At 72.0% G+C, this 56463-nt stretch carries 53 protein-coding genes and 1 pseudogene (1 of these 54 cut by a window edge); 44 read left to right on the top strand and 10 right to left on the bottom strand.

The genetic code is table 11. The features are described from left to right. Positions 1–158 precede the first annotated feature (158 nt). From J8N05_RS07555 to kynU, 10 genes are all read left to right on the top strand, one after another. Positions 159–677 (top strand): DUF2617 family protein, encoded by a 519-nt coding sequence (locus J8N05_RS07555; protein WP_210881676.1) that lies wholly within the window; start codon positions 159–161, stop codon positions 675–677. A 202-nt stretch (positions 678–879) separates the two neighbouring features. After that, entirely contained in the window at positions 880–2493 is a 1614-nt protein-coding gene (locus J8N05_RS07560; protein ID WP_210881677.1) for a polyamine aminopropyltransferase, read from the top strand. An 89-nt stretch (positions 2494–2582) separates the two neighbouring features. After that, entirely contained in the window at positions 2583–3386 is an 804-nt protein-coding gene (locus tag J8N05_RS07565) for an SRPBCC domain-containing protein (RefSeq protein ID WP_210881678.1), read from the top strand. Between the two features lie 470 nt (positions 3387–3856). Continuing rightward, complete coding sequence (locus J8N05_RS07570; RefSeq protein ID WP_210881679.1) at positions 3857–4660, top strand: aldose epimerase family protein; 804 nt, start codon at positions 3857–3859, stop codon at positions 4658–4660. A 10-nt stretch (positions 4661–4670) separates the two neighbouring features. Continuing rightward, positions 4671–5222 (top strand): orotate phosphoribosyltransferase, encoded by a 552-nt coding sequence (pyrE, locus tag J8N05_RS07575; protein ID WP_210881680.1) that lies wholly within the window; start codon positions 4671–4673, stop codon positions 5220–5222. Between the two features lie 166 nt (positions 5223–5388). Next, positions 5389–6411 carry a class II fructose-bisphosphate aldolase gene (gene fbaA / locus J8N05_RS07580; protein ID WP_210881681.1) on the top strand — a complete coding sequence of 341 codons (1023 nt, stop codon included), beginning with the start codon at positions 5389–5391 and terminating at the stop codon, positions 6409–6411. Positions 6412–6601: 190 nt separating this feature from the next. Next, the gene (locus tag J8N05_RS07585) at positions 6602–8059 is read left to right on the top strand and encodes an MFS transporter (RefSeq protein ID WP_247706683.1); all 1458 of its coding nucleotides are present in this window, start codon (positions 6602–6604) and stop codon (positions 8057–8059) included. Positions 8060–8403: 344 nt separating this feature from the next. Beyond that, complete coding sequence (locus J8N05_RS07590) at positions 8404–8817, top strand: DUF3151 domain-containing protein (RefSeq protein WP_210881683.1); 414 nt, start codon at positions 8404–8406, stop codon at positions 8815–8817. Between the two features lie 166 nt (positions 8818–8983). After that, the gene (locus J8N05_RS07595; RefSeq protein ID WP_210881684.1) at positions 8984–9832 is read left to right on the top strand and encodes a tryptophan 2,3-dioxygenase family protein; all 849 of its coding nucleotides are present in this window, start codon (positions 8984–8986) and stop codon (positions 9830–9832) included. Beyond that, positions 9825–11084 (top strand): kynureninase, encoded by a 1260-nt coding sequence (gene kynU / locus J8N05_RS07600; RefSeq protein WP_210881685.1) that lies wholly within the window; start codon positions 9825–9827, stop codon positions 11082–11084. The genes J8N05_RS07595 and kynU overlap by 8 nt, the downstream gene beginning before the upstream one ends. 170 nt (positions 11085–11254) lie before the next feature. Here kynU and J8N05_RS07605 read toward each other — a convergent pair whose 3' ends face one another. Continuing rightward, positions 11255–11656, bottom strand: a complete 402-nt coding sequence (locus tag J8N05_RS07605; protein ID WP_247706186.1) for a MerR family transcriptional regulator — start codon at positions 11654–11656, stop codon at positions 11255–11257. A 176-nt stretch (positions 11657–11832) separates the two neighbouring features. Between J8N05_RS07605 and J8N05_RS07610 the strand changes: the two genes are divergently transcribed. Then, positions 11833–12198, top strand: a complete 366-nt coding sequence (locus J8N05_RS07610) for a putative quinol monooxygenase (RefSeq protein ID WP_210881686.1) — start codon at positions 11833–11835, stop codon at positions 12196–12198. A gap of 148 nt (positions 12199–12346) precedes the next feature. Here the strand turns inward: J8N05_RS07610 and J8N05_RS07615 are convergent, their stop codons facing one another. Continuing rightward, on the bottom strand, positions 12347–12985 hold the full coding sequence (locus J8N05_RS07615) for a TetR/AcrR family transcriptional regulator (protein WP_210881687.1): 639 nt from the start codon (positions 12983–12985) through the stop codon (positions 12347–12349). 328 nt (positions 12986–13313) lie between these two features. Between J8N05_RS07615 and J8N05_RS07620 the strand changes: the two genes are divergently transcribed. The 8 genes from J8N05_RS07620 to J8N05_RS07655 all read left to right on the top strand — a co-directional run bounded on the left by J8N05_RS07620 (position 13314) and on the right by J8N05_RS07655 (position 22952). Then, positions 13314–14180: an alpha/beta hydrolase gene (locus J8N05_RS07620; RefSeq protein ID WP_210881688.1), complete on the top strand. Its 867-nt coding sequence runs from the start codon at positions 13314–13316 to the stop codon at positions 14178–14180. Between the two features lie 653 nt (positions 14181–14833). Beyond that, the gene (locus J8N05_RS07625) at positions 14834–15850 is read left to right on the top strand and encodes an alpha/beta hydrolase (RefSeq protein WP_210881689.1); all 1017 of its coding nucleotides are present in this window, start codon (positions 14834–14836) and stop codon (positions 15848–15850) included. After that, positions 15843–17033, top strand: a complete 1191-nt coding sequence (locus J8N05_RS07630) for an acyltransferase family protein (protein ID WP_210881690.1) — start codon at positions 15843–15845, stop codon at positions 17031–17033. The genes J8N05_RS07625 and J8N05_RS07630 overlap by 8 nt, the downstream gene beginning before the upstream one ends. Before the next feature lie 232 nt (positions 17034–17265). After that, entirely contained in the window at positions 17266–18669 is a 1404-nt protein-coding gene (locus tag J8N05_RS07635) for a histidine kinase (protein WP_407699964.1), read from the top strand. Then, on the top strand, positions 18666–19340 hold the full coding sequence (locus J8N05_RS07640; protein ID WP_210881691.1) for a response regulator: 675 nt from the start codon (positions 18666–18668) through the stop codon (positions 19338–19340). Before J8N05_RS07635 ends, J8N05_RS07640 begins: the two co-directional genes overlap by 4 nt. 94 nt (positions 19341–19434) lie before the next feature. After that, complete coding sequence (locus J8N05_RS07645; protein WP_210881692.1) at positions 19435–20781, top strand: sensor histidine kinase; 1347 nt, start codon at positions 19435–19437, stop codon at positions 20779–20781. Next, complete coding sequence (locus J8N05_RS07650; protein ID WP_210881693.1) at positions 20778–21443, top strand: response regulator; 666 nt, start codon at positions 20778–20780, stop codon at positions 21441–21443. Before J8N05_RS07645 ends, J8N05_RS07650 begins: the two co-directional genes overlap by 4 nt. Positions 21444–21731: 288 nt before the next feature. Beyond that, on the top strand, positions 21732–22952 hold the full coding sequence (locus J8N05_RS07655) for a cytochrome P450 (RefSeq protein ID WP_210881694.1): 1221 nt from the start codon (positions 21732–21734) through the stop codon (positions 22950–22952). Positions 22953–23035: 83 nt separating this feature from the next. On the opposite strand, the gene J8N05_RS07660 is transcribed toward J8N05_RS07655, so the two are convergent. Further along, complete coding sequence (locus J8N05_RS07660; RefSeq protein WP_210881695.1) at positions 23036–24658, bottom strand: ABC transporter permease; 1623 nt, start codon at positions 24656–24658, stop codon at positions 23036–23038. Beyond that, positions 24655–25581 carry an ABC transporter ATP-binding protein gene (locus J8N05_RS07665; RefSeq protein ID WP_210881696.1) on the bottom strand — a complete coding sequence of 309 codons (927 nt, stop codon included), beginning with the start codon at positions 25579–25581 and terminating at the stop codon, positions 24655–24657. The genes J8N05_RS07660 and J8N05_RS07665 overlap by 4 nt, the downstream gene beginning before the upstream one ends. A 119-nt stretch (positions 25582–25700) precedes the next feature. Between J8N05_RS07665 and J8N05_RS07670 the strand changes: the two genes are divergently transcribed. Further along, a complete protein-coding gene (locus J8N05_RS07670) occupies positions 25701–26195 on the top strand; it encodes a GbsR/MarR family transcriptional regulator (RefSeq protein WP_210881697.1) in 495 nt (164 codons plus the stop codon). A gap of 212 nt (positions 26196–26407) precedes the next feature. On the opposite strand, the gene J8N05_RS07675 is transcribed toward J8N05_RS07670, so the two are convergent. After that, positions 26408–27265, bottom strand: coding sequence for a diacylglycerol kinase family protein (locus tag J8N05_RS07675; RefSeq protein WP_210881698.1), 858 nt, complete (start codon positions 27263–27265; stop codon positions 26408–26410). Positions 27266–27455: 190 nt separating this feature from the next. Between J8N05_RS07675 and J8N05_RS07680 the strand changes: the two genes are divergently transcribed. After that, on the top strand, positions 27456–28742 hold the full coding sequence (locus J8N05_RS07680; protein ID WP_210881699.1) for an adenylosuccinate synthase: 1287 nt from the start codon (positions 27456–27458) through the stop codon (positions 28740–28742). 180 nt (positions 28743–28922) lie between these two features. Here the strand turns inward: J8N05_RS07680 and J8N05_RS07685 are convergent, their stop codons facing one another. Next, positions 28923–29444, bottom strand: coding sequence for a MarR family winged helix-turn-helix transcriptional regulator (locus J8N05_RS07685; protein ID WP_210881700.1), 522 nt, complete (start codon positions 29442–29444; stop codon positions 28923–28925). 340 nt (positions 29445–29784) lie between these two features. Between J8N05_RS07685 and ribB the strand changes: the two genes are divergently transcribed. From ribB to J8N05_RS07740, 11 genes are all read left to right on the top strand, one after another. After that, complete coding sequence (gene ribB, locus J8N05_RS07690; protein ID WP_210881701.1) at positions 29785–30456, top strand: 3,4-dihydroxy-2-butanone-4-phosphate synthase; 672 nt, start codon at positions 29785–29787, stop codon at positions 30454–30456. Beyond that, positions 30453–31721 (top strand): 1-acyl-sn-glycerol-3-phosphate acyltransferase, encoded by a 1269-nt coding sequence (locus J8N05_RS07695; protein ID WP_210881702.1) that lies wholly within the window; start codon positions 30453–30455, stop codon positions 31719–31721. Before ribB ends, J8N05_RS07695 begins: the two co-directional genes overlap by 4 nt. 8 nt (positions 31722–31729) lie before the next feature. After that, on the top strand, positions 31730–32452 hold the full coding sequence (locus tag J8N05_RS07700; protein ID WP_210881703.1) for a hypothetical protein: 723 nt from the start codon (positions 31730–31732) through the stop codon (positions 32450–32452). Further along, a complete protein-coding gene (locus J8N05_RS07705; RefSeq protein ID WP_210881704.1) occupies positions 32449–33213 on the top strand; it encodes an SDR family NAD(P)-dependent oxidoreductase in 765 nt (254 codons plus the stop codon). Before J8N05_RS07700 ends, J8N05_RS07705 begins: the two co-directional genes overlap by 4 nt. Further along, positions 33213–33677 carry an SRPBCC family protein gene (locus tag J8N05_RS07710; protein ID WP_210881705.1) on the top strand — a complete coding sequence of 155 codons (465 nt, stop codon included), beginning with the start codon at positions 33213–33215 and terminating at the stop codon, positions 33675–33677. Before J8N05_RS07705 ends, J8N05_RS07710 begins: the two co-directional genes overlap by 1 nt. 1 nt (position 33678) lies before the next feature. After that, on the top strand, positions 33679–33852 hold the full coding sequence (locus J8N05_RS07715; protein ID WP_210881706.1) for a hypothetical protein: 174 nt from the start codon (positions 33679–33681) through the stop codon (positions 33850–33852). A 178-nt stretch (positions 33853–34030) separates the two neighbouring features. Continuing rightward, a complete protein-coding gene (locus J8N05_RS07720; protein ID WP_247706187.1) occupies positions 34031–35041 on the top strand; it encodes a beta-ketoacyl-ACP synthase III in 1011 nt (336 codons plus the stop codon). 99 nt (positions 35042–35140) lie between these two features. Continuing rightward, positions 35141–35305 carry a hypothetical protein gene (locus J8N05_RS07725; RefSeq protein ID WP_210881707.1) on the top strand — a complete coding sequence of 55 codons (165 nt, stop codon included), beginning with the start codon at positions 35141–35143 and terminating at the stop codon, positions 35303–35305. A gap of 754 nt (positions 35306–36059) precedes the next feature. Continuing rightward, positions 36060–36833, top strand: a complete 774-nt coding sequence (locus J8N05_RS07730; protein WP_210881708.1) for a hypothetical protein — start codon at positions 36060–36062, stop codon at positions 36831–36833. Positions 36834–37658: 825 nt separating this feature from the next. Beyond that, positions 37659–40019 carry an MMPL family transporter gene (locus J8N05_RS07735; protein WP_210881709.1) on the top strand — a complete coding sequence of 787 codons (2361 nt, stop codon included), beginning with the start codon at positions 37659–37661 and terminating at the stop codon, positions 40017–40019. A gap of 152 nt (positions 40020–40171) precedes the next feature. Beyond that, positions 40172–40675 (top strand): DUF6197 family protein, encoded by a 504-nt coding sequence (locus J8N05_RS07740; protein ID WP_210881710.1) that lies wholly within the window; start codon positions 40172–40174, stop codon positions 40673–40675. Between the two features lie 39 nt (positions 40676–40714). Here the strand turns inward: J8N05_RS07740 and J8N05_RS07745 are convergent, their stop codons facing one another. From J8N05_RS07745 to J8N05_RS07755, 3 genes are all read right to left on the bottom strand, one after another. Next, positions 40715–41365, bottom strand: a complete 651-nt coding sequence (locus J8N05_RS07745; protein WP_210881711.1) for a hypothetical protein — start codon at positions 41363–41365, stop codon at positions 40715–40717. A gap of 248 nt (positions 41366–41613) precedes the next feature. Continuing rightward, positions 41614–42351 carry a GntR family transcriptional regulator gene (locus tag J8N05_RS07750; protein ID WP_210881712.1) on the bottom strand — a complete coding sequence of 246 codons (738 nt, stop codon included), beginning with the start codon at positions 42349–42351 and terminating at the stop codon, positions 41614–41616. Between the two features lie 143 nt (positions 42352–42494). Beyond that, complete coding sequence (locus J8N05_RS07755; RefSeq protein ID WP_210881713.1) at positions 42495–43853, bottom strand: aspartate aminotransferase family protein; 1359 nt, start codon at positions 43851–43853, stop codon at positions 42495–42497. A gap of 196 nt (positions 43854–44049) precedes the next feature. Here J8N05_RS07755 and J8N05_RS07760 point away from each other — a divergent pair, with 196 nt between their 5' ends. The 5 genes and pseudogenes from J8N05_RS07760 to J8N05_RS07780 all read left to right on the top strand — a co-directional run bounded on the left by J8N05_RS07760 (position 44050) and on the right by J8N05_RS07780 (position 49585). Then, entirely contained in the window at positions 44050–44676 is a 627-nt protein-coding gene (locus J8N05_RS07760) for a DJ-1/PfpI family protein (RefSeq protein WP_210881714.1), read from the top strand. Then, on the top strand, positions 44673–45263 hold the full coding sequence (locus tag J8N05_RS07765; protein ID WP_210881715.1) for a MarR family winged helix-turn-helix transcriptional regulator: 591 nt from the start codon (positions 44673–44675) through the stop codon (positions 45261–45263). Before J8N05_RS07760 ends, J8N05_RS07765 begins: the two co-directional genes overlap by 4 nt. A 78-nt stretch (positions 45264–45341) precedes the next feature. Continuing rightward, entirely contained in the window at positions 45342–47363 is a 2022-nt protein-coding gene (locus J8N05_RS07770; protein WP_210881716.1) for a serine/threonine-protein kinase, read from the top strand. Between the two features lie 156 nt (positions 47364–47519). Further along, positions 47520–48119: pseudogene (locus J8N05_RS07775) on the top strand (phosphate ABC transporter substrate-binding protein); the annotation flags it as partial. Positions 48120–48169: 50 nt separating this feature from the next. Continuing rightward, positions 48170–49585, top strand: coding sequence for a M20/M25/M40 family metallo-hydrolase (locus J8N05_RS07780; protein WP_210881717.1), 1416 nt, complete (start codon positions 48170–48172; stop codon positions 49583–49585). 212 nt (positions 49586–49797) lie between these two features. Here the strand turns inward: J8N05_RS07780 and J8N05_RS07785 are convergent, their stop codons facing one another. Continuing rightward, on the bottom strand, positions 49798–50541 hold the full coding sequence (locus J8N05_RS07785; RefSeq protein WP_210881718.1) for an SLATT domain-containing protein: 744 nt from the start codon (positions 50539–50541) through the stop codon (positions 49798–49800). A gap of 292 nt (positions 50542–50833) precedes the next feature. Here J8N05_RS07785 and J8N05_RS07790 point away from each other — a divergent pair, with 292 nt between their 5' ends. The 7 genes from J8N05_RS07790 to J8N05_RS07820 all read left to right on the top strand — a co-directional run. After that, a complete protein-coding gene (locus J8N05_RS07790) occupies positions 50834–51178 on the top strand; it encodes a YbaB/EbfC family nucleoid-associated protein (protein ID WP_107018119.1) in 345 nt (114 codons plus the stop codon). Between the two features lie 112 nt (positions 51179–51290). Continuing rightward, positions 51291–51890: a recombination mediator RecR gene (gene recR / locus J8N05_RS07795; RefSeq protein ID WP_107018120.1), complete on the top strand. Its 600-nt coding sequence runs from the start codon at positions 51291–51293 to the stop codon at positions 51888–51890. Between the two features lie 49 nt (positions 51891–51939). After that, positions 51940–52599, top strand: a complete 660-nt coding sequence (locus J8N05_RS07800) for a DUF5063 domain-containing protein (RefSeq protein ID WP_210881719.1) — start codon at positions 51940–51942, stop codon at positions 52597–52599. 355 nt (positions 52600–52954) lie between these two features. After that, entirely contained in the window at positions 52955–54229 is a 1275-nt protein-coding gene (locus tag J8N05_RS07805) for an aspartate kinase (protein WP_210881720.1), read from the top strand. A gap of 28 nt (positions 54230–54257) precedes the next feature. Beyond that, positions 54258–55307, top strand: coding sequence for an aspartate-semialdehyde dehydrogenase (locus J8N05_RS07810; protein ID WP_210881721.1), 1050 nt, complete (start codon positions 54258–54260; stop codon positions 55305–55307). A gap of 452 nt (positions 55308–55759) precedes the next feature. Next, complete coding sequence (locus J8N05_RS07815; RefSeq protein ID WP_210881722.1) at positions 55760–56335, top strand: SigE family RNA polymerase sigma factor; 576 nt, start codon at positions 55760–55762, stop codon at positions 56333–56335. Next, positions 56332–56463 carry the 5' end (the start) of a hypothetical protein gene (locus J8N05_RS07820; protein ID WP_210881723.1) on the top strand. 1272 nt of this gene lie beyond the right edge of the window, so only the first 132 of its 1404 coding nucleotides appear in the window; the start codon lies at positions 56332–56334; the stop codon falls past the right edge of the window. Before J8N05_RS07815 ends, J8N05_RS07820 begins: the two co-directional genes overlap by 4 nt.

Consider the following 56463-nt stretch of genomic DNA (forward strand, 5'->3'; position numbering starts at 1 on the left):
AAAACGCTGTGGCGGACGCGCCGTTCATGATTCCCTCGTATCGCCGACGCAGACCCCGGAACAACCTTCTGACCTGGCCGACCGGGCCCGGATCACCGCCCGGCGCCGACCGGGGTGCGACGGACCGACCCCACCCTTGCGTGCAGCGGAGCCGACCCATGCTCACGACCCTCAACACCGCCTATACCGACACGCGCGCGGCCGACCTCGCCTGGGCCCTCGGATGCGAACCACTGCCCGCGCTCGCCACCCTCGACATCGAACTTGCCGACGCGAAACTGCAGTTGAGACTGCTGGGCGCGTCCCACCAGGTGCTCCTTGAGGAGGAGCGGGGCACGTGTTCGGAGACCGTCGCCTGTATCGCGGGCAGCAGCTCACCGCTGCCGCTCGGCGTCGCCAAACGGGCGGGCGACTGGGAGTACGAGTTCGCCGCGCGCGTGGAGACGCTGTCGCGCGGCTCCTTCGCCGGCCGGGCCCAGGAGTTGCTCGCCCTCGTCGCCGACCATCCGAACGGACTGGCGGGGGTCTTCCCCGGCAGCCCGCACGCCTTCACCGCGATGCTCGCGCAGCGCCACGAGGGCCAGGTGCACTGGCGCACCTGGCACGCGTACCCCCAGGAGGGTCAACTGGTCGCCACGCGCACGAAGGTGGGCGTACGGGTGCCCGCGACCCTCTAGGCCGGGTTCTGGAGCGGGTCCTGGAACGGGTTCTGGCGCAGGTCCGGGGCGGGTCCGGGGCAGGTCCCGGGGCCCGGTGTCCCGCATTCGGCGGCCGTCCGGCAAACGGGGGCCCCAAAACGGTCAAAGTATGCGTGGGCGACGGCATTTACACACGTGTGGGTGACAGGGCGCAGTGAAACCGTGACGTAGCGTTCCCTGAATGATCGAGCCGCACGCGCCCGCCCCGCCCGGTACGGCCCCGCCGCCCCGCCGCGGCGCGGGCCAGGCGCGTCTGCCGGTCAGGCCCGCCACCGGCCGGTTCCTCGTCCTCGCCGGCGTGTTCGTCTGCGCCGCCTGCGGACTGGTGTACGAGCTGGAACTGGTCGCCCTCGCCTCGTACTTGATCGGCGACTCCATCACCCAGGCCTCCGTCGTCCTGTCCGTGATGGTCTTCGCGATGGGCATCGGCTCGCTCCTCGCCAAACGGCTGCGCTGTCGCGCCGCGGCCGGCTTCGGCGCCGTGGAGGCCCTGCTCGCCCTCGTCGGCGGCTGCAGCGCGATGGCCCTGTACGCCGTCTTCGCCTGGACCGGCGACTGGGGCGGCGCCTGGGCGAACGGCTCCAGCTGCCTCCTCGTCGGCTTCTCCCTCGCCATCGGGCTGCTCATCGGCGCCGAGGTGCCCCTCCTGATGGAACTGATCCAGCGCGTACGCAGACAGGACGCGGGCGGCGCCGTCGCCGACCTGTTCGCCGCGGACTACGTGGGCGCGCTGGCCGGCGGACTCGCGTTCCCGTTCCTGCTGCTGCCCCTGCTCGGCCAGCTGACCGCGACACTGATCACCGGGACGGTCAACGCGCTCGCCGGCGCCGCGCTCGTGCTGGGCCTGTTCCGGCAGGACCTGACCCGGCGCGTGCGCTGGCTGCTCGTCGTCGCCAACCTCCTCGTCCTCGCGCTGCTCGCCTCGGCCGCCGTCCTCGTCGACGACTTCGAGCGGTCCGCGCGGCACGCGATGTACGGCCGGGACGTCCGGGTCGCGATGCACACCGACGTCCACGACGTCGTCCTCACCGGCGGCACCGACGGCAGCCGGCTCGACCTCTACCTCGACGGCCGGCTGCGGGTCAGCGGCAGCGACGAGCGCCGCTACCACGAGGCCCTCGTGCACCCCGCGATGAACGGTCCCCACGCGCGCGTGCTCGTCCTCGGCGGCGGCGACGGGCTCGCCGTCCGCGAGGTGCTGCGGCACCGGGGCGTACGGCGGGTCGACGTCGTCGAACTCGACACCCAGTTCGTGGAGTTGGCCCGCACCGACCCGGCGCTGTCCGCGCTCAACGGTCACGCGTACGGGGATCCGCGGGTGCGGGTCGTCGCCGCGGACGCGTTCGGCTGGCTACGGCAGGCCCCGCGGGCCGCGTACGACGTGGTCGTCTCCGATCTGCCCGACCCCGAGAACACGTCCAGTACGAAGCTGTACTCGCAGGAGTTCTACGGGCTGGCCCGCGAGGTGCTCGGCGTCGGCGGGCGGCTCGTCGTGCACGCGGGGCCCGTGGCGGCGCGGCCGCGCGTGTTCTGGACGGTCGACGCGACGGTACGGGCGGCGGGGCTGCGGACCGTGCCGTACTCGGTCGGCGGCCGTGACTCCGAGGCGACGGACGGGGCGCGGGTTCCGCACGACTGGGGGTACGTGCTCGCGTCGCGTGCCCTGCCGCGGCTGCGGACGGCGGCGGGGGCGCCGGGGGTGCCGTCCCTCCAGGCGGGCGTCCGGGCGGCGGCGCGCACCCGGCTGGGGGGACTGCCGCCCTCGACGCTGGTGCACCCGAGATACGCCGACTGAGTCGGCGTACGGGTCCGTCCGCGGCGGATCCGGGGGAATCCCCGCATGTACGGGTGCGGTGCCGGTGGTGCTGGGTAGGCTCGGCCGACATGGAGCATGAGGTGTTCGTTCCGGTTCCCGTCGAGCGTCTGCGCGAGGCTCTCGCCGATCCAGCGCGGGTGGCGCGGGCGCTGCCCGGTCTCCAGCAGGACGCGGGGACGGCGCCCGTCTCCGGCCGCCTGAAGGTACGGATCGGCGGGCACTCCATCACGTACCGGGGGACGCTCGGTGTGTCCCCGCGGGACGACGGCTCGTACTCCGTCGAGGCCGACGCGGCGGAGGCGCGGGGGACGGGGACGGTGAAGCTCGCGCTCACGCTGACCGTGCTGGCGGCCGAGGGGGGCTCGACGCTCACCTTCACCGGTACGGCCTCGGCCGACGGGCGTATCGCCGATCTGCCGGCGGACGAGGTGGCGTCGGCGACGACCCGGCTGCTGAACCGGTTCGCGGAACACCTGGCGCCTGAGCCGGCGTCTGAGCCGGGGCTGGAGTCGGAGGAGGCGTCCGCCGAGCCCGAGCCCGACCTCGACCCCGAGTCCGACCTCGGGTCCGATTCGGTGTTGGAGCACCCCTCCTCGCACGTGCCGTTCGCCGAGGGCGACTTCGTGGGGGGCTTCGAGGACGACGGGACCCTGCCGCCGGGGGAACCGGCCGAGGCGGCGCACGCGCGGCGCACGATGATCGGCCGCAGCGCGGAGGAGGTCGACCATGCGCCGCCGCGGGGACGGTACGCGCCCGTGCCGGCGCCCGAGTCCGCGGGCGGCAGCGCGGTCCTGCGCTGGGCCGCACCCGCGGCGGCGCTCGCGCTGGCCTCGGCGATCGTGGTGGGCCGGGCCCTCCGCCGCCGCCACTGACCCGCTGGCCGCGGGTCGCTGGCCGCGGGGCAGGACGGTTTGCGGTGCGTCTTTGTCTGCGGCCGGGTGGGGGTCGCCCGCGCAGTTCCCCGCGCCCCTTAGGGGGCTGCCCCGGGGCCCCGCAGCCGACAGCTGGCGATGCCCCGACAGGGGCGCGAGGAACTGCGCGGCCAGCCCCGGACGACCCGCAGCCGCCAGGTGCCCCGTGAGGGGCGCGGGGAACTGCGCGCCCGGCCACGGACGGCCGGCAGTCGACAGCGGGCTGGAGCCCCCGTGAGGGGCGCGGGGAACTGCGCGCCCGGCCACGGTCGGCCCGCAGTTGGCAGCGGGCTGGAGCCCCCGGTAGGGGCGCGAGGAACTGCGCGGCCAGCCTCCGACGGCCCGCAGCCGACAGCCGTCAGGTGCCCCGCACAGGGCCGGGATCGGGCCCTGCGGCCCACAGCCCGTGTTCCACCCCGTAGGGTCGTCGCGTGAGTAACGAAGACATCACGCTGACCGCCGGCAACGCGCAAGCGACCGTGCAGCCGGGCAACGGCGGACGGATCGGCGGACTGAAGGTCGACGGCGTCGAACTGCTGCGCCAGGGCGACAAGTTCGGCTGCTTCCCCATGGTCCCGTGGTGCGGCCGCACCAGGGACGGCCGCTTCCTGAACGGCGCGGTCCCCCACCAGCTCCCCCTCAACTCCCCACCGCACGCCATCCACGGCACCGCCCGCGACGCCGCCTGGCGCATCGCCCGCAAGAGCGCCGACGAAACCGTCATCACGTACGACCTCGTCGACCCCTGGCCGTACGCAGGCCGTGTCACCCAGGTCGTCGGGCTGACCGAGGACTCCCTGACGCTCACCATGTCGGTGGAGACGTACGGCGATTCGTTCCCGGCGCAGATCGGATGGCACCCCTGGTTCAACCGCACCCTCGGGGGAGAGGGAGAGGGAGACGAGGGTGTGCGCGTCGACTTCGACGCCGAATGGCAGGAGGAGCGCGGCGACGACCATCTGCCGACCGGCCACCGGACCGCCCCCCTACCCGGCCCCTGGGACGACTGCTTCGGGATGCCCGGCGGCGTCGACGTCACCCTCACCTGGCCGGGACGGCTGGAGCTGAACGTGGCCAGCCGCGAGCAGTGGGTCGTCGTCTACGACGAGCAGGAGGCCGCCGTGTGCGTGGAGCCGCAGACCGGCCCGCCCAACGGCCTGAACACCCTGCCCCGCCTGGTCACCCCCATCGACCCCCTGGAAGCCGCCACCACCTGGACCTGGCGCCGCCTCTAAGCTGACCCGCATGAGCGACGACGTACGCGGCGAGCTGCTGCAGCAGATCAAGGACAAGGCCGTGGTGCACGGCAAGGTGACCCTCTCCTCCGGGATCGAGGCCGACTACTACGTCGACCTGCGGCGGGTCACCCTGGACGGCGAGGCCGCCCCGCTGGTCGGACAGGTCCTCCTCGACCTGACGGCCGACCTGGACTTCGACGCGGTCGGCGGCCTCACCATGGGCGCCGACCCGGTGGCCGGAGCCCTGCTGCACGCCGCCCACGCGCGCGGCAGGCGCGTCGACGCCTTCGTCGTCCGCAAGGAGGCGAAGGCGCACGGCCTGCAGCGCAGGGTCGAGGGCCCGGACATCGCGGGCCGCCGCGTGCTCGTCGTCGAGGACACCTCGACGACCGGCGGCTCCCCGCTCGCCGCCGTCGAGGCCGTGCGCGAGGCCGGCGCGGAGGTCGTCGGCGTGGCGACCATCGTCGACCGGGCCACCGGCGCCGCGGAGAAGATCCAGGAAGCCGCCGGCGTCCCGTACCTCTTCGCGTACTCCAAGGACGAGCTGGGTCTCGCCTGAGCGAGCCTCGATCGGGCACCGATCGAGGCACCGAGTGAGCACCGAGCGAGCATTGAGCGAGGCCGGAGCATCCGGTCATGTCTGGAAAGATGGGGCCGACGATGACGTCGCCCCCTAGGTCAGGGTTCTCAGCAGAACGCCACCCGCACATACAAGGAGCGGACAGATGCCCATCGCAACCCCCGAGGTCTACAACGAGATGCTCGACCGGGCGAAGGCAGGCAAGTTCGCCTACCCGGCCATCAATGTGACCTCGACGCAGACCCTGCACGCTGCGCTCCGCGGCTTCGCGGAGGCCGAGAGCGACGGCATCATCCAGATCTCCACCGGCGGTGCGGAGTTCCTGGGCGGCCAGCACAAGAAGGACATGGTCACCGGCGCGGTGGCGCTGGCCGAGTTCGCGCACATCGTCGCCACGAAGTACGACGTCACCGTCGCGCTGCACACGGACCACTGCCCGAAGGACAAGCTCGACGGGTACGTACGTCCGCTGCTCGCGGTCTCCGAGGAGCGCGTCAAGGCCGGTCAGAACCCGCTGTTCCAGTCCCACATGTGGGACGGCTCCGCGGAGACCCTCGCCGACAACCTGGCCATCGCCCAGGAACTGCTGGCCCGCGCCGCCGCCGCGAAGATCATCCTTGAGGTGGAGATCACCCCGACCGGTGGCGAGGAGGACGGCGTCTCGCACGAGATCAACGACTCCCTCTACACCACGGTCGACGACGCGTTCCGTACCGTCGAGGCCCTGGGCCTGGGCGAGAAGGGCCGCTACCTGCTGGCCGCGTCCTTCGGCAACGTGCACGGCGTCTACAAGCCGGGCAACGTCGTCCTGCGCCCCGAGCTCCTCAAGGAGCTGAACGAGGGCGTGGCGGCGAAGTACAACAAGCCGTCCCCGTTCGACTTCGTCTTCCACGGCGGCTCCGGCTCCTCCGAGGAGGAGATCCGCACGGCCCTGGAGAACGGCGTCGTGAAGATGAACATCGACACGGACACCCAGTACGCGTTCACGCGCCCGGTCGCGGACCACATGTTCCGCAACTACGACGGCGTCCTGAAGGTCGACGGCGAGGTCGGCAACAAGAAGACGTACGACCCCCGCACCTGGGGCAAGCTCGCCGAGGGTTCGATGGCCGCGCGCGTCACCCAGGCCTGCGGTCACCTGCGTTCCACCGGCACGAAGATCAAGTAGCCGAGCGGGCGAGTACGCGCATTCCGCACAGCGGGGCCCGGTTGTCCACAGGGACGGCCGGGCCCCGCCGTCTGTCCGTATGATCCGGAACATGGCTGACCCGACGCCCCCGTCCCAGGAGCCCCCGGCCCCGGTCCCGTCCCCGTCCTCGTCCTCGTCCTCGGCCTCGTCCCCGGCCCCGGCCGTCCGGATGTCCTCCTCCACGGGCAAGTGGATCCTGCTGACCACGGTCCTCGGATCCAGCATGGCGATGCTCGACTCGACCGTGGTGAACGTGGCGCTGCCGACGATCGGCCGCGACCTCGACGCCGACCTGGCCGGTCTCCAGTGGACGGTCAACGCCTACATGCTGACCCTCGCGGGACTCATCCTCCTGGGCGGCGCCCTGGGCGACCGCTTCGGGCGGCGCAAGGTGTTCGTCGTCGGTGTGGTGTGGTTCGCGGCGGCCTCACTGCTGTGCGGGCTCGCTCCGAACGCGGGGGTGCTCGTCGCCGCCCGCGCGCTCCAGGGCGTCGGCGGGGCGCTGCTCACGCCCGGCTCGCTGGCCCTTATCCAGGCGTCGTTCCACCCGGAGGACCGGGCGCGGGCCGTCGGCCTGTGGTCCGGTTTCGGCGGCATCGGCGCGGCGGTCGGCCCCTTCCTGGGCGGCTGGCTGGTGGACGGCCCCGGCTGGCGCTGGGTGTTCCTGCTGAACGTCCCGCTCGCCCTGCTGTGCGCCCCGATCGCCCTGAGACACGTACCGGAGTCGAAGGACGACCGAGTCCACGGGCGCGGCTTCGACGTGCTCGGCGCCGCCCTCGGCGCACTGTCGCTGGCCCTGGTGACGTACGCGCTCATCGAGGCGCCCGGCGGCTCGGTGCCCGTCGTCGCGGTGACGGCGGCGGCCGGTGTCGCGGCGGGCGTCGCCTTCGTGGCCGTGGAGAAGCGGCGGCCCGACCCGATGATGCCGCTCGACATCTTCGCGTCCCGCCAGTTCACGGCGGTCAACGTCGTCACCCTGTGCGTGTACGCGGCCTTCGGCGGGTTCTTCTTCCTCTCCGCGGTCCAGCTCCAGGTCGTGGCCGGCTACTCGGCCCTGGGCGCCGGTACGGCGCTGCTGCCGACCACGGTCCTGATGCTGCTGCTGTCGGCCCGCTCGGGCGAGCTGGCCCAGCGCATCGGCCCGCGCATCCCGCTCACGGTCGGCCCGCTGCTGTGCGCGACCGGGATGCTGCTGATGCTGAGAGTGGGCGAGGACGCCTCGTACGCGGCCGACGTGCTGCCCGCCGTCCTGGTGCTCGGCACCGGCATGGTGACGCTGGTGGCGCCCCTCACCGCGACCGTGCTGGCCTCCGTGGACACCGGCCGGGCGGGGCTCGCCAGCGGCATCAACAACGCGGCCGCCCGCGCCGCCGGTCTCGTCGCGGTGGCCGCGCTGCCGCTGCTGGCCGGGATGGGCGAGGAGGCGTACCGGTCGGCGGACGCCTTCGACGACGCGTTCCGGCGGGCCATGCCGCTGTGCGCGGGCGTGCTGGTGGTGGGCGCGGTGATCGCCTTCGCGACCGTGCGCAAGCCCCCGCCGGGCTGCCTGCGGCCGGAATGCCTCACGCACGGCAGCGTGACGGCTCCGCCGCTGGAGCCGAACCGCTCACGGGGACGGCTGGAGTAGCCCGCCCGCCCTCTCTCCATCCCCGCACCGGTCTACGGGTCGGATGACCGGCACCCGTCGACGAGACCAGGGAGCGGGCCGTGCCGGTACGTCGAAAGTCCGCCGCGTAGGGCTCCCGCAAAAAAGCCCGACCCTCCAACTGAGAGCCGTATGCACGGGGGCGGCGGACTCGACGTACCGGCACGGCCCGCTCCCACCCCGACGCACCTGTGGTCCATCCCCAGCCCGGTCCCGGGCTCACCCCCGGGCCCGGCGGACCCGAGTGCCTGCTCGTGCACGTTTTCGGTCGGGGCAGCTCCACCCGGGGACCCCGCGGCGGCCACGGATAGCGCAAACTGGAACCCATGGCCATTCACGAGAACCTCCTCGGGGGACCGCCCCCGACCCACCTGCCCGACGACCCGGAGCCGCGCGAGCTCCTCGCGAACGGCACGGCGCCCGCCGACGTCGCCGCGAAGTACCCGACCTCCTCGCTCGCCTGGGCGCAGCTGGCCGACGAGGCGTTCGAGCGCGGCAGTGTCGTCGAGTCGTACGCGTACGCCCGTACCGGCTACCACCGGGGCCTCGACTCCCTGCGCCGCGGCGGCTGGAAGGGCCACGGCCCGGTGCCGTGGGAGCACGAGCCGAACCGCGGCTTCCTGCGCGCCCTGCACGGCCTCGCCCGCGCCGCCCAGGCGATCGGCGAGCAGGCGGAGTACGAGCGCTGCGCGCAGTTCCTGAAGGACTCCTCCCCGGTGGCGGCCCAGACCCTGGGCTAGCCCGCGAGCCCTCCACGGGCCGCGTACGCGCAGGTCCGCCTGGTGTGACCAGGCGGACCTTGCGGTTTCGGGGCACGATTGTGGAGGATGCCGGATGGGGACCGGGGCCCCCGTGTCGGAATTCGGCAGGGGCGGACCGCTACCCGGAGTACAGCAGGAGACAGCGATGTCCCAACAGGCTCAGCCCCACGCAGTGGCTTCGGAGCCCGAGACCCCGCATCTCGACTTCCAGGGAACGACGCCGTACGAGGACTACGTGCAGGCGGACGTCCTCACCCACCTCCAGCACACCCTCTCCGACGACCCCGGAGAGATGGTCTTCCTGGTGACGACCCAGGTCATGGAGCTGTGGTTCACCGTCATCGTGCACGAGTGGGAGACCGCGGCGAAGGCGCTGCGCGAGGACCGCGTGCCGGTCGCGGTGGCGGCCCTGAAGCGTTCGGTACGGGAGCTGGAGGCGCTGAACGCCTCCTGGAAGCCCCTCGGCCAGCTGACTCCGGCCCAGTTCAACTCGTACCGCAGCGCCCTCGGTGAGGGTTCCGGATTCCAGTCGGCGATGTACCGGCGGATGGAGTTCCTGCTCGGCGACAAGTCCGCGTCCATGCTCGTACCGCACCGGGGCGCGCCCCGCGTGCACGCCGAGCTGGAGAAGGCCCTGCACGAGCCGAGCCTGTACGACGAGGTCCTGCGGCTGCTCGCACGGCGCGGCCACGCGATACCGTCCTCGGTCGTCCAGCGGGACGTCGCCGGCCGTTACGAGCCCTCGCCCGAGGTCGAGGCCGTGTGGACGGACCTCTACGCGGGCGACGAGAGCTCCGAACTCGCGCGCCTCGGCGAGGCGTTGACCGATGTCGCCGAACTGGTCTGGCGCTGGCGCAACGACCACCTGGTCGCCACCCGCCGCGCGATGGGCTCCAAGACGGGCACCGGCGGCTCGGCGGGCGTGGCCTGGCTGGAGAAGCGGGCCCGCAAGAACGTCTTCCCCGAGCTGTGGACGGCACGGTCCCATGTCTGAGACGTACGCGGAATCCGCCGGGAAGTCCCTCGCGGACAGGGCCGCTGCGCTGGACGCCGCCGACGAACTGGGCAAGGTGCGCGCGCAGTTCGTCCTGGACGACACGGTGTACCTGGACGGGAACTCGCTCGGCGCGCTGCCGCGCTCGGTGCCCGGCCGGGTCGAGGACGTCGTGCGCAGACAGTGGGGTTCGCTGCGGATCCGGTCCTGGGACGAGAGCGGCTGGTGGACCGCGCCGGAGCGGATCGGCGACCGGATCGCCCCGCTGGTGGGCGCGGCGCCGGGCCAGATCGTCGTGGGCGACTCGACGAGCGTGAACGTGTTCAAGGCGGTCGTGGGCGCGGTGCGCCTGGCCGGCGGGGGCACGGACGGGGGCACGGACAGGGGCGCGGACGGTGGTGCCCTCCGGGGGCACCGGGACGAGATCCTGGTCGACGCGACGACGTTCCCCACGGACGGCTACATCGCCGCGTCGGCGGCGCGGCTCACGGGCTGCACGCTGCGCCCGGTGGCGCCCGACGAGGTACCGGACGCCCTGAGCGGACGTACGGCCGCGGTGCTCCTGAACCACGTCGACTACCGCACGGGCCGCCTGCACGACCTGCCGGCGCTGACGGCCGCGATCCGCGAGGCGGGTGCCGTCTCGATCTGGGACCTGTGCCACAGCGCGGGCGCCCTGCCGGTCGGCCTGGACGAACACGGCGTGGACCTGGCGGTCGGCTGCACCTACAAGTACCTGAACGGCGGCCCGGGTTCACCGGCGTACCTGTACGTCCGCCGGGACCACCAGGCCCGCTTCGACTCGCCGCTGCCGGGCTGGAACTCCCACGCCGACCCCTTCGGCATGACCCCGGACCACGTGCCGGCCGACGGCGCCCTGCGCGGCCGGGTCGGCACCCCGGACATCCTCTCCATGCTCGCGCTGGAGGCGGCCCTGGAGGTCTGGGACGACGTGTCGATCGAGGCGGTCCGGGCCAAGTCCCTCGCCCTGACGGACTTCTTCCTGGAGTGCGTGACGGCGTACGTGCCCGGGGGCGCGGTGGAGTCCGTGACTCCGGCCGACCACGGGGAGCGGGGCAGCCAGGTCGCGTTGCGGTGCGCGGACGCGGGCGCGGTGATGCGCCGCCTCATCGACCAGGGCGTGATCGGCGACTTCCGGGAACCGGACATCCTGCGTTTCGGCTTCACGCCGCTGTATGTGGGGTTCGGGGATGCGGAGAGGGCGGCGGGGGTGTTGGGGAGGATGTTCTGACGGATGCCGGGGCGGGGGTTTACTGTCGCCGTCGTCCCCGTCGCCCCTGCCCTTCCCGTTACTGACTCGGGGGCGTGGAGGACCAGTTCCTCGGCTTCGGCACCGGCTTCAGCACCGGCCTCGGCTTCGGCCTGGGTGCCGGGGCGAGGCCGACGCGTGCAGGTCGGGCTTCAGACCTCCGTGGCTTCCGTGGCTTCCGCGACCTCCGGGGCCTCGTCGGCCACCCGTGTCGCGCCGAACTCGGCGGCGGCGAGGACAGAGTCCAGTCGGGCCCGCGTGGCGGCAAGGTCCCGCATGTGCTCGTCGAGGCGGTCCCGCTCCGCGCGGAGTCGGGTGATCATCTCCGGGCCGGCGATACCGGTGTGCACGCACGGCAGGAACTCCACGATCGTCCGGCTGCTCAGCCCGGCAGCGTAGAGGAGCTGGATCCACCGCACGCGCTCGACCGTGTCCGGGGCGTAGAGGCGCTGCCCGCCCGCGCTGCGGCTCGACACGATGAGCTGTTGCTGCTCGTAGTAGCGCAGCGCCCGCGTGCTCACTCCCGCAGCCGATGCCACCTCGCCGATACGCATTCCGTCGCTCCCTCTGCTCTCTCTGCTCCCCATGCCGCCGGGTCCCGGTCGCTGGCGGTCCGTCCCAGGGTTCGTGGGTTCGTCAGACGACTTGCCTCTGACGTCAACGTCAACTTTTACACTCCGACCGCCGGCCATCAACACCGGCGGAACCGATCACGACGGAGCAGGACCTCATGAGCACTGACAACACCACGCCCGACGACACCACACCCGACGGCCTCATCCCCGCCGCCGTCCTCGCCTCGGACGCGCCGGTCGCGGTCTATGGATACGCCCGGGCCAAGGCGGGCGAGGAGGGCCGGATGCTGGGCGAGATCCAGGCGATCATCGGCCTCACCCGCAAGGAGGACGGATGCGAGCAGTACGTGGTGCACACCACACCGGACCAGCCGGGCGCCTTCGCCTTCTACGAGCGCTGGTCCTCCGGCGCCCACCTGCTGGCGCACGTCTCGCAGCCGTTCATGCAGACGTACTTCGCCGCCATCGCGGGCCTGGTCGAGGGGGAACTGGAGGCCCACTGGCTGCACCCTCTGTCCTGACCCACTGCACATGGCCGACCCCGAGCCTCGCGCCCCGCGGGGCACGGGGCCGGCCGGTCCACGCTGCGGGCCGCCTGCCGGCAACGGGTCGTTCAACGACAGGCGGTCGACGCGTCGCGGCACCGGACACGTGTTCCCCGAGGCCGCCCTACGCCACGAACACCCCACCCCGCGCAGCGACAACCGCCGCCGCCGCGGCCCGCTCCCCGGCGTCCTCGTCCGGCACCACCCCCGACGTGAGCAACGCGTAGTACAACGGCGCCGAAACAGCCCGCACGACCTCCCCCGCATCGGTCCCCACAGGCAACTCCCCGCGCGCGACCCCTTGTTCGACACAGGGCGCCCACTCGGCGACCCGTACCTCGTAGAACCGTCGCAACGCCTCCGCCGTACGCGCGTCGCACGCCGCCGCGGCGATCACCGCCCGGAACAACGCCCCCTGCCGCGGATCGGCGAGCGTCCGGCACACCAGCGCGGCGTTGGCCCGCAGATCCCCGAGCACGGAACCCGTCTCGGTACGGGGGAGCGACTGCTCGGCCATGTCACCGAGCAGGTCGGCGACGAGCCCGGTGACCGAGCCCCAGCGCCGGTACACGGTCGTCTTCCCGACGCCCGCGCGCCGGGCCACGTCCGCCAGATCGAGATGGGCGAACCCCTGCTCGGCCAGCACGTCCCCGGCGACGCGCAACACGGCTGTACGAACCCGAGCGGTACGCCCTCCGGGCCGGACGGTCCCGGGCTCGGGCTCGCTCTCGTTCTCGGGTTCGTCGGCGGACGCGGCGGTCATGAGAGGAACTCCTTAGCGATCAGGCGCGGTGGTGGGCCGGCCCGGGCCGGACGCCGCGGGGACGGCACTCCGGCGGCACTCCGGCGATACTGCGGTGGCACTGCGGTGGCACTGCGGTGGCACTGCGGTGGCACTGCGGTGGTACTCCACCAGCGTAACGAAACACCAGCACCGTTTACCCTTCACCGAGCGTGACGGCGGTGTGTAGGCGCACGTCACCGGCCTGATACCGTCCCGCCAACGACCCGCGCCCCGGAGCACGTTGACCGCAAGCTCCGAGAGCTCACGGGCCGGGGAACGGACACCGCACCGCTGAGAGGCTTGGAGCATGCCGGACGACGCCCGCGACGCCGCGGAGGAGGAGTCGGCCTTCTCCCATCCGCCCGTCGACCCCGACGCCACCGCCGCGTACGGCGACCACCCCGACCAGGTCGTCGACTTCTACGCACCGCGCGGCGGCGAGGAGTCGGCCCCGCTCGTCGTCGTCCTGCACGGCGGTGCCTGGCGTGCCCCGTACGACCGGCGGCACATCACCCCGTTCGCGGACTTCCTGGCCAGGCGGGGCTTCGCCGTGGCCAACGTCGAGTACCGGCGCGGCGGCACGATCCCGGCGCAGGGCGGTACGGGTCCGGTGGCGGGGCGGTGGCCCGAGACCTTCGACGACGTGGCGGCGGCGCTGGACGCGATGCCGGCTCTCGTACGGGAGGCACTGCCGGGGGCCGATGTGCGCCGCACGGTGGTCACCGGTCACTCGGCCGGCGGTCAGCTGGCGCTCTGGGCGGCCGCCCGCCACCTGCTGCCGACCGACGCGCCCTGGTACCTGGAGCGGCCGGCCCCGCTGCGCGGAGTCGTCGCCCTGGCCCCGATCGCCGACTTCACGATCGCGGAGAAGCTGGACGTGTGCTCCGGAGCGTCACTCCAACTCCTCGGCGGATCGACCAAGTTCGAGGAACGTCAGCCGTACGCCGACCCGGCCCTGCTCCTCCCGACGGGCATCGCCACGACCCTGGTCCAGGGCCGAACGGACACCGTCGTGCCACAGGCGGTGGCCGAGTCGTACGCGGACGCGGCGGCAAAGGCGGGCGAGGTGGTGGGCCTGACGCTCCTGGAGGAGGTAGGCCACTTCCCCCTGATCGACCCGACGGCGGACGCGTGCGCGGTGGTGGCAGAGGAAATCGCCCAACTGGCCTGGTAAGACAGCCACATCAGTCCCAGCCCCACTCCAAGAACTGCCCGCGCCCCGGCCAACCAAAGGGGCGCGGGGAACGGCGCGCCCGGCCCAAACGGCGCCGCAGACGAATACGCACGGTTCTGTCCAGGACCGGATGGGGGAGCCTCTCCAAGAGCCGCCCGCGCCCCGACCAACCCGAAGGGGCGCGGGGAACGGCGCGCCCGGCCCAAACGGCGCCGCAGACGAATACGCACGGTTCTGTCCAGGACCGGATGGGGGAGCCTCTCCAAGAGCCGCCCGCGCCCCGACCAACCCGAAGGGGCGCGGGGAACGGCGCGCCCAGCCCGCACGGCGCCGCAGACGAATACGCACGGTTCTGTCCAGGCCGGAAGGGGCCACCTCTCCGAGAGCCGCCCGCGCCCCGGCCAACCTGAAGGGGCGCGGGGAACTGCGCACCCAGCCCCCACGCCGCCGCAGACGAAGTCACAACCCCCGCCCACCGACAGGCAGACACCCCGAATCCGCCCCCGGTGATACCCGTAATACCTGAGAGCCACGCCCCAGTTGAGCCCCCCAGCGGGACGCCGACTACGCACCCGAATTCGTAACTTCCCTATCAGCGAGGCCCGACGGGCCAACGCACCGGACAGGGACAGAGACGAGGACGGGGACGGGCCATGGCATGGTGGACAAGAACGCACGAGCCACAGTCGTCGAACCAGCCACGCCACCCCCGCCTACGCCCACACCCACACCCACGCCCCCGCCTACGCCGAGGCCTGCTCGCCACACTGATCACAGCCGCCGTCGTCGCCCCGATCTCCGCCGCGACCGCGCACCCGGACATACCGGCGCCCGCCCCGGCCCACATCGGAACGGTCACCCCGACCACCCTGGACAGGGCGTACGCGGCGAACCGGGCGAACGCCGCCGAGGCGTCCCGCATGGCCGCCGCCCACGGCGCGCGTGACCGCGCGTCCGCCGTCCACGCCATGGCCGACCCGGAACGTCACTACCTCGCCTTCGACGCCCGAGGCCCCGGCCGCGCCGTAGAGGTCTTCGGCGACCTGGCGAAGACCGACCGCGTGGCGGTCCTGGTACCGGGCTCGGACACCACACTGGACACCTACGAGCGCTTCCGCGAAGGCGCCCAGACCCTGCACCGACGGCTCGGCACACGCGCCGCGGTCGTCGCCTGGCTCGGCTACGAGACACCCGGCACGATCAGCCCCGAGATCCTCACCACGGGCCGGGCGGCGGACGCGGCCCCCGAACTGCGCTCGTTCATAGCCGAGTTGAGGGAGCTGAACGGCCGAGCCCGCGTCTCCCTGCTCTGCCACTCGTACGGGACGGCCGTGGGCGCCCGCGCGGCGAGCGGACCGGACATCTCCGACCTCGTGTTGTTCGGCAGCCCGGGCACCGGCGTGGAGTCCGCCGCGGACCTCCGTACGACGGCCCGGGTCTGGGCCGGCCGCGGCGCGGACGACTGGATCGCGGACGTCCCGCACGGCCTGGCCGACCTCTTCGGCACGACGGTCGGATACGGCACGGACCCGGTGTCCCCGGCGTTCGGCGCCCGGGTGTTCGCGGCGGGCGACGGCGGCCACAGCGACTACTTCAGGCCGGGCTCGGAGTCCTTGGACAACCTCGCCCGGATAGTGCTCGGCCGCACATCGGAGGTGACCCGTGCGTAAGGGTGCCCTCGCCACGGCCGCCGAACGGATCGACGCGGCGACCCCCGCCCGCCGGGACCGCGGCGTCGACGCCCTGCGCGCCCTCGCGATACTCGGCGTCGTGCTGGGCCACTGGCTCGTCACCGCCCTGGTGGCCGACGGCGGCACCCTCCACACGTCGAGCCCCCTCGCCCCCATGCCATGGCTCGCCCCCGTCTCGTGGGCCTTCCAGACGCTGGCCGTGTTCTTCCTGGTGGGCGGCCACCTGGCGACCAGGAGCTACGCGTCGGCACGGGCGCGCGGCACGACGTACGGACGATGGCTGGGTACGCGACTCACGCGCCTCTTCAAACCGGTGGCCGCCGTGCTCGGCCTGTGGGCGGTGGCCGTGGTCGGACTGCTCCTGACGGGCGCGGACATGGGCACCGTCCACGCCCTGCTGAAGCTGGCCCTGTCACCGCTGTGGTTCCTGCTGGTCCTCGCCGGGCTGACGGCGCTGACCCCGCTGGTGACCCGGGTCAACCCGCTGTGGCCGCTGGCCGTCGTCCTCCATGTGGACCTCGTCCGGTTCGGCTTCGGCGGCCCGCCCTGGCTGGGCTGGGTGAACGTGGCGGCGGGCTGGCTGGTGCCGTTCACCCTGGGCGCGGCCTGGACCCGGGGCGAACTGACCCGGCGCTCGGGCTGGGTGCTGCTCACGCTCGGCGCGGCGACGACCGCGGCGCTGGTCGCGTGGGGCGGCTATCCGGCGTCGATGGTCGGCGTCCCCGGCGCCAGGATCTCCAACCTCGACCCGCCGACCCTGGCCGCCGTCGTCTTCGGCACGGCCCAGTGCGGTCTCGCCCTGCTCCTGCGGGAGCCGCTGCGGCGGGCGATGCGGCGGCCCGTGCTCTGGGCGGGCGTGGCGTTCGTCAACCTCTCCGCGATGACGGTCTTCCTGTGGCACCAGACGGCCCTGATGTCGGTCACCGCGACCGGCCTCCTCATGGGCCGTCTCCCCGGCCTGCACACCCGGCCCGACGACGTCACCTGGGTGGCGTTCCGGCTGGCCTGGCTCCCGGTCTTCGCCCTGGCGCTCGCGGTCTGTCGGGCCGCCTTCCACTCCTGCGAACAGGGTCACCGACGTGCCGGGCCCGCCCACCGGCCGTCACGTGTCGTCCGTACTCACCGCCGCGCAGCGGGAGGGAAGGAGGCCCGCCGTGCCTAGAGTTGACCGCGTGGACGATGCCCAGGCAGAGAACGGCACCCCTTCCGCACCGCCCCCGGACACCCGCCCCACCACACACGAGCCCACTCACCGGAAGCACTCCGAGTACGCCGAGCACTCCGAGTACGGCGAAGACGGCGAGTACGTCGAAGGCACCGCGGACGCTGCCCGCTCGCCCCGCTCCGCCCGCTCGCCCCGCCCGTCCCGCGCCGCTCGCGCACGGACGCTCGTCCTGGGCTTCCTGGCCGGCTTCCTCGGTGCCGTCCGCACAGGCCTCTGGGACGGCGCCCCCGCCCCGCTGCTGCCACTGTCCCGCCCTCGCAGGCTCCGTTGGCTGCCGCACGTGGTCGTCTCCGTCATCGCCCTCGGCGTCGCACTCACCGGCACCGATGCCATGAGCAACGGCTACCGGCTGGGCGTGGAGCTGGGAGTGCTGGCCGGATTCGCCCAGGGCGTGGCGCTCGTACTCGCCCTGTGGCGGCCCGTCCCGGCCTGGTGGCTGTCGCTCGCCGGGACCGTCGTGGCCGCGGTGATGGCGCGGGCGCACCTGGTGGGCACCGCGCCGCCGGGCCCCAACTGGCCCTGGAGCGTGCCCGCGATCACCGCGCACGTGCTCGTCCTGTTCTTCCTCTCGCTGCGGATGTCCACCTACGTGGCGATAGGGGCGCTGGCCCTGACAGGGCTGACGACGTTCTTCGTCGAGGGGGTCGTCGGAGGCGGGCCGTACACCGCGACGGGTGTCACCTCGGTCACCGTCTTCGTGGTCGCCGTCCTCCTCGGCACCGCCCTGCGCGGCAGCCGGGAGGCCCGCACCCAGCTCGTGGAGCAGGAGTCCCTGACGGCCGAGGAGCGTTCCCGGCGCACGCTTCTGGAGGAGCGCAGCCGTATAGCCCGCGAGCTGCACGACGTGGTCGCCCACCACATGTCGGTCATCTCCATCCAGGCCCAGGTCGCCCCGCACCTGGTGGAGAACCCCTCCGACGAACTGAGGGAGAACCTCGACGGCATCCGGCAGAACGCCCTGGAGGCGCTCACCGAACTGCGCAGGGTCCTCGGAGTGCTGCGTTCGGAGAACCCCGGCGACCCGTACGGGCTCGGCGCACCCGGCACCGGCGCCGCCCCCCACGCCCCGCAGCCCACTCTCGACCGCCTCGAAGCCCTGGTCGAGAACACCCGCGCCGCCGGGCTGACGGTGACCACGGAGATCGACGGCGAGGTGCTTCCGCTGGCGCCCGGCGTGGAGCTGTCCGCGTACCGGATCGTCCAGGAGGCGCTGAGCAACGCGCTGCGGCACGCGCCGGGTTCCATGGTGCGGGTGGAGCTCACGCACTTTCCGCGCGGTCTGCAGATCCGGGTCGTCAACTCCGCGCCGAGGAGGCCCGCCCCGCCCTCGCCGGGCGCGGGACACGGTCTGCTGGGGATGCGGGAGCGGGCCGTGATGCTCGGTGGCACGCTCATGGCCATGGAGACCTCCTGCGGCGGTTTCACGGTGGCGGCGTTCCTCCCCCGCGCCGGCACCGACGCTTCCGAAGGACTCCCCCACGGCAACGGCAACGGCAACGGCAGTGGCAACGCCAACGGCACTCGTACCGGCAGACCCCCAGGTCCCAAGAACCGCACTGGAGACACCTCATGACGAGCGGCACCATCCGCGTACTCATCGCCGACGATCAGCAGATGGTCCGGCAGGGCTTCACGGTGCTGCTCAACACCCGGCCCGACATCGAGGTGGTCGGTCAGGCGGTCGACGGCCTGGACGCCATCGCGAAGGTCGCCGAACTCGCCCCGGACGTCGTCCTGATGGACATCCGCATGCCCGAGCTGGGCGGCATCGAGGCCACCCGCCGCATCACCGGCGAGACTCCGCAGATCAGAGTCCTGGTGCTGACCACCTTCGACCTCGACGAGTACGTGTACGACGCGCTGCGGGCGGGCGCCTCCGGGTTCCTGCTCAAGGACGCGTCGGCCGATCAGCTGGCGGAGGCGATCAGGATCGTGGCCGCCGGTGACGCGCTGCTCGCGCCGGGGATCACCCGTCGTCTCATCGCCGAGTTCTCCCGGCTGGGCTCCGCGCCCCGGGCCCCGCTCAAGCAGCGCGTCGGCGAGCTGACCGAGCGCGAGACGGAGGTCCTCGCCCTCATCGCGCAGGGCCTGTCGAACGCGGAGATCGCCGAGCGGCTCTTCGTCGCCGAGCAGACCGTGAAGACCCATGTGGGCCGCATCCTGGTGAAGCTGGGGCTGCGGGACCGTACGCAGGCGGCGGTGTTCGCGTACGAGTGCGGGCTGGTGCGCCCCACCGGCTACTGAGCCGCCCGGGATACCCGTAGTACCTGAGAGGGAGGTCGCAGAACCCGTCTCACTGGTGACGACCACCGCACCCGCCTCGGCCTACGTTTTGTACATGACCGAGACGACCCAGACGCAGATCACACAGCCACGCGGCCGCCGGGCGCGCAGTCCCGAGTTCCAGCTCGCGATGGACGTGTCGCGGGGACTGTGGCAGGACCTGTTCCACGACGCCTTCGCCGTCCGTCCGCTTCCGAGGATGCGGACGGACGGCCCGGTCACCCGGAGCCTGCCACCGAGCATCAGGGAGAAGGTCACCCTGCTCCCGCACGCCCTGGTGGTGCTGGCGGGTCTGATGACGCTGCTCATCTCCCTCGCGGCCAACGGCGGCGGCGATCTCGTGCAGTTCCTGACCGGCCTCATGGGGATGGGCGCGGTCCTGCTGACCCTGCTCAGGCCGGTCGTCGCCTTCTGGTCCTCCCTGGTGGTGGCACCGGTCACGGCCCAGTACATGAGCTGGTGGGACAGCGACTGGCCCTGGGCACCCGGCGCCTTCGCGACCCAGCTGGTCGTTCTCACGGTCGTGGCGATGCGGACCAGGCCCCGTACGGCGGCCTGGATGTGGACGCTGACCGCGACCTACGGCTTCGTCATGCAGGGCTTCTTCCGCAGCGGCCACTACCACATGAACACGATGTCCTTCCTGTTCGTGAGCGCGTTGGCCCTGCTGGTCGTCACGGTGTGGCACGTGCGCCGCGAGGCCGTGCAGAAGGTGACCGCCCAGCAGACGGTGACCGCGCACGAGCGCTCCAAGCGCACCCTGCTCGAAGAGCGCACGACGATCGCCCGCGAGCTGCACGACGTGGTCGCCCACCACATGTCGGTGGTCGCCATCCAGGCGGAGGCCGCGCCCTACCGCGTGGAGAACCCCCCGCCGGAGCTGGAGTACGCCTTCAAGGTGATCAGGGAGAACGCGGTCATAGCGCTCTCCGAGCTGCGCCGGGTCCTGGGCGTCGTCCGGGCCGAGGACTATGAGGCCCCGGACGCCCCGCAACCCAAGCTCGCGGACCTCGACCGCCTCCTGGAGAACGTGCGCGACGCCGGCCTGAGAGTGGACAGCACGGTCACCGGTGCGGTGCGGGAGCTTCCGCAGGGCGTCGAGCTGTCCGCCTACCGAATAGTCCAGGAGGCGCTGAGCAACAGCCTGCGGCACGCGCCGGGCGCGTCGGCCAAGGTGGAGGTCAGCTATGTGCTCGGCGGGCTCGGGCTGCGGATGGTGAACGGTCCGGCGACCGGACTGGTCAAGCCGTCACCGGGCGCCGGGCACGGCATCACGGGTATGCGGGAGAGGGTGTCGATGCTGGACGGGGAGATGACGGCGGAGGCGACGGACGACGGGGGCTACGAGGTGGCGGTCTTCCTGCCGGTCTCGTCGGCGGCGTCGACGGAGGACACGGCATGACCATTCGGGTACTGGTCGCCGACGACCAGATGATGGTCCGCGAAGGGTTCTCGGTGCTGCTCGGCGCGATGCCGGACATCGAGGTCGTGGGCGAGGCGGTCAACGGCAGGGAAGCGGTCGACCGGGTCAGGGAGCTCGCCCCGGACGTCGTCCTGATGGACATCCGGATGCCCGAGATGAACGGCATCGAGGCGACGCGCGAGATCGTGGCGGCGGACGGCGCGGCGAAGGTGCTGGTGCTGACGACGTTCGACCTCGACGAGTACGTGTACCAGGCGCTGCGTGCCGGGGCGTCGGGCTTCCTCCTGAAGGACGCCTCGGCCCGGCAGCTCGCGGACGGGGTACGGGTGGTGGCGGCCGGCGAGGCACTGCTGGCGCCCTCGGTGACGAAGCGGCTGATCACGGAGTTCTCGAAGCTGTCCGAGGAGCCCCGCTACTCGGCGGCCACGCACGCGGCACACGGCGACCTGACCGACCGCGAGACCGAGGTGCTGGTCCTCATCGCCCAGGGCCTGTCCAACGCGGAGATAGCGGGCCGCCTGGTCGTGGCCGAATCCACCATCAAGACCCACGTGAGCCGCATCCTGGTGAAACTGGGCCTGAGAGACCGAACCCAAGCAGCGGTCTTCGCCTACGAGGCCCGCCTGGTAACCCCGGGCTGACCCCCTTGGGGGGCGCAGCCCTCCAGGGGCGCGGGGAACGGCGCAGTCTTCTGCCTTTAGGGGCGCGGGGAACTGCGCGAGCAACCCCCACCGGACCCGCAGCCGAAATCGACTTCAGGGGCGCGGGGAACGGCGCAATCGGTTGTCTTTCGGGGACACGGGGAACTGCGCGCCCGGCCCCACCGGCCCCACCGGCCCGCAGCCGAAATCGACCCCAGGAGGAGCGAACCCCCAGTTCAAGAGGGCAGGCCCTGTCCAGACAGGGACACGACCGGCTAGCGTCCGGACATGGCAGCAATCAACCCCCCGAAGTCCTTCGACCCCTGGGACCAGACCTTCCTGGCGGACCCGTACCCCGCGTACGCGGACCTCCGCGCCCACGGCAGGGTCCACTACTACGAGCCCACCAACCAGTGGCTGGTACCCCACCACGCGGACGTGTCGACGCTGCTGAGGGACCGCAGGCTGGGCCGCACCTACCAGCACCGCTTCACGCACGAGGACTTCGGACGGACGCCGCCCCCGCCCGAGCACGAGCCGTTCCACGTGCTGAACGACCACGGCATGCTCGACCTGGAACCGCCGGACCACACGAGGATCAGGCGGCTGGTGTCGAAGGCGTTCACCCCGCGCACGGTCGAGCGGCTGCGGCCGTATGTGGACCGGCTGGCGTCCGACCTGGTGGGCGAGCTGGTCGCCGCGGGCGGCGGAGACCTGCTGACGGTCGTCGCCGAGCCCCTCCCGGTGGCGGTGATCGCGGAGATGCTGGGCATCCCGGAGTCCGAGCGGGCGCAGCTGCGGCCCTGGTCGGCGGACATCTGCGGGATGTACGAGCTGAGTCCGTCGAAGGAGACGGCCCGGAAGGCGGTACGGGCCTCGGTCGAGTTCACGGAGTTCCTGCGGGAGCTGATCGCGGTACGGCGCAAGGAGCCCGGGGACGACCTGATCTCGGGGCTGATCGCGGCGTACGACGAGGGGGACCGGCTCAGTGAGCAGGAGATGATCTCGACGTGCGTCCTCCTGCTGAACGCGGGCCACGAGGCGACGGTGAACGCCACGGTGAACGGCTGGTGGGCACTGTTCCGGCACCCGGAGCAGCTGGCGGCGCTGCGCGCGGACCGGGGGCTGGTGGGTACGGCGGTGGAGGAGCTGATGCGGTACGACACCCCGCTGCAGCTGTTCGAGCGGTGGGTGCTGGACGAGATCGAGATCGACGGGACGGTGATTCCGCGGGGGAGCGAGGTGGCGTTGCTCTTCGGAGCGGCCAACCACGACCCGGCGGTGTTCGCCGAGCCGGAAACGCTCGATCTGTCCCGAGCGGAGAACCCGCACATCTCCTTCAGCGCGGGTATCCACTACTGCATCGGGGCGCCGCTCGCCCGGATCGAACTCGCGGCGTCCATGGGGGCGTTGCTGGAGCAGGCTCCTTCGCTGCAGCTCGCGGCCGAGCCTGCGCGGAAGCCGAACTTCGTCATCCGGGGGTTGGAGGGGCTGCTCGTGGAGGTCTGACGGGTGTCGCTTTCGTCTGCGGGCCCGGTGGGGGCCGGTCGCGCAGTTCCCCGCGCCCCTGAGAACGTGGGTCGGCCGGCGCCTCAGCCCGTCGTCAGGTCGCGGCGTCTGAAGGCCGCCAGGCCGGTCGCCAGCAGGGCCGCGGCGATCGCCGTGAGGGTCAGCACCGGTGTCCAGGTCATCTCGCCGCCGGGGAGTTTCGGCAGGTGGCCGAAGGGCGAGAGGTCCAGGACCGGGGCGGGGAGGTCCAGGGCGGGGCCGATCCAGCCCAGGAGCAGCGCGGTGCCGGCCACCGCCCACGCGGCCGGAGCCACCTGCGGAGACACCCCGTACAGGAGGACCGCGAGGGCGCCGATGGTCCAGATGGCGGGGAGTTGGACCAGGCAGGCGCCCAGGACGGGGCCCGGCGACTGCCCGTAGCCGGCGGTCAGGCCGAGGCCGCCCAGGAGCATGATGAGCACCGCTCCGCCGAAGGCGATCAGCAGGTGGCCGCCGGCCCAGCGCAGGCGGCCCACCGCGCCCGCGAGGACCGGTTCGGCGCGCTGGGAGGTCTCCTCGCCGTGCAGCCGCAGTACGGACTGGACGACGTACAGCGCGGCGACCATGCCGAGCATGCCGACCATCGTGGCGAGGAACGCGTCGGTGATGCCGGACTGCCCGCCCATGCGCTCGATGATCTGGCGGGTCCGCTCGTTGTCGCCGACCAGGTCCGTCGCCCCCTTCGTCACCCCGCCGAAGGCGGCTCCGGCGGCGAGGAAGCCGAGACTCCAGCCCAGTACGCTGCCGCGCTGGAGTCGCCAGGCGAGTGCGCCCGCCGTGCCGAGGCGGCCGGCGGCGGGGCCGGGCCGGGTCGGCAGGAAGCTCATGCCGACGTCGCGGCGCCCGGCCAGTTCGTAGGCGGTCGCGGCCTGGAGCGTGACGGCGGCGGCGAAGAGCAGCAGGACCCACCAGCGTTCGTGCGCGAAGGGACGCAGGTTCTCCAGCCAGCCGACGGGGGACAGCCAGGTCAGCACGGACGAGCCGTCGCTCACCGAGGAGTCACCGGCGGCCCGCAGGGCGAACGCCGCGCCCAGCAGGCCTCCCGTCAGCCCCTTCGCGAGCCGTGCGCTCTCCGTGAGCTGGGCGACGACCGCCGCCGCCGTCGCGAAGACCATGCCGACCCCGGCCGTGGCGAGCCCCAGCGCCAGGGCGCCCGACGGGCCCTGCCCGGCGAGGCCGGCGGTGATGAGCAGGGCGAGGGCCGCGTTCGCGACGAGGGCGGCCAGGAGCGCGGCGGTCAGCGGGGCGCGGCGGCCCACCATGCCCGCCGAGACCATCTCCTGCCGGCCGCTCTCCTCCTCGTCCCGGGTGTGCCGTACGACGACGATCAGGCTCATGATCCCGGCGAACACCCCCGCGTACGCGCCGATGCGCCAGGCCGCGAGAGCGCCGAGCGAGTCGCCGAACACCGGCCCGTACATGGCGCGCAGGGAGCTGTTGGTGAGCATCTGGTGGGCGAGGTCGGCGCGTTCGGCGGCCGTGGAGTACACGCTCTTCAGGGAGCCCGGCATGGAGACCACCATCAGGGCGACGACGCCCACCCAGAGGGGGATCACCACGCGGTCCCGGCGCAGTGCGAGCCGCAGCAGGGGACAGGTGCCCGCCAGTGGGCGCGAACCCCCGCCCCGTACGACGGTGGGCCCGGCGGTCGGGGTCACGGCGGTCATCGGGACGCCGCCTTCGTCCGAGTCTGCGCCTGCGCCTGCACGTCCTCCTGGTAGTGGCGCAGGAAGAGTTCCTCCAGGGTGGGCGGTGTGGAGGTCAGGGACCGTACGCCGGACCGGGTGAGTGAGCGCAGTACGGCGTTCAGTTTGTCGCTGTCCACCTGGAGCCTGACCCGGGCGCCCTGGATGTCGAGATGGTGGACGCCGGGCAGGGCGGCCAGTCCGTCGGGGGGACCGGCGAGTTCGGCGGTGACGACGGTGCGGGTGAGGTGTCGCAGATCGGCGAGCGAACCGGTCTCGACCGTGACGCCCTTGCGGATGATGCTGACCCGGTCGCACAGCTCCTCGACCTCGCTGAGGATGTGGGAGGACAGCAGGATGGTGCGGCCCCGGTCGCGTTCCTCCTCGACGCACCGCTGGAAGACTTCCTCCATCAGCGGGTCCAGGCCCGACGTGGGCTCGTCGAGGATCAGCAGGTCGACGTCCGAGGCGAAGGCGGCGACGAGGGCGACCTTCTGCCGGTTGCCCTTGGAGTAGGTGCGGCCCTTCTTCGTGGGGTCCAGTTCGAAGCGCTGGATCAGCTCGGCGCGGCGGACCTGGTCCAGGCCGCCGCGCAGCCGCCCGTACAGGTCGATGACCTCGCCGCCGGACAGGTTCCGCCAGAGGGTCACGTCACCGGGGACGTACGCGATCCGGCGGTGCAGTTCCACCGCGTCGGCCCACGGGTCGCGGCCCAGCAGGCGCGCGGTGCCCGAGTCGGCGCGCAGCAGGCCCAGCAGGACGCGGATGGTGGTGGACTTGCCCGCGCCGTTGGGGCCGAGGAAGCCGTGCACCTCGCCGGTCTCGACGTCGAGGTCGAGACCGTCCAGGGCGTGCGTGCCGCCGAACGACTTGTGCAGTCCGGAGACGGTGATTGCCTTCGTCATGCTTCAGAACGTACGCTTATTTCACAAACTTGTGAAGTTAAGGAAGCGTATGAATGGCGGATAGGATCGGCCCCTGGTGAGGGCGAAGGTGAAGGCGGAGTTCGGGAGAGGAACACGGAATGGCGGAACCGGGCGCGGCACGGGACGACGAGGCGGTCTCGAAGTTCGTCGAGAGGTTCGCCGCCCAGCTCGTCGAGGCCGGGATGCAGCGGATGCCGGCCCGGGTGTTCGCCGCGCTGCTCTCCTCCGACTCCGGGACGTTGACCTCCGCCGAGCTGGGCGAACAACTGCGGATCAGTCCGGCCGCCGTGTCCGGGGCGGTGCGCTATCTCGCGCAGCAGCACATGGTCTCGCGCGAGCGTGAGCCCGGGTCGCGGCGCGAGCGGTACCGGGTGCACAGCAACCAGTGGTACGAGGCGCTCACCAATCGTGAGGCGGTTCTCAAAGGGTGGGAGCGGGCTCTGCGGGAGGGTGTGGACAGTCTTGGCGGGGGGAGTCCGGCGGGGCGGCGGTTGGCTGAGACGCTTGCGTTCTTCGAGTTCGTGGATGGGGAGGTGGCGGCGATGATGGATCGGTGGCGGGTCCATCGGGAACGCCACTTCGGTGACGGCTGACGACTTTTCTCGCCCCCGCCGCCCCTACCCGTTCCCGTCCACGCATGGGGGCTGCGCCCCCTCGCCCCCCTTGATCGCGCTTCGCGCTCGTCCTCAAACGCCGGACGGGCTGAAAATCAGCCCGTCCGGCGTTTGAGGACCGGGGGTTCGGGGGCTGGCCCCCGAGTCGTTGACGGGAACGGGTAGGGGCGGCGGGGGCGAAAAACCAGTCGTCACCCCGGCAACGTCAACCCCCAAGCCCCCTCCCGGACGGTCCACGTCCGGGTGCGGACCGGGCCCGCCACCACCGCATCCGCCCGATACCGGAAATCCGCCCCCGACACGGTGATCGTCCGCGCCACGGCCTCCAGCGGCGCGGCCTCCGCGCCGACGGAGACGGGCCGGATCTCGATCCGCGCACCACCCCCCGCACCGCCCGGAGTGATCGACACGGCGTCCACGGGCTGGTCCAGGTCGATGAGGGTCCGCCCGTCGACCTCGACGCGCAGCCGGGCGGGCCCGGGGGAGGCGGACGCCGGCGGCCGGGCGGGCCGGGCGGCGAGCGTGCGGACGAGGGACTGGCAGGTCCGCAGCCAGTGGGCCCGGTGATGCGGAGCCTCCTCCTCCGAGGAGCCCTCGCCCCCGCCCAGCGGCGGAATCCGCAGAGCCCCCAGCACCACCCCGTCACTGTCGTCCACCAGAAGATCGAGCCGTCGTTCGGACCCGTCGAGCACGGCCCGCGCCGCCGCCACGGCACCCATGGGCACGCCGAGGGCCCGCGAGAGCGTCAGCGCTCCGGCGCCGACGCCCACCGGCACCAGCGACAGTGCACATCCGGCCAGCTCGCGCCGCCGGTGCAAAAGGGACACGGCACGCAGCAGCGCCCGGTCGTCCCCGATCACGACGGGCCGCCGCGACCCTCTCCGGGCCAGGGCCCGATCGAATTCCTCGGGCCCGTCGGGGAGGCACACTTTTGCCGTCGCACCCGCGCTGAGCACGTCTTTTGCGATCCGTACCGCCTCACCGTCACCGTGACGGGCGACCGGGTCGATGACCACCAGGAGCTGGTCGGAAGTCGCCACCTCGGTCATGCCTCGCTTCCTCGGGTAGCATCTTTGTGCAAGAGCCCCTTGCGCTATTGCGCCAGGGGCTTCGTCTATTCCGGGGCATCCGGTCCGACGGTCGCGGCCAAAGGTGGTCGCCGGCGTACGCAGCCGTACCAGATACAGCCGCGTACGTCCCCGACCTTGGACATGCCCCGCCCGGAAGGGGTGTACGCGCGTGCCCGCACTTGTGCTGCTCGGTGCTCAGTGGGGTGACGAAGGCAAGGGAAAGGCCACCGACCTGCTCGGTGGTTCCGTGGACTATGTGGTGCGCTACCAAGGCGGCAACAACGCCGGCCATACGGTAGTCGTGGGCGATCAGAAGTACGCCCTCCACCTCCTCCCTTCCGGAATCCTCTCGCCGGGGTGCACCCCGGTCATCGGTAACGGAGTCGTTGTCGACCCGTCGGTCCTGTTCTCCGAGCTGAACGGACTGAACGAGCGAGGCGTCGACACGTCCAAGCTCCTCATCAGCGGAAACGCGCACATCATCACGCCGTACAACGTGACGGTGGACAAGGTGACGGAACGCTTCCTCGGCAAGCGGAAGATCGGCACCACCGGCCGGGGCATCGGCCCGACCTACGCCGACAAGATCAACCGCGTCGGTATCCGCGTCCAGGACCTGTACGACGAGTCGATCCTGACGCAGAAGGTCGAGGCGGCCCTCGACGGCAAGAACCAGCTCCTCACCAAGGTCTTCAACCGCCGCGCGATCGAGACCGACCAGATCGTCGAGGAACTGCTGACCTACGCGGAGAAGCTGCGCCCGTACGTCGCCGACACCGTCCTGGTGCTCAACAAGGCGCTCGACGACGACAAGGTGGTCCTCTTCGAGGGCGGCCAGGGCACGCTGCTGGACATCGACCACGGCACGTATCCCTTCGTGACGTCGTCGAACCCCACCGCGGGCGGCGCCTGCACGGGTTCGGGTGTCGGACCGACGAAGATCAGCCGGGTCATCGGCATCCTGAAGGCGTACACGACCCGGGTCGGCGCGGGTCCGTTCCCGACCGAGCTGCTCGACGAGGACGGCGAGGCGCTGCGCCGCATCGGCGGCGAGCGCGGGGTCACCACCGGCCGCGACCGGCGCTGCGGCTGGTTCGACGCGCCGATCGCCCGGTACGCGACGCGCGTCAACGGCCTGACGGACTTCTTCCTCACCAAGCTCGACGTCCTCACCGGCTGGGACGAGATCCCGGTCTGTGTCGCGTACGAGATCGACGGCAAGCGCGTCGAGGAGCTGCCCTACTCGCAGACCGACTTCCACCACGCGAAGCCGATCTACGAGAACCTGCCCGGCTGGTCGGAGGACATCACGAAGGCCAAGACCTTCGCCGACCTCCCGAAGAACGCCCAGGCGTACGTGAAGGCGCTGGAGGACATGTCCGGCGCCCCGATCTCCGCCATCGGCGTGGGCCCGGGCCGCGACGAGACGATCGAGATCAACTCGTTCCTGCGGTAGGGCGTTCCCGCGCCGGGGAGTGATCCGCGCATGACCGCCGCCCCGTACGAATCCTTCGTACGGGGCGGCGGTCTTTTTCGTGCGCGGCCTGCCCGGCGGGGCGCCGCCGCGGCCCTGACGCCGCGGCGACCGACCCCCGCACCGGCCGGTCGGCTACTTCTCGTACCCGGTGCCGGCCGGCTACTTCTCGTACTCGAAGCGGGCCGCCAGGGCCGTCCCGCTGGGGGTGCCGCCGAGGATCCGGCGCAGGCCGCGGGTCATGACCGCCTGTTCCTCCAGGCTCAGACAGTCGGTGATCATCGCGTCGGTCCGGGTGTCGATGCCGCGCAGTACGGGGATGAGTTCCTGCCCCCGCGGAGTCAGCCGCAGATAGACGACCCGGCGGTCCACCTGACCCGGCTCGCGGTCGATCAGGCTGCGCTTGGTGAGGGTGTCGACGATACGGCTGGGGCTCCCGCTCTCGCACACGATCAGGCGGCCCACCTCGGCGAGCGTGAGCGGGGCGCGCTCGGCCAGTACCAGCAGGATCTCCGCCTGGGCCGGCGTCAGGTTGAAGGGCCTGAGCTGTGCGGTCATCTGCCGGGCCCCCTCGCGCTGCGCGGCCAGCAGGAGATAGCGCAGTTCCGAGTCGTGCGCGGGTGGCTCGGCCGTGGCGGGCGCGTGGCTCAAGGTCGTGTCCGCGGCGGTCGGAGGGCTGGACATGGCGGCTCCAGGGGGTGCTGTGGGCGTGCTGTCGGTGGACGGCTGTGAACGAGCGGGTGATCACGTCATTTCTCGATGATGCAGCATCCATGCCACATCATTCAATGCTACGTCATCGATATACGCCTTTTCCGGCCCGCGTGGCTTGTCTCGGTCCATCCGGAAGGGCGGCTACCACTTTCGAGGACTCCCAGAATGGTGTTGCGACAACGATGCTGAGACATGCATGATGAGGCATCGGTGTTGAGACATCGATGACAAACCATCGATGTCGCGCCATCGACTTCTTGACCGGTGCACGACCCCACAGCTCAAGCCCACGTCAAGCAAAGGAACCGACATGACCGCGCAGATCCTTGAAGACGCTCCCGTCGCACTCGACGCCCCGATCGTTCTCGACGACGCGGCGGCGGCCGTGGCCGCCATCGCACGCGGGGAGCTCATCGTCGTGGTGGACGACGAGGACAGGGAGAACGAGGGAGACCTGATCGTGGCGGCGGAGTACGCCGACGCCGCGGCCATCAACTACATGATCACCCACGGCCGCGGTCTGGTCTGCGTCTCGGTGACCGAGGAGCAGGCCGCGAAGCTCAGCCTGCCCCCGATGGTCGAGCGCAACGAGGACCACCACGGCACCGCGTTCACCGTCAGCGTCGACGGCGGCCCGGAGCACGGCGTCACCACCGGCATATCGGCCCCCGACCGGGCCAGGACGATCGAGCTCATGCTGAACGGCACCGGCCAGGACCTGCGCCGGCCGGGCCACATCTTCCCCCTGGTCGCCCGTCCGGGCGGCGTCCTGGAGCGGCCCGGCCACACCGAGGCGGCCGTCGACCTCGCCCGGTTCGCCGGCCTCGCGCCCGCCGGCGTCATCGTGGAGATCATCCTTGAGGACGGGACGATGGCCCGCCTCCCCCAGCTCGTCCAGTTCGCCCGCCGCGAGGGCCTGGTCCTGACCAGCATCGAAAAGCTCCGGGAGTACGCCGCCGCCCGCACCGAGCAGGTGAAGTGAGCCGTATCCCCCGGTGGATGGCCGGTGCGTCGAACGCGGTCACCCGTCCCGCGGTCACGCACCGGTTCCTCGCCGGAGTGGAGGGGGTCCGGCACCTGCCGGCCGACCAGCCGTTCGTCCTGGTCGCCAACCACAGCAGTTTCGCCGACCACCTCGTCCTGGACGCCGTACTCGAAGCGCTGCGGGACACCCGTACCTCCTATCTCACGAAGGCCGAGGCCTTCGTCCACCCGGTACGCGGCCGGTGGACGCACGGCATGGGCGGCATCCCGGTCGACCGGGACCGCCCCGGCAAGGAACTGCTGGCCGCGGTGGACGGCGTCTTCGCGGGCTCCGGCGCCCTCGTGGTCTACCCCGAGGGCACCCGCGGGACCGGCTGGCCCCTGCTGCCCTTCAAGGACGGTGCCTTCCGCTTCGCGGTCCGGGCCGGTGTGCCCGTCATACCGGTGGCGATGTGGGGAGCACAGCACGTCCTGCCCAAGGGGGCCAATCTGCCCCGCCGCGCCAAGGTCCGCGTCGTCTTCGGCCCCGCACTGCCCGACGACACCGCACTGTCCAGGCCCCAGCGGGTCAAGGCCCTGGTGAAGGCGGCGCGCGAAGCGCTGGAGCCCCTCGTGGAGACGGCGCGCACCGCACCCGGCCCGGCGCGGATCCGCCAGGCCTCCCTCGAACTGGTCCGGCGTGCCGAGACGGTCACCGAGACCATGCTCAGCCGCACCGACACCCTGCCCGCCGGGCGGCGCGTGCGGCAGGCGCGCCTCCTGCTCACCCTGGCCCGCCGCACCGATCCGGACAGGTTCGCCCGGCCCGACGACCCGGTGGCCGCCGACGCCCGCGTGCTCGCGGCCCGGCTCACGGGACTGCGCGCCCTGGACGCCCCGGCCGTACTGCGCCCCGCGGTGCTGCGCGGCGTCCGGCGCGGCGCCGAGGAGGTACTGAGGAAACACCCCGACCATCTGATGGCCCGTTACCTGCTGGGCCGCTGGCATCTGCTGATGCCCCGGGCCCTGGGCGGCCGGCGCGAGGAGGCGCTGGAGCACCTGCGGCACGCGGCCCGGCTGGGCGCCCACGACACCCGGTACCCCATGGCGTACGCCGAGGCGCTGCTCGCGGTCGGCCGCGACGGTGAGGCGGCGGGACAACTGCGCGACGTGCTCGCCGCCCCCGCACCCGATGTGCGGACGGCGGAACGGCGGCGCCGGGCCGAGGCCCGGTACCAGCAACTCGCCGGCGCCGGTGCCGGCCCCACGACCCCAAGGGGGTGAGCTCATCCATGAGTACATCAGCGTCGAGCATGTCGGCGCCGAGCACCTCGGCGTCCCTGAAGTGCGGCAACACCCTCGTGGTCTTCGACGGACCCCGCCGGCTCTCCTGGCGCAGGTCCGTGTCCGGCGACTACACCCCCACGGCCCTGTGGCCGAGCCCGGCACAGGCGGCCGAGGTGCTGGACCATCTCCACGGCGGCGGATGCCTGCTCGTCCTCCTCGAACAGGAACGCATCTCCGTCCCCATGTACGCGGAGGAGGCCGACCGGCTGCCGCCCGACGTGGCGGACCGCGCGGAACTGACCAGTGACGGTGTGGTCAGCGAACTGCGTCTGCCGGTCATGGACTGGCTGCCGCCCGCGCTGCGCGAGCGCGGTCTGCGCTTCCTGGAGGACAGCGCGGGGCTGCTGCGCGAGAGTCCCGACCTGCTGCTGCCCCACCTGATCGTGGAGACACCGCCGTACCGGCCGGAGAACCTGCGGTTCGCCCGGCTGCGTACACCCCGCCCCTTCTCCGAGGACCGCCTCGCACCGGTCACCGACCGGCTGTTCACCGCCGGCATCCCCGATGTCTGCGGCATCCCCGGCGCCGATGACGTCGCCGGCATTCCCGGCGCCGCTGACGTCGCCGGTGTCCCCGGCGCCGCAGTCACCGCCGGTCTCGCGTCCGCCGCCCTGTGCCCGGCCGGTCCGGCGACGGCCGCGGCCCACACCTGGGAGACCACGCCATGAGCAGTCCCGCTCCGACAGTCCTCCCGCCGGGCAGCCCGCTGAAGGGCCGGGTGGTGCTCCTGACCGGGGCGGGACGGGGCCTCGGCCTGCTGACCGCGCAGACGCTCCTCGATCAGGGAGCGGCGGTCGTGGCCAACCACCGCTCGCCCTCGGACGGCCTGGACCGTCTCGTCGACAAGCACAAGGACCGGCTCCGGCTCGTCCCCGGCGATGTGGCCACCGACGAGACGGCGGCCCTGCTGGCGGCCGAGGCCCGCAGGTTCGGCCGGCTCGACGTCCTCATCCACAACGCCGCGATCACCCGCGACCAGCCCCTGGTGCGCATGTCGATCGAGGACTGGGACGAGGTGCAGCGGGTCAATCTGCGGGGCGCGTTCCTGACCACCAAGTACGCGGTGAAGACGATGATGCGGGCGCGCTACGGCCGCATCATCTACATCTCCTCCATCACCGCGCTCACCGGGAACGCGGGCCAGGCGGCCTACTCCTCCTCCAAGGCGGGGCTGCACGGCCTGGCCATGACGGTCTCGCAGGAGTACGCCTCCTACAACATCCGCACCACCACCGTGGCCCCGGGCATCCTCGACACCGGTCTGGGCGCGGCCGTCGCCGGTCCGCAGCGGCGGCGGATGACCGACCGTTCGCTGCTCGGGATCGGCGAGGCGGGACAGACCGCCGAGACGATCGCCTTCCTGGCATCTCCTGCCGCCGACTACATCAACGCCACGGTCATCCGCACCGACGGAGGAATGAGGTACTGATGAACCCCGACTCCAACGCCAACTCCGACCTCGACCCCGGCGCCGGCAACGGTCACTCCTCGCACATCCTGATCCCCGCGCCCGTCGGGATCGTGCGGCAGATCCTGCTGGAACCCACGGCCCTGGCCGAGTGGAACCCTGCCTTCCTCTCGGTCAAGGGACCCTCGGAGGCGCTCACCGGCCGTCGCTACCCGCTCGTCGCCCGTGGCGCCCTGCGCGGCCACTGGGAGTACGTCAGCATCGGCGAGACCCTCGTCGAGGGCCGGTGGGAGGTGCCCGGCCTGGCCGAGACCAACAGCTGGAGCCTGCTGCCGCACGGCGAGGGCACCCACGTCACCCACTCCTTCACGCACCGGGGCGGCCTCGCCGCCCTGCTGCGGCCGGCGTTCGCCGGGGTCGCCGACCTCCGACTCGACCGGCTGTCCGGGCGGGCCGCGCAACGTGCCCTGGCCCAGGTGTCCTGACATGGCCGCCGGCACAGCAACACCCGCTGCCGCGCCGCCGGTCGAGAACACGGCACGGGCCGTCCCGCCCGTGCCACCCGCCCGCGCCGACTGCTGGGCGCGGCCGACTCCGCTGCACCTGGCCCGTCCGGACGGCGAGTACGCCGAGGACCACATCCTGCGTGGCCTCGACTGAACCGGCCGTCGAACCGGCCGCCCACCCCCCATACGTGACGGGCCCGGCGAAAATCCCCCGCACCGGGCCCGTCACCTCCCCCCGTCCCGTACTCCCACTCCGTCCCGTACTCCCACCCAGTACCGCACCCCCACCCATTCCCGACCGTCCGTGACCGTCCGTTCCAGGGAGACGCATCGTGTCCACACCTTCCGTGCCGAGGCCTCCCGCGGGCCCCGCGTACGCCCGTGTCGTCGGCGTGGGCGGCTACCGGCCCTCCCGCGTGGTGTCCAACGCGGAGATCGCCCGCCGCATCGACTCCAGCGACGAGTGGATCCGCGAACGCTCGGGTATCGCCGAACGGCGCTGGGCGGCCGAGCAGGAGAGCGTGGCCCTCATGGGGGCCGCCGCCGCGGAGAAGGCGCTCGCGCACGCCGGAGTCACCGCCGACCGGATCGGCTGTGTCCTGGTGGCCACCTCCACCCACTTCCGCCAACTGCCCGCCGTCGCCGCCGACATCGCCCACCGGGTCGGCACCACGAAGGCCGCGGCCTTCGATCTCTCCGCGGCCTGCGCGGGCTTCACCCACGCCCTGGCGATCGCCCACGACCTGGTACGCGGCGGCAGCGCCGACCACGTCCTGGTGGTGGCGACCGAGCGGATGTCCGACCTGATCGACCACGACGACCGAGCCACCGCCTTCCTCTTCGGCGACGGCGCCGGAGCCGTCGTCGTCGGGCCCTGCGACACCCCGGCCATGGGTCCCGTGGTCTGGGGCGCTGACGGGGCGCAGGGCGGGGCCATCGACCAGAGCGCCTCCTGGCTCGAACTGCGTGACGGTACGCCGGAGCGCTTCCCGGCGCTGACCATGCAGGGCCAGACAGTGTTCCGCTGGGCGGTCTACGAGATGGCGCGGGTCGCCCGACAGGCCCTGGAGGAAGCGGAGTTGAACGCCGCCGACCTCGACGCGTTCATCCCGCACCAGGCGAACCTGCGCATCGTGGAGAGCCTCGCCACGACACTGCGGCTGCCCGCGCACGTGGCCGTCGCCCGCGACATCGTCCACACCGGGAACACCTCGGCGGCCTCCATCCCGCTGGCGATCGAGCACATGCTGGCCTCCGGGGCCGTCCGCAGCGGCGGCCTGGCCCTGACCATCGGCTTCGGCGCCGGACTCTCGTACGCCGCCCAGGTGATCACCCTGCCCTGACGGCGGCGCCGGGCCGCTCGTGTTCACGTACCCCGTACCTGTCTGTACCTATCTGTACCTGTCCATATCGGCCGTACCGTATCTGGAGTTGACATGATCATGATTGATGCATCCGTCGCGCCGTACGCGGGCGATCCGGCCCCTGCCGTCCCTGTCACCCCCGTCGTCCCCGCCGCCCCTGCCGTCTCTGGCCGCCCGGAGCCGGAGGGGGCGGACTTCACCACCGTCTTCGACATCATGGGCCGCATTTTCAGTGCCGTCTGAGCGTGATGGCGGGCGGGGTCGGCCGGCGGTGAGGCCGGTGGCGGGGCTGATGGTGACAACGCTGTCGCCATCGTTGTCACCATGTCGGGGCGAACCTGGCGCATACGGGTCGGAACGGGCGACCGACCCGACCCCTTCTCACTGGCCGGTTTCGGTCAACTTGTGAGGCGCCTTTGTGAACCGAAGGCTCGCTCCGGGGCCCTGTAATGCGCAGAAAGCCCAGTTCGCGGGCTGCCTGAGGCTCCGGCGGCCGGACCGAAACCCCTTTCCTCGGCTGTGGGCGCGCGGCGGGGCCGACACGTGCGCTGTCGTATTCCGGTCCCTGCCGTCTAGCCGTTCGGAACCTGGGGTGTGAACCGTGTCTCCAGCGCGCAGAGGCATGTCTAGCGTCGCGGCGCGCATCGTTCCGCTCCACCGGTCGTGTGCTCAGTGAGACCCAGTGACGATGGAGGACACCTCCCCGTGAAACCGGCCGTCGCCCGCCCCGGCGATCCGTACCGCTTCCCGCACATCGCCATCAGCCCCTCGCGCCGGCCGGGACGTCCGTGCCCTTTACCGCGGACGCCGCGTTCCCTGAGCCAGGAGCCCGCGAGACCGGAGCACTTCGGCCGCCATGAGCCCGCAGGGTCGGTGCCTCCCGGGGCGGTACTCGGCCCCGCCGAGAGGGTCGGCGCGGAGTGTGCCCGCCGGGACCGCGCCGGAGCCGGGAGCCCGGTACGGCTGATCCGGCGGCCGTCCCTTCGCCCTGCCGCCGATGGATGAGCGCACCGGTCCGCCCGCGGCGGACATGACGTCGCCGCCGGCCGGCAGTGTCGCCCGCCATGTGGCCGAGTTCGCCGAAGACGGCGTCCATCACGAGGTGGCCGACGGTCCCGACGCCTCATCTGGAGTGTCCGGGGTGCCCGGGGTGCCCGGGGTGCAGCGTCCGCCCGTCCATCCGGAGTCGTCGCGCACGATTCCGTCGCAGCGGTACTACACGCTGATCGTCGAACGCATCAGTGTCCTCGCGGCGTTGGGCTTCAACGCCCCGACGATCGCCCAGGCGCTGGGGCGCGAGGGCTACACCATGGCGCCGGGCCGCAGCGATCCGATCAGTCTCACCACGGTGCGCCGACTGCTGCGCGAGAACACGTCCGCGTCCCGTCGCCGACCCGCCGCCGTACGCGGTGAGGGGCTGGCGGCGCACGAGTGGTGGCTGCAGGATCTGGCCGCGGAACTGTCCATGCCGTCCATCACCCTGTACGGCTGGGCCCGCCGGGGCTGGGTGACCGTGGTGCGCAAGGAGAGCCGGCCCCCGTACCGCCTCGTCCTCCGGGCCGACCCCGCCGACACGGCCCGCCTGCGGGCCCGCCGCCCGAACACCGACGGGGAAGGGCTGCGCCCCGCCCCGCCCCCGCTCCCACGTGGCCGCGGGGGAGCCCCGCAGTGCTCGGATCCGTCTGGCCCCGATCAGCGCAGAGCCCCGTCAGGGGCGCGGGGAACTGCGCGACCGGCCACGACGCACTCGCAGTGGGCGTACGAGGTGTAGGGGCAGGGCAGGGCAGGGCAGGGCAGGGCAGGTTCGGTCCGGTTCTCGACTGCGGCTGCGTGGGGGTGGGCCGCGCAGTTCCCCGCGCCCCTGACGGGGCCGGGGCCCGCAGGCAACCCTCAGGCCCCGCACCGGAGTTAGGGGAGGCCACCGGCACATCCCGTTGCGCAGTCCCGCGTCCCGCAGTCCCGCGTCCCGCAGTCCCGCGTCCCGCAGTCCCGCGTCCCGCAGTCCCGCGTCCCGCAGTCCCGCGTCCCGCAGTCCCGCGTCCCGCAGTCCCGCGTCCCGCAGTCCCGCGTCCCGCAGTCCCGCGTCCCGCAGTCCCGCGTCCCGCAGTCCCGCGTCCCGCAGTCCCGCGTCCCGCAGTCCCGCGTCCCGCAGTCCCGCGTCCCGCGGTCACGCGCGAGTGCACGGGCCCCCGCCTGTCACCCGTCGACGCACCCGCCAGCCCCGGCCTCCGCCTGCCCGGCCGCCGATCCGAGCCGTACGGCCCCGCCGCTCCCCGGCACGTGACTTTTCCGCCATTCGTGCCGCCCTCTGCGGCGGCCCCTTCGCCGCCGGGCCGTCGGTGGAGAGCTCCGAGGCGGCCAGGAGCGGCGCGCGAAGGGAACTCCACCCGAGACCCAACCCCTGGCCGAATCCCCTCGATTCCAGCCTTCCCGAGGCCCTTTCCTCGACGACCCCTCTCAAAGATGTTGCGTCATCGATGTCACGGCATGCATGATGAGTCATCGATAACGCAACATTGATGTCTCATCATCGACTGTCGTCGTCGGACGGCCCGCCCGCCCCCGCGAGCTGCGGACCCCGATCTCAGGAGTAGAAGTGAATAAAATCGCCCAACTCGCCGTCGCACGGCCCAAAGCCGTGATCGCCGCCTGGCTGCTGCTGCTCGCCCTGGCCGTCCCCTTCGCGCTCCAGCTGGAGGGTGCGCTGAAGACGGGCGGCTTCTCCGACCCCCGGGGCGAGTCCGTCAAGGCCCAGCGCACCCTGGAGCGCGCGTTCGACGAGGCCCCCAACTCACTGCTCGTCGTCCTGCACAGCAAGGACGGCTCCGTCGAGGACGCCGTCGCGCCGGCCCGCGAGGCCGTGCGGCGCGACGGGGTGTCCGCCGTCACCGACCGCGCCACCCACCCGGAGTGGCTGTCGAAGGACGGCCGCACGACCTTCATCCAGGTGGGCTTCACCAGCGACAACACCACCGTCCAGAACCTCGTACCGGATCTGCAGGACGACGTGCGGGACGCCGTCGGTGAGAACGTCCAGGTCGACGTCACCGGCGCTCCCGCCCTGGACTACGCGCTGAACGTGCACTCCAAGGAGGACGTCACCCGCGCCGAGATGATCGCCTTCCCGGTCCTCTTCGTCGTCCTGCTGCTGGTCTTCCGGTCCGTGGCCGCGATGGTCGTCCCGCTGCTCATGGCGGGCGTGACCCTGATGTTCACGCAGTCCATCGGTTACGGGATGACGCAGTTCACGGACGTCAACAGCCTGTTCACGAACATCGTGTCCATGGTCGGGCTGGCCGTCGCCGTCGACTACTCGCTCTTCATCGTCAAGCGCTTCCGGGAGGAACTCGCGGAGGGGCGCGCCGTGGACGACGCCCTGGACCGCACCATGCGTACCGTCGGCCACTCCGTGCTCTTCAGCGGCCTCGCCGTCGTGGTCGCCCTCTCGGCGCTCTTCATCCCCCGCGCCATGTCCTTCACCAGCATCGCCCTGGGCGGCGTGGCCGTCTCCCTGGTCGCCGTGGCCATCGCCGTCACCCTGCTCCCCGCCGTACTGAGCCTGCTGGGCGACCGCATCAACTGGGGCACCCTCCGAAGCCGTAAGAAGGCCGGCGAGCAGGCGGGTAAGGGCGACGCCGGGAAGTCCGCCGCGACCGACGGCCGTACTGGTGGCAGTGCCGACGGACGTGCCGACGGACGTACCGATGGCCGTACCGGCGGTCGTTTCTCCGGGCGGCCCGGGCTCGTCCTGGCCGGCCTCGTCGTCGTGTTCGCCGCGCTCGCCGCCCCCGCCGCCCAGTTGACCCTGCGCGTCCCCGTCGCCAGCGCGGACATCCTGCCCTCCGACGACAGCGCCCGCATCGGCATGGAGCGCATCAAGCAGGACATCGGCGTACGCGAGATGTTCCCCGTCCAGGTCGTGCTCAGCGCCGACCGCGACCAGGCCGACGCCCTGCTCAGGAGCGCCACGGACGTCGCCTCCTACGCGAAAACCGCGCCCGGCGCCGACAAGGTCCAGGCCGTCACGTCCCTCGGCCTGCCCGCCGCGTCGCTCTCCGAGGCCCTGGCCGACCCGTCGGGCCTGGGCGCGGACGAGCGTGCCGCACTCGGCCAGTTGTGGACGCTCGACGGGGACCGCCTGGTCACCCGGGTCGTCGTCACCCCCGGCGCCGACCCCGACAGCTCCGCCGCGCACCACCTGGTCGACGATCTGCGCGACCACCTGGGGGACCATGCCGACTCCGCCGTCACCGTCCGCCTGGCCGGAGCCACCGCCACCGGTTCCGACTTCGACGACCTGGTCCTGCGCTCGGTGCCCCTGGTGGTCGCCTCCGTCGCCCTGCTCAGCTTCCTGATCCTGCTGTTCGCGTTCCGCTCCGTCCTGCTGCCGCTGCTCGCCCTGGCCTTCAACATCGCCGTGGTCGGTGCCAGCCTCGGCTTCCTCGCCCTGGTCAGCGGGAACGACGACCACTCGATCAACAGCGTCACCCCGCTGATGCTGTTCGCGGTGATGTTCGGGCTGAGCATGGACTACATGGTGATCATGATCTCCCGGATGCGGGAGAGCTACCTGGGCGGCCTCTCGCACCGCGAGTCGGTCCTGGGCGGCCTGGCCCGTACCGCCGGTCTCGTCAACGGCGCCGCGGCGATCATGGTGGCGGTCTTCGCCTCGTTCACCAGCGCCCAGATCAGCATCGTCCGTGAGCTGGGCATCAGCCTCGCCGTCGCCGTCGTCCTGGACGCGCTCGTCATCCGGCGCCTGGTCATGCCGGCCACGCTCCTGCTGGTCGGCGACCGCGTCTGGGGCCGCCACCGCCGCACCGCCCCGCGGGCCCTCGCTCCGGAGCAGGCCGTCGGCCCGGAGCAGGCCGCGGCCCCGCGACCGGCCGCCGCCACGGACGGCGAGGAGGCCGACGCGGACGAACACCTCCCGGTGGCCGAACCCACCCTGCGCTGACCGCCCCCTCACCCCTCCCACCCGCTGCGCCGTTCGTCTCGCCTCCCCGGGCCGACGGCGCAGCGTTCTGTGCGCCACCCGGCAGGGATGTCACCAGGACCCCCTGCTCCAGAAGGCAGGACATCCTTCCTCACGAGAGGCAGCCCCACCTGATGAGCACAGCCCTGCACCACCCCGCCCCCGCAGACCTCGCCGGCCTCGACGCCCTCGGCACACCGACCGGCGACACGTACGACGCGCACGACACGTACGACGCGCACGACACGTACGACGCGCACGACACGTACGACGCCCACGCCACGTACGACGCACGCGACGACGCACGTGACGACGCCTGCGACGACGAGGTGTTCCGGCGCGGTGCGCTGCTGATCGCCCGGCACGGGTGGTGCCAGGGGCAGGGCCTGCTGTACGTCGGAGCCCCGCACGCCCCGCAGGCGGCCAGTCTGGTCGGAGCCCTCGCCTGGGCCGCGACCGGCGACGCGGAGTCCTGCGGCCCGCGGGTACGCGCGGCCCTGGCCACCGTGCGCCGGCGGCTGGACCCCGCGGGCAGCGCCCTGTTCAGCGACTGGGAGCTGCTGTGCGCCTGGAACGACGCCCCGGCCCGCACCCGCGACGAGACCGTCGCCCTGCTGCTGGGGTCCGCCCGGTCATGAGCGGCGAGGTACGCAGCGCCGCCCTTACCGAGCCGGACCCTAGCTGAAGATGATCATCGAGCCCTGGGCCAGGCTCCGCGTCGCCGCCGCGTGCAGGCCGAGCCACACATGGCGTTCGCGGGCGAACGGGCTCGCGTCGAAGGGGGCCGGGGCGGCCGGTTCCTCCAACTCCGTCGGTGCCATCGGAGGTTGCGGCGGCACCGGCGGGTTGGCGGGGTCGATGCCGATGGACGGCGCGACCAGTTCGAGCTCGCGCAGCAGCGCCTGGGAGGAGCCCAACGGCCCGCCGCCCGCCAGGAGTTCGTCGCTCGACAGCGGGTGCGGGAAGTCGACGGGGACGTACGCGCCCGCGTGGTCGTAGTGCCAGACCAGGTGGGACTGCTGGGCCGTCGTGTCGAACATCTCCAGCAACTGCTCGTAGTCGCCGCCGAGTTCGCCGACCGGCGTCACCGGCAGCTGGCACACCTGCAGGAGGTAGGCGCGGCGCAGGAAGTGCAGCGCGTCGTAGTCGAAGCCCGCGACGGGCGCCACATCGCCGGAGAGGCCCGGCATGTACGCGTACACCGGCACCGGCGGTAGTCCGGCCTCGCCCAGCGCCTTGTCGTAGAGGGCGAGTTCCTCGGCGAAGGGGTTGTCGGGGGTGTGGCACAACACGTCGACGAGCGGGACCAGCCACAGGTCACAGGCCAACTGAGAGCTCCTCGTTCAGCATGGTGGTCAAGGCAGCGTAATGGGTGAAGGCACGGTAGGTCCCCTTCGTGCGGGTCGGATACCCCACACCGGCCGGACCGCCGCCGACCTGACGCCGGCCCGCGGCTCCCGGCCCCGCCCCGGGCGGGCTCCCGGCCGTCGCCCCGGCAGGCTCGCAGCCCCGGCGCCGGCAGGCTTTCAGCCCCCGCCGACGGCTTCCGGCCCCCGCGCCCGGCGCCGAGGGGCCCTCAGTCCTGCGCCAGCAGTTCGATGAGCGCCAGCGAGTGGGTGTTGTACGCCGCGACGACCTCGTGCGCCGCCGGGGCGTCCCGCCGTGTCAGGGCGTCCACGAGGTCGGTGTGATCGGCCCACAGATGGCCGCGCAGATCCTCGATCCGGCGCAGGTGCTGGACCGCGCACACCCAGGACTGGACCCGCAGCCGGTGCAGGAAGTCGGCGAGGTACGGGTTGCCGAACAGGCTGCTCAGCTCGCGCCAGAAGCGCAGGTCGTAGCCGATGAGGACGTTCAGGTCGCCCGCGGCGGCGGCCCGCTGCGCCTCCTCGCCGCGCCGGCGCACCCCGGCGAGCGCGGCGGCGGTGCGCGGATCGTCGGAGTGGGTGGCGAGCGCGGCGAGGGCGCCCCGGGTGGTGGTGGCCGACGCGTCCAGGAGCCCGTGGAAGATGCTCTCCGTGACGAGGCTGCGGGCCTCGATCATGCCCCGGTAGTCGTCCAGCGAGTACTCGTGGACGCGGAACCCGCGGTGCTGGTCCGCGTCCAGGAGGCCCTGGGCCGACAGGTCGACCAGGGCCTCGCGGACGGGGGTCGCGGAGACGCCGTACTGCTCGGCGATCTCCTTGACCGTGAACTCCTTGCCCGGCTGGAGGCGCCCGGCGAGCACCTCGTCGCGCAGCGCGTCGGCGATCTGCTGCCGCAGGGTGCTGCGGGTGACGGCCACATTGCCGCCGCCACTGCCGGTGCCGCGCATCGTCCGGGTCCTTCCCCCATCGAATAAGTACTCGCCCATGTCTACGAGCCAGTCACCTTACGCGTTCGATGTCGGGTCACCCGGATTGCAGGAGTCCTGCGTCACACCCCTCTTTCGTACCCCTTGCCCGGCCTTGTCAGCCCCTAGCGGGCCGTGTGCTCGTCCGCCACGGAGAGGGCTTCGTCGAGGGCGGCCAGGCCCTCCTTGGCCTCCGCCTCCGTGATGTTGCACGGCGGCACGACATGGGTGCGGTTCATGTTGACGAAGGGCCACAGTCCGTGCGCCTTGGCCGCCGCGCCGAAGGCCGCCATGGGGGCGTTGGCCTCGCCCTGCGGGTTGTAGGGGACGAGCGGCTCGCGGGTCTCCTGGTTCCGTACGAGCTCCAGGGCCCAGAAGACCCCGGTGCCGCGGACCTCGCCGACGCTCGGGTGGCGCTGCGCCAGCTCGCGCAGCCCGGGGCCGAGGACCCTCTCGCCGATCCGGGCGGCCTGCTCGACGACGCCCTCCTCCTCCATCACGTTCAGGGTCGCGACGGCGGCGGCGCAGGCGAGGGGGTGCCCGGAGTAGGTGAGCCCGCCGGGGTACGGGCGCCGGGCGAACGTCTCCGCGATCGCCCCGGAGATGGCGACCCCGCCGAGCGGCACGTACCCCGAGTTCACGCCCTTCGCGAAGGTCAGCAGGTCCGGTACGACCCCCGTGTGGTCGGCGGCGAACCACTCGCCCGTGCGTCCGAAGCCGGCCATGACCTCGTCCAGGACGAAGACGATGCCGTGTTCGTCGCAGAGCGCGCGGACGCCCTCCAGGTAGCCGGGCGGCGGGATCATGATTCCCGCGGTGCCCGGGATCGTCTCCAGGACGATCGCGGCGATGGTGGCCGGGCCCTCGAACGCGATGGTGTCGGCGAGGTGCTGGAGCGCGCGCTCGCACTCCTGCTGCTCGGTCTCGGCGTGGAAGGGGGAGCGGTAGAGGAAGGGCGCCCAGAAGCGCACGACCCCGGCCGTACCGCTGTCGCTCGGCCAGCGGCGCGGGTCGCCGGTGAGGTTGATCGCGGCGGCGGTGCCCCCGTGGTACGAGCGGTAGGCGCTCAGCACCTTCGGGCGGCCGGTGTGCAGCCTGGCCATCCGGGTGGCGTTCTCGACGGCCTCGGCCCCGCCGTTGGTGAAGAAGATCTTGTCCAGGTCGCCCGGCGTCCGCCGCGCGATCAGCCGTGCCGCCTCCGACCGGGCCTCGACGGCGAACGCGGGCGCGAAGGTGGTCAGCTTCCCGGCCTGCTCCTGGATCGCGGCGACGACCTTCGGGTGCTGGTAGCCGATGTTCGTGAAGACGAGTCCGCTGGTGAAGTCGAGATACCGCTTGCCGTCGTAGTCCCAGAAGTAGGACCCCTCCGCACCGGCGACGGCGAGCGGGTCGATGAGCTCCTGCGCTGACCAGGAGTGGAACACGTGCGCACGGTCCGCGGCCTTCACGGCGGCGCCGGCCTGGGGGTTGGGCTGAGGGGTCATGCGGCCGAGGGTAGAGGTCCGGGGCGCGGGCGCGACATCGGCGTCCTGTCTGCGGCACGACCGGGAAAGCGACAGGTTGTCGTGTGTGGGAAGGCCTCCGGGACCGCCTTTCCGGAATCATTGACAGCATGCTGTCGTAATGACAGCATGCTGACATATAGAGCGAGCCGGTGACCGTGCGACCGAGGAGAAAGCCATGACCCGCGACAGCGCCCCCGATCCCGCCCGCAAGCCCGTGTACCTCGCCGTCTACGACACGCTCGCCGACTGGGAGACCGGTCACACGACCGCGTATCTCGCCCGCGCCGGCTACGAGATCCGGACGGTCGGTCTGTCCGGCGACCCCGTGCGGTCCGTCGGCGGGCTGCGGATCCGGCCCGACGTGACGCTCGACGACGTACGCCCCGAGGACGCCGCGCTGCTGATCCTGCCGGGCGCCGACCTCTGGGACACGGGCGACGGACTCGTCCCCTTCGCCCGCCGGGCGCGGGAGTTCCTGGCGGCCGGCGTGCCCGTCGCCGCGATCTGCGGGGCCACCGCGGGACTCGCCCGCGAGGGCCTGCTCGACGACCGCGCGCACACCGCAGCCGTCTCCTTCTACCTGGCCGCCACCGGCTACCGGGGCGGCGACCGGTACGTGGACGCCGACGCCGTGACGGACCGCGGGCTCGTCACCGCCGGACCCACCGAGCCCGTCGCGTTCGCGCGGGAGGTGTTCGCCCTGCTCGGCGTGTACGAGCCAGAGGTGCTCGACGCCTGGTACCGGCTGTTCCACGACTCCGACGCGCAGGCGTACGAGGTCCTTGAGGCGGCCGGGCGGTGAGCGGAACGGACGGGGCGGGCGAGGCGGGCAGGGAGCGCCAGGACCTGTTCAGCCGGAGCGCGCTCGCGGTCTTCCGGCTGAACGGCCAGTACCTGGGCGTCGCCGAGGAACTGGCCGGGCCGGCCGGACTCACCGCCGCCCGGTGGCAGGTGCTCGGCGCCGTCCTGCGGGAGCCCCTGCCCGTCTCGGGGATCGCCCGCGCCATGGGCATCACCCGGCAGAGCGTGCAGCGGATCGCCGACCTGCTGGTGGAGCGGGGGCTCGCCGAGTACGTGCCCAACCCCGCCCACCGCCGCGCCAAACTGCTCCGGCCGACCGGCGAGGGCTTCGAGGCCGTCCGGAAGATCGGCCCCGGCCACGCGGCCTTCGCGGACCGGCTCACGGAAACCCTCGGCGAGAGGATCGGCGAGAAGTTCGGCGAGAGGATCGGCAAGGAGATCGGCGAGAGCATCGGGGAAGAGATCGGGGAGGAGGCACTGGCCGAGACCGTACGGGTGCTGGAACGGCTGATCGAGGCGATGGAGACGGCCTCGGAGGCCGGCGCCGGACCGGCCGCGGAACCCGTACTCCCCGTTACGGAACCGTAGACACCGCCCCTGCCGCCTCCCCGTTCCGCCGCACTATCCTCGGGCTGTCGCACATGTACGGGGGAGGGCGGCGTTTCGATGGAGAAGCTCGGACCTGCGGATCCGCACCGCATCGGTGCGTACCGGCTGCTGGCGCGACTGGGCGCGGGCGGTATGGGCCAGGTGTATCTGGCGCGCTCCGACCGCGGACGGACCGTCGCGGTCAAACTCGTCCGCCAGGAACTCGCCGAACAGGAGGAGTTCCGCGCACGCTTCCGTCAGGAGGTACGGGCGGCCCGGCGCGTGGGCGGCTACTGGACGGCGCCGGTGCTCGACGCGGACACCGAGGCGGCCGTCCCGTGGGTCGCCACCGGCTATGTGGCGGGACCCTCGCTCCAGGAGGTCGTCGGCCACGACCACGGCGCGCTGCCGGAACGTTCCGTACGGATCCTCGCGGCCGGCCTCGCGCACGCGCTGGGGGACATCCACGCGGCCGGACTGATCCACCGCGACCTCAAGCCGTCGAACGTCCTCGTCACGATCGACGGCCCGCGCGTCATCGACTTCGGTATCGCCCGCGCCCTGGAGACCGTCACCGACGGCGGCCTCACCCGCACCGGCGCACTCGTCGGCTCGCCCGGCTTCATGGCCCCCGAGCAGGTCCGCGGCGACCGGGTCACACCCGCGTGCGACGTCTTCTGCCTGGGCTCGGTCCTGTCGTACGCGGCCACGGGCGTCCTCCCCTTCGGCGCGGCCGACAGCGGGGCGCACGCCCTGATGTTCCGTATCGCCCAGGAGGAACCGGACCTGGAGGGGGTGCCGGAGGGCATCGCCGACCTCGTCCGCCAGTGCCTGCGCAAGGACCCCGCCTCCCGTCCGACGCTCGCCGACATCCTGGAGCGCACGGGAGCGGAGGACACCGTCGCGGACGGCCGCAGCCGCGACCCCTGGCTGCCGGGGATGCTGGTGGCACAACTGGGCCGCCATGCCGTGCGGTTGCTGGACTCGGAGGACCCGGACGTCTCGGCCCGCCCGGCGTCCGGGGCCGAGGAGGCGCCGGGTCCCGCACCCGCCGCGGATCCCGCACGCACCCCGGATCCCGCACCCGCCCAAGCGCCCGCGTCCGCCCCGTCCGCTGCCTCCGTACCCCCTTCCGTACCCCCTTCCGTACCTCCTTCCGTGCCCCCTCCCATGGCGTCCCCGGAGCACGCCCCCACTCCTGACGCCTCCTCCCTGCCCGCCCCGCAGCCGCCCGCGGGCGCCCCCGCCGATCACCTCCCGACGATGACCGCGGGCGGGCCCGCGACACCGCCGCCGGCCGCCCCACCGGCGCACACCCCGCCCCCGGGCCCCGTCCACCCGGCCTACGGCTATCCCCAGCAGCACCCCCAGCCCGCCGCGGGCTACGGCTACCCGCACCAGCAGCACCAGCAACAGCACCAGCAAGGCGCTTGGTCGACACCCCCGTACGGACCCACACCTCCGTACGGACCGACCCCTTCGTACGGTCCGGGCTTCGTGCCGCAGCCGGAACCGGAGTCGCCGCGCAGGAACGCCCGCTCCACCGCCGTGCTGATCGTGGTGGCGCTGGTCGTCGCGCTCGGCGCGGGCGCCTCCGTGTACGCGCTCATGAGGGGCGACGCGAACGGCCGGGCGGGCGGCGACCCCAGCGCCTCCCGGACCGAGGACGCGCCCACCACCCCCGGCCCGTCCAGCCAGAAGCCCTCGACGCAGCCGCCCAGCAGCGGGGAGGAGACACCGGCGGACGGCGCGATCCCCACCGGGTACCTCGGCACCTGGACCGCGTCCATCGACAACGCCACGGGCCGCAACACCCGTCAACTCACCATCCAGCAGGGCGAGGTGGGCGCCACGGTCCTCTCGCTCACGGCGGACGGACCGGCGGACGGCGGCACGTACCACTGTGTGTTCCGGGCGGCGCTCACCGCGGCCCCGAGCGACGGCGGTCCGCTGCGGATCGGCCCGTCCGAGGTCACCGTCGGCGAACCGGCCAGCTCCTGCTCGCCGGGCGCGGCAACGGAGCTGACCCTCCTGCCGGACGGCCGGCTGCGCCGCGTGAACGCGAGCAACGGCGACGCGCTGACGTACACGAAGCAGTAGTGGCGGGTGCACCCCTGAACAGCCGCTCCTGAACGGCAGCTCCTGAACGGCCGCCTCTGAACAGCTGCTGAACTTCAGCGGTCGTCACCGCGTTCCCGTCCGCCCCGCTCGTACAGTGTCCGCACCGTCGAACTCCGGGAGTGGTGGGGGCACCCAGTGGAGTGGCTCAGCGCAGAGAACGTGGTGGCCGTGGGCACGGCGGTCGTCGGCATCGTGGCCTCGGGCGTCATGGTCTGGTACGAGCGCCGGGTGCCGCGGCGGAAACGTATCGGCTACCGCGTACAGATGGACAACCCGATCGGGGACGATGTCCGCCTCGGCAGGGCCAGCGTCCGGCTCGGGCTCTTCGACGAGGCGCCCGGCATGGCGGACGCGACGCTCGTCCTCCTGCGCATCGAGAACGACGGCTCGCAGTCCATCGCCGACATGGACTACACGGGACGCGAACTCCACGGTCTGACCGCCGTGTTCACGGACCGTACGATCCGCGGGGTGTCGGTGACCCAGCCGCCCGAGACCGACCACCTGATGGACCACTTCACCCCGTCGAACGGCCTCGGTTACGACGGCAGCACCCTGCGCATCCCGCGCGTCCCGCTCAACCGTGGCGAGCACTTCAAGCTGCTCGTCCTGCTCTCCGGCGGTGACGTGGGCAGCGGGATACGGCTCATCGGCGGCATCCGAGACGGCGAGGTGCACCCCAACCGCGCCGCGCCGGTGGACGGGACGCCCGCGCTGTGGGCTGACCCGGGCCGCGCCTGCCCGGGCCCTTGCCTGAGATTGACGCGTACACAACCATTTCCCGCATGCGACCTGTGAGCCCAAGCAGAAGAACCGTTCTGGCCGCGACGGCGGCCGCCGGAGCCGCCACGGCGGGTACGGCGAAGGCGGCGACGGCGACGGCGGAGGAGCCGGGCGCGGGTGCCCACCCGCCGGCCACCGCCCAGCCCCCCGACCGCGAACTCCGCGCCCTGTTACGGGAGATCGACCCCGCCCGCATCGAGGCGACCGTCCGCACACTCGTCTCCTTCGGAACCAGGCACACGCTCTCCGCCCAGGACGACCCGGCGCGCGGGATCGGCGCGGCCCGCGACTGGATCCTGGCGCAGCTGCGTTCGTACGCCGCCACGTCCGGCGGCCGGATGACGGCCGAACTCCAGTCGTACGTCCAGGAACCCGCGCCCCGCATCCCCACGGCCACCCGTATCACCAACGTCCTGGCGACCCTGCGCGGCTCGGTCACCCCGGAGCGGGTGTACGTCGTCTCGGGGCACTACGACTCCCGCGTCACCGACGTCATGGACGCCACCTCGGACGCCCCGGGCGCGGACGACGACGCCTCGGGCGTGGCCGTGGCGATGGAACTGGCCCGGGTCATGGCGGGGCGCCGCCCGGCCTCCACGATCGTCTTCGCGGCGGTGGCGGGGGAGGAACAGGGCCTGTACGGGGCCGCGTACATGGCGTCGAGCTTCAAGGCGGCAGGCACGGACGTGCAGGCCATGTTCACGAACGACATCGTGGGCGCGTCGAGGGCGGACGACGGTACGCGGGACCCGTACACGATCCGGCTCTTCGCGGAGGGCGTGCCGACGTCGGAGACGCCGGAACAGGCGGCCACGCGCCGCTCGGTGGGCGGCGAGAACGACTCGCCGTCGCGGCAGCTGGCCCGTTTCGTGCGGGACACGGCGGACAACCCGGCGACAGGTATGCGGGTACGGGTCGTCTACCGCCGCGACCGCTACCGCCGGGGCGGCGACCACATCCCCTTCCTCGAACAGGGGTACGCGGCGGCGCGGTTCACCGAGCCCGCCGAGGACTTCGCGCATCAGCACCAGGACGTGCGCGTCGAGGACGGCAAGCAGTACGGGGATCTGCCGGAGTTCTGCGACTTCCCGTTCGTCGCGCGGGTCGCGCGGGTGAACGCGGCGGCGCTGTGGACGCTGGCGCAGGCGCCGGGTGCGCCTCGTGAGGCGCGGATACTGACCGCCGCGCTCACGAATTCCACGCAGTTGGTGTGGGCGCGGGGGGTCGAGCCGGACCTCGCGGGGTACGAGGTCGTCTGGCGGGAGACCACGGCGGCGGAGTGGACGCACGTGATCCCGGTCGGGGACGTGACGTCCCACGAGGTGGACCTGTCCAAGGACAACGTCTTCTTCGGCGTGAGAGCCGTGAACAGAACGGGCCGGAGAAGCCCGGTGTCGTTCCCGTCCCCGCAGGCATAGAACTTTTCCTCGCCCCCGCCGCCCCTACCCGTTCCCGTCCACGACTCGGGGGCCAGCCCCCGAACCCCCGCTCCTCAAACGCCGGAGAGGCTGAAACGTATTCAGCCCGTCCGGCGTTTGAGGACGAGCGCGCAGCGCGATACGGGGGCGAGGGGCGCAGCCCCATGCGTGGACGGGGACGGGTAGGGGCGGCGGGGGCGAGGGAAACGCCCCTACCGGGGCTCCGGTGGCCGCTGGCGCGGCATGTTCGGCCGCGCCCCCGGCGGCAGCGACGCCCGCCCGACCGACGAGGCGTCCCGAACAGACCCACCCCCGCCCCCACCCCCACCCACCCGCAGAGCCATCGGCGCCACCCCGCTCCGGAACTCCACCATCCAGTCCACGGTCTCCACCCGCACCAACTCCGTCACGTCCTCGGAGAACCGCCGCAGCACGGCGAGGCACCGCTCGGCGGCCTCCCCGGCGGTCCCCTCGGCCGGCCCGAGAACCTCCCGCACGCACTCGGACGCCCAGTCGAACTGGAGGACCTGCAACCGCCGCTGCACGGCCTGAGCGGTCGCCACGTCCCGCATCCACCCGGAGGTCACCCCGAAGAAGCGGTCCCCCGCGGCGCAGGCGACCGCCACCAGCAGCGCCAGATACCCCCAGGCGGCGCCCCCGCCGAGCACCCCGGCGAGATCCAGCAGGGGCAGCCCGGCCGCGCCGAGCGCCCCCGCGGCGGCCCCGGCCCGCAGGGCCCGCGCCCCCCGCCGCTTCCACACCCGGTCGGCGAGATACCAGTACGTGGTGGTGAGCGCCCCCGCCTCCACCCACCGGTAGAGCTCGTCCAGCCGTTCGGCCGGTTCGCCCCAGTCGCCGAGGGGGAAGGCCCGCCCCATCAGATCGCCGGGCTCCACCGGACCGTCGCCCCGGCCGCCCTGGGCCGGCCCCTCGGGCTGCATGTCCGGCTGGCTCACCCGACACTCCCTCACTGTGACGTTGTGTGACGGTGACGTGGCGCGTGGTGCTGATGCGCCGCACCCTTACTACCGCCCCATGGGTGGTGACCGTCCTGCTTTCGGGGCTTTTCCGCTCGGATGTGGGCCCTGGTCAGGTATAGGCCAAGTCGGCCTCTCACTCGAAAGAGTGCCGGGGCGACGGCCCGGTGGACCACGTAGGCTCGTGCCAAGGCGGAATTCACGCCGGAAAGCCGTATCCGAAGCCAGTACTCACCGCAGTACTCACAGCCGTACGAACCAGGAGCTGATCGTGATTCCCGGTGGTGGCCAGCCCAATATGCAGCAGCTGCTCCAGCAGGCCCAGAAGATGCAGCAGGACCTCGCGAACGCCCAGGAGGAGCTGGCGCGCACCGAGGTCGACGGTCAGGCGGGCGGCGGCCTGGTGAAGGCGACGGTGACGGGCTCGGGCGAACTGCGCGGCCTGGTCATCGACCCGAAGGCCGTCGACCCCGAGGACACCGAGACCCTCGCCGATCTGATCGTCGCGGCGGTCCAGGCGGCCAACGAGAACGCCCAGGCGCTCCAGCAGCAGAAGCTCGGCCCGCTCGCACAGGGGCTCGGCGGCGGCAGCGGCATCCCCGGCCTGCCGTTCTAAGTCAACCCGGCGGTCCCTTCTAAGAAGGCCGACCGCCAACTACCGTACGTACGAAGAGAGCAAGCGCGACTACGGTACGTACCGAGAGTCCGTGGGAACAGGAAGGCAATCCGTGTACGAAGGCGTGGTCCAGGACCTCATCGACGAGCTGGGGCGGCTGCCCGGCGTCGGTCCCAAGAGCGCGCAGCGGATCGCCTTCCACATCCTCCAGGCGGAGCCGACGGACGTGCGCCGTCTCGCGCAGTGCCTCATGGAGGTCAAGGCGAAGGTCCGCTTCTGCGCCACCTGCGGGAACGTGGCGCAGGAGGAGCTGTGCAACATCTGCCGCGACCCGCGCCGCGACCTCTCGGTCATCTGCGTGGTCGAGGAGCCGAAGGACGTGGTCGCCGTCGAGCGGACCCGCGAGTTCCGGGGCAAGTACCACGTGCTCGGCGGTGCGATCAGCCCGATCGAGGGTGTGGGCCCGGACGACCTGCGCATCAGGGAGCTGCTGGCGCGGCTCGCCGACGGCGCGGTCACGGAGCTGATCCTGGCCACCGACCCGAACCTGGAGGGCGAGGCCACGGCCACCTATCTCGCCCGCATGATCAAGCCCATGGGCCTCAAGGTGACCCGCCTCGCCAGCGGGCTGCCGGTGGGCGGCGACCTGGAGTACGCCGACGAGGTCACCCTGGGACGCGCCTTCGAGGGAAGGCGGCTGCTGGATGTCTGAACGACTGGTTGATGTACGGACGAAGTTCTTGAGGAAGGCCGGCTTCTAGATGTCTGACGCCACGCTGCACGCGACCGATCCCGACCCCGACGACTTCTCGGTCCAGATCGCGGATCAGATCGAGAGTTTCCTCGTCGCGGTGCCCGAGGTCGCGAGAGGCGACGAGCCGGACTCGGCCGTCCCCTTCCTGCTCCTGGAGGTCTCCCAGCTCCTGCTGGCCGGCGGCCGTCTCGGCGCGCACGAGGACATCCTTCCCGACGAGCGGTACGAGCCCGATCTGGGCCCCGAGCCGGACGTCGACGAGCTGCGCGAGCGCCTCGCCGAGATGCTCGACCCGGTCGACGTCTACTCCGAGGTCTTCGACCCGTACGAGCCCCGCAAGCCCCCGGTCCCGGCCCGTATCTCGGACGATCTGGCCGACGTCATGGCGGACCTGCGGCACGGCATGGCCCACTACCGGGCCGGCCGCACCACCGAGGCCATGTGGTGGTGGCAGTTCTCGTACTTCTCGAACTGGGGCTCCACGGCCTCGGCCACCCTGCGCGCCCTGCAGTCCCTGGTGGCGCACGTCCGGCTGAACCAGCCCCTGCAGGAGCTGGACGGCCTGGACACCGACCAGGACCTCAGCGAGGACGCCCTCGCGGAGGAGGCGGGCCGGGTGATGGCGGAGGAGATCGCGGGCCCGCTGGGTCTGCGCGAGGTCAAGTGACGCGAGGTCGCGGGAACGGGTGTGGGGCGGGCCCGGAGTCATCGACTCCGGGCCCGCCCCACACTCACGCCGTGCCCCTTTTCCGCGCGGACATATCGCGCCGGCCGTGTGACTAGGGGCACTTTGCGAGTGAGGTGCGTCCGGGACGGGCAGATGCGGTCCTGGAGCGGCCGGAGGGCCGGACTGCGGGAGCCGACCGATCGGCCGACCGTACGACCGGACCCACCCGGACCGGGTGATCAACACGTGAGCGGGACATCTCACGATGCGATATCACTCGGGTGGAATTCGGCCGCTCGTTAGACTGAGCCGACCGCAGTCGTGCGGTACGAGACGGACTGAGCGAGGAGCGCACGTGGGCCTTGTCGTGCAGAAGTACGGAGGTTCCTCCGTAGCCGATGCCGAGGGCATCAAGCGTGTCGCCAAGCGAATCGTCGACGCCAAGAAGGACGGCCACCAGGTCGTCGTCGTGGTGTCGGCGATGGGTGACACGACGGACGAGCTGATCGATCTCGCCGAGCAGGTATCCCCGATCCCTGCCGGACGTGAGTTCGACATGCTGCTGACAGCGGGAGAGCGGATCTCGATGGCCCTGCTGGCCATGGCGATCAAGAACCTGGGCCACGAGGCCCAGAGCTTCACCGGCAGTCAGGCAGGCGTGATCACCGACTCCGTCCACAACAAAGCGCGCATCATCGATGTCACGCCGGGCCGTATCAGGACGGCGCTCGACGAGGGCAACATCGCGATCGTCGCCGGGTTCCAGGGCGTCAGCCAGGACAAGAAGGACATCACCACGCTGGGGCGCGGCGGGTCCGACACCACGGCCGTCGCCCTCGCCGCCGCCCTCGACGCCGAGGTCTGCGAGATCTACACGGACGTCGACGGTGTGTTCACCGCCGACCCGCGGGTGGTGAAGAAGGCCCGGAAGATCGACTGGATCTCCTCCGAGGACATGCTGGAGCTCGCCGCCTCGGGCTCCAAGGTGCTGCTGCACCGCTGCGTCGAGTACGCACGCCGATACAACATCCCGATCCACGTCCGCTCGTCCTTCTCGGGACTGCGCGGCACCTGGGTCAGCAACGAGAATCCGCAAGGGGACGCGCAGGTGGAGCACGCCATCATCTCCGGAGTCGCGCACGACATCTCCGAAGCCAAGATCACGGTCGTCGGCGTCCCGGACAAGCCGGGCGAGGCCGCGGTGATCTTCCGGACGATCGCGGACGCCGAGATCAACATCGACATGATCGTGCAGAACGTGTCCGCGGCCTCCACGGGCCTCACGGACATCTCCTTCACCCTCCCCAAGGCCGAGGGCCACAAGGCCATCGAGGCCCTGGAGAAGGCGAAGGGCGCGATCGGCTTCGAGTCGCTGCGCTACGACGACCAGATCGGCAAGATCTCCCTGGTCGGCGCGGGGATGAAGACCAACCCGGGCGTCACCGCCTCGTTCTTCCAGGCGCTGTCCGACGCGGGCGTCAACATCGAGCTGATCTCGACCTCCGAGATCCGCATCTCGGTCGTGACCCGCCAGGACGACGTCAACGAGGCCGTGCGCGCCGTGCACACCGCCTTCGGGCTCGACTCCGACAGCGACGAGGCCGTCGTCTACGGAGGCACCGGACGATGACCGTCCCCCCGTACGGAGGCGTACGACGATGACCGGGCGGCCGACGCTCGCGGTCGTGGGCGCGACCGGAGCCGTCGGCACGGTCATGCTCCAGATCCTGTCCCAGCACGCGGACATCTGGGGCGAGATCCGCCTGATCGCCTCACCGCGCTCGGCCGGCCGCAAGCTGGCCGTGCGCGGCGAGCAGGTCGAGGTGGTGGCCCTGACGGAGGAGGCCTTCGACGGGGTCGACGTCGCCATGTTCGACGTACCCGACGAGGTGGCCGGGCACTGGGCGCCGGTGGCCGCCGCCAAGGGCGCCGTCGTGGTCGACAACTCGGGCGCGTTCCGGATGGACCCCGAGGTGCCGCTCGTGGTGCCCGAGGTCAATCCGCACGCCGCCCGCGTCCGGCCGCGCGGCATCGTCGCCAACCCCAACTGCACGACCCTGTCGATGATCGTGGCCCTGGGCGCGCTGCACGCCGAGTTCGGGCTGCGCGAGCTGGTGGTCTCCTCGTACCAGGCGGTGAGCGGGGCCGGGCAGCGCGGGGTCGACACGCTGCGGCAGCAGCTGAAGCTCGTCGCCGGTACGGAACTGGGGACGACCCCCGGTGACGTACGGCGGGCCGTGGGGGACAACACCGGGCCGTTCCCGGAGCCGGTGGCGCTCAACGTGGTGCCGTGGGCCGGGAGTGTGCGCGAGGACGGCTGGTCCTCGGAGGAGATGAAGGTGCGGGACGAGTCCCGCAAGATCCTCGGCCTGCCGAACCTTCCCGTCGCCGTCACCTGTGTCCGTGTGCCGGTCGTCACCACGCACTCGCTGACCGTCCACGCCCGTTTCCAGGGCGAGGTGACGGTGGGCAGGGCGCGGGAGATCATCGCCACGGCACCCGGGGTGGTGCTCTTCGACAATCCGGAGGCGGGGGAGTTCCCGACGCCGGCCGACGTGGTCGGTACGGACCCCACCTGGGTCGGGCGGGTGCGCCGGGCCCTCGACGACCCGACGGCGCTGGAGCTCTTCGTCTGCGGGGACAACCTGCGCAAGGGCGCGGCCCTGAACACCGCTCAGATCGCGGAACTGGTGGCCGCGGAGCTGTGACCTGCGACGGGAGCCTCCCGGACCGGCCCGGAACGGGAAATCCGCAGGTCGTTAGTTGAATCTTTTGTAGGATCTGTGCGACTTCTGTGGTTCGATCGGGTTCGAAGCTGTGGTCCGGACCACTGAAGCCAAGCCTCTGGCGTTCGAAGATTTTTCTCCCCGTTCTCCGCAACCGCGCGGAGGGCGGGGCGCGTCTTTGCGGTCGCCCTTCAGGGGTGACCGGACGCCACGTTCATATGGGGCATAGGGGATGGGCTTTTACGTATGAGGACACTTAGCGCACGGTCCGGCACGAGGTCCTACACAAACGTGATGCCTGTCGCGTACAACCCCGGCGGGGGGACGCGTGTCCAACTGGCGTGGCTGAGGTTCTCGAATTCACTGTGGCGACGCGGGGCACTGCCCTCCGTCCGCCCCGCCGACCCCGCACGTCCGGCGCGTCCGGCGGCGGCATGCCGGTGATCGCCCCCATGCCCGCAGCGCGGTCGGCCCGCATCCCGAATCAGCGTGAAGGCGCTGACGAGGCACTGGCGGCCGGCACGACCGTCGACCATCTCACCGAGACCTACCGCGCCCACTACAGGTCGCTCCTCGGCCTCGCGGCGCTCCTCCTCGACGACACCGCGTCCTGCGAGGACGTCGTCCAGGAAGCTTTCATCCGGGTGCACTCGGCGCGCAAGCGCGTGCGCGACCCGGAGAAGACGCTCGCCTATCTGCGCCAGACCGTCGTCAACCTCTCGCGCTCCGCCCTGCGCCGGCGCATCCTCGGCCTGAAGCTCCTCTCCAAGCCGATGCCCGACATGGCGAGCGCGGAGGAGGGCGCGTACGACCAGTTGGAGCGCGACGCCCTGATCAAGGCGATGAAGGGGCTCCAGAGACGCCAGCGCGAGGTCCTCGTCCTGCGGTACTTCGCGGACATGACCGAGGCGCAGGTCGCCGAGACCCTCGGTGTCTCCCTGGGCTCCGTGAAGGCGTACGGGTCGCGCGGCATCGCCGCGCTGCGTATCGCCATGGAGGAGCCGGCATGAGCGGCCACGACGAGCGAGCACGCCACGACGAGCACGGTCGCCACGGCGACGACGACGAGCAAGAGCAGCACGCTGGGAACGGAACTGTGAATCACGGCCCCTCGGAGAACCCGGGCCCGGAGGAGTCG

Origin of the sequence: Streptomyces liliiviolaceus, assembly GCF_018070025.1 — a bacterium.
Classification (GTDB): domain Bacteria; phylum Actinomycetota; class Actinomycetes; order Streptomycetales; family Streptomycetaceae; genus Streptomyces; species Streptomyces liliiviolaceus.

What these genes read in the sequence shown, in the direction of transcription:
- J8N05_RS07585 (WP_247706683.1), top strand. Translation starts at nt 6,602, where the DNA reads ATGTCCTCCTCCACGGGCAAGTGGATCCTGCTGACCACGGTCCTCGGA.
- J8N05_RS07800 (WP_210881719.1), top strand. Translation starts at nt 51,940, where the DNA reads ATGTCTGACGCCACGCTGCACGCGACCGATCCCGACCCCGACGACTTC.
- J8N05_RS07670 (WP_210881697.1), top strand. Translation starts at nt 25,701, where the DNA reads ATGGCGGAACCGGGCGCGGCACGGGACGACGAGGCGGTCTCGAAGTTC.
- J8N05_RS07620 (WP_210881688.1), top strand. Translation starts at nt 13,314, where the DNA reads ATGCCGGACGACGCCCGCGACGCCGCGGAGGAGGAGTCGGCCTTCTCC.
- J8N05_RS07590 (WP_210881683.1), top strand. Translation starts at nt 8,404, where the DNA reads ATGGCCATTCACGAGAACCTCCTCGGGGGACCGCCCCCGACCCACCTG.
- J8N05_RS07560 (WP_210881677.1), top strand. Translation starts at nt 880, where the DNA reads ATGATCGAGCCGCACGCGCCCGCCCCGCCCGGTACGGCCCCGCCGCCC.
- J8N05_RS07665 (WP_210881696.1), bottom strand. Translation starts at nt 25,581, where the DNA reads ATGACGAAGGCAATCACCGTCTCCGGACTGCACAAGTCGTTCGGCGGC.
- J8N05_RS07750 (WP_210881712.1), bottom strand. Translation starts at nt 42,351, where the DNA reads ATGCGCGGCACCGGCAGTGGCGGCGGCAATGTGGCCGTCACCCGCAGC.
- J8N05_RS07645 (WP_210881692.1), top strand. Translation starts at nt 19,435, where the DNA reads ATGACCGAGACGACCCAGACGCAGATCACACAGCCACGCGGCCGCCGG.
- J8N05_RS07780 (WP_210881717.1), top strand. Translation starts at nt 48,170, where the DNA reads ATGCGACCTGTGAGCCCAAGCAGAAGAACCGTTCTGGCCGCGACGGCG.
- J8N05_RS07655 (WP_210881694.1), top strand. Translation starts at nt 21,732, where the DNA reads ATGGCAGCAATCAACCCCCCGAAGTCCTTCGACCCCTGGGACCAGACC.
- J8N05_RS07675 (WP_210881698.1), bottom strand. Translation starts at nt 27,265, where the DNA reads ATGACCGAGGTGGCGACTTCCGACCAGCTCCTGGTGGTCATCGACCCG.
- J8N05_RS07725 (WP_210881707.1), top strand. Translation starts at nt 35,141, where the DNA reads ATGATTGATGCATCCGTCGCGCCGTACGCGGGCGATCCGGCCCCTGCC.
- ribB (WP_210881701.1), top strand. Translation starts at nt 29,785, where the DNA reads ATGACCGCGCAGATCCTTGAAGACGCTCCCGTCGCACTCGACGCCCCG.
- J8N05_RS07610 (WP_210881686.1), top strand. Translation starts at nt 11,833, where the DNA reads ATGAGCACTGACAACACCACGCCCGACGACACCACACCCGACGGCCTC.
- J8N05_RS07730 (WP_210881708.1), top strand. Translation starts at nt 36,060, where the DNA reads ATGGATGAGCGCACCGGTCCGCCCGCGGCGGACATGACGTCGCCGCCG.
- J8N05_RS07640 (WP_210881691.1), top strand. Translation starts at nt 18,666, where the DNA reads ATGACGAGCGGCACCATCCGCGTACTCATCGCCGACGATCAGCAGATG.
- J8N05_RS07595 (WP_210881684.1), top strand. Translation starts at nt 8,984, where the DNA reads ATGTCCCAACAGGCTCAGCCCCACGCAGTGGCTTCGGAGCCCGAGACC.
- J8N05_RS07565 (WP_210881678.1), top strand. Translation starts at nt 2,583, where the DNA reads ATGGAGCATGAGGTGTTCGTTCCGGTTCCCGTCGAGCGTCTGCGCGAG.
- J8N05_RS07605 (WP_247706186.1), bottom strand. Translation starts at nt 11,656, where the DNA reads ATGCGTATCGGCGAGGTGGCATCGGCTGCGGGAGTGAGCACGCGGGCG.
- J8N05_RS07755 (WP_210881713.1), bottom strand. Translation starts at nt 43,853, where the DNA reads ATGACCCCTCAGCCCAACCCCCAGGCCGGCGCCGCCGTGAAGGCCGCG.
- J8N05_RS07705 (WP_210881704.1), top strand. Translation starts at nt 32,449, where the DNA reads ATGAGCAGTCCCGCTCCGACAGTCCTCCCGCCGGGCAGCCCGCTGAAG.
- J8N05_RS07715 (WP_210881706.1), top strand. Translation starts at nt 33,679, where the DNA reads ATGGCCGCCGGCACAGCAACACCCGCTGCCGCGCCGCCGGTCGAGAAC.
- pyrE (WP_210881680.1), top strand. Translation starts at nt 4,671, where the DNA reads ATGAGCGACGACGTACGCGGCGAGCTGCTGCAGCAGATCAAGGACAAG.
- J8N05_RS07660 (WP_210881695.1), bottom strand. Translation starts at nt 24,658, where the DNA reads ATGACCGCCGTGACCCCGACCGCCGGGCCCACCGTCGTACGGGGCGGG.
- J8N05_RS07710 (WP_210881705.1), top strand. Translation starts at nt 33,213, where the DNA reads ATGAACCCCGACTCCAACGCCAACTCCGACCTCGACCCCGGCGCCGGC.
- J8N05_RS07760 (WP_210881714.1), top strand. Translation starts at nt 44,050, where the DNA reads ATGACCCGCGACAGCGCCCCCGATCCCGCCCGCAAGCCCGTGTACCTC.
- J8N05_RS07700 (WP_210881703.1), top strand. Translation starts at nt 31,730, where the DNA reads ATGAGTACATCAGCGTCGAGCATGTCGGCGCCGAGCACCTCGGCGTCC.
- J8N05_RS07555 (WP_210881676.1), top strand. Translation starts at nt 159, where the DNA reads ATGCTCACGACCCTCAACACCGCCTATACCGACACGCGCGCGGCCGAC.
- J8N05_RS07615 (WP_210881687.1), bottom strand. Translation starts at nt 12,985, where the DNA reads ATGACCGCCGCGTCCGCCGACGAACCCGAGAACGAGAGCGAGCCCGAG.
- J8N05_RS07650 (WP_210881693.1), top strand. Translation starts at nt 20,778, where the DNA reads ATGACCATTCGGGTACTGGTCGCCGACGACCAGATGATGGTCCGCGAA.
- fbaA (WP_210881681.1), top strand. Translation starts at nt 5,389, where the DNA reads ATGCCCATCGCAACCCCCGAGGTCTACAACGAGATGCTCGACCGGGCG.
- J8N05_RS07625 (WP_210881689.1), top strand. Translation starts at nt 14,834, where the DNA reads ATGGCATGGTGGACAAGAACGCACGAGCCACAGTCGTCGAACCAGCCA.
- J8N05_RS07810 (WP_210881721.1), top strand. Translation starts at nt 54,258, where the DNA reads ATGACCGGGCGGCCGACGCTCGCGGTCGTGGGCGCGACCGGAGCCGTC.
- J8N05_RS07685 (WP_210881700.1), bottom strand. Translation starts at nt 29,444, where the DNA reads ATGTCCAGCCCTCCGACCGCCGCGGACACGACCTTGAGCCACGCGCCC.
- kynU (WP_210881685.1), top strand. Translation starts at nt 9,825, where the DNA reads ATGTCTGAGACGTACGCGGAATCCGCCGGGAAGTCCCTCGCGGACAGG.
- J8N05_RS07770 (WP_210881716.1), top strand. Translation starts at nt 45,342, where the DNA reads ATGGAGAAGCTCGGACCTGCGGATCCGCACCGCATCGGTGCGTACCGG.
- J8N05_RS07740 (WP_210881710.1), top strand. Translation starts at nt 40,172, where the DNA reads ATGAGCACAGCCCTGCACCACCCCGCCCCCGCAGACCTCGCCGGCCTC.
- J8N05_RS07815 (WP_210881722.1), top strand. Translation starts at nt 55,760, where the DNA reads ATGCCGGTGATCGCCCCCATGCCCGCAGCGCGGTCGGCCCGCATCCCG.